The following is a 57671-nucleotide window of genomic DNA, read 5'->3' as shown; positions in this document are numbered from 1 at the left end:
GAGTTCTATTGCATTCGAGTAACCATCTTAAAGATATGTAAAATGAAGATGTGGGCTGCAAGTTGATCACATTACCGTATGAACGCCACATAAAATATACATTTTTATTTCTGCAGGTCTCCGTAGCAGCGTTATCGCAGGATAGGCACCGACTCAGGTTATACAACTTCCTAACCGATGGTGCGTACATCTATATAATGTAGAGTGGCTTATAATAAATGTGGTAAAGTATAACCAGATTTTTTATTATGCATCACGATGGTGGTAAGCCGTATTTTTAATTAGCATAACAGCATTTTTTATTTATTTTAGCGGAACGTTACTTATACAACTATCAAATCCCACCCAAAGGAAACTATATTTTCACTTGTTACTCGTTCAGCTAATTCCAATCCGATAAGTATATCTATGAAAAAGTTCTTATGTTTTATCTTATTTATTTCAATCATTTCTTGCAGTAAAGATGACGATAAAAACCCCTCGACTACAGGTGTTACAAATGTTAAGTGGTCTAAAGCCTTTGGAGGAAGTGGTGACGATGAGGGCCTTGCAATAACCAATACAGTGGATGGAGGATCTATAGTTGCCGGATATTCGTCCACTGCAGATGGCGATGTGTCCAGCTATCATAGTGGTCCTGATAATGAAGCTTATGATTTCTGGGTATTGAAACTGGATGCTTCCGGCACGAAGCAATGGTCGAAAAGTTTTGGAGGATCTGGATTTGACGTTGCGTTCGCAGTAATAACCACAACAGACGGTGGCTACGCTGTAGCCGGTCGTTCTGGTAGCGATGATGGGGATGTTACTGATAATTATGGAAGTAGTGACTTTTGGATCGTGAAACTGGATGCTTCCGGCAATAAACAGTGGGCAAAAAGTTTTGGCGAAGAAGCCGGTGATGAGGCTACCTCTATCATTGCTACTTCAGATGGTGGCTATATTGTAACCGGTACTGTCTGGAACTGGAGTGGCAATACCGATTATGATATCTGGTTGCTGAAGTTAAACAGCTCCGGTACTATTGAATGGTCTAAGACTTTTGCAGGTACATCAAGCGAAGAAGCGTCTTCTGCTATTGCTACTGCCGATGGCGGATATGCCATTACAGGTTATACCAAGAGCACAGACGGTGATTTTACCAATACCCTCGGTGGCGATAATATGATGGTAATTAAATTGGATGCTTCCGGCAACAAGCAATGGATCAAAACGTATGGTGGCTCGGGCGATGATTACGGTCATTCTATTATTGCTACTGCTGATGGTGGTTATGCTATAGCAGGAAACACACTGAGCACTGATGGTGATGTTCCCGGCAATCATGGCCATTCCGATGGATGGGTAATTAAACTGGATGCTTCCGGTGTGAAGCAATGGAGCAAGACCTTTGGAGGTTCAGCTGATGACTATGCTAATTCTATTGTAACTACTTCAACCGGACAATACGTTGTTGCAGGATATATTGAGAGCACCGATGGCGATATACCTAAGAGTCATGGTGGTGACACCGATGCTTTCATTCTGACGCTTAACGCCTCTGGTAGTGAACTAACGGCCAAAACATTTGGTGGCTCTGGCCGGGACGAAATCAATCAAACTATTATAACAGCCAATGGAAAGAATATTCTAACTACAGGATATTCCAATAGCACCGATGGCGATATTTCCGGCAATCACGGCACTTCAAATAGTTGGGTGATGGATAGCTGGGTTATGGAATTGGATTTTTAATACGTAAGCAAATAGTAAATATCAGTTACTTCAGGTGAGCGGCGAATGCTGCTCACTTTTTTATAAAACATTCAGAAGCATTCACACTATACGAAGCCTTCATCCTTATAAACCTCTATAAATATCAATATAAAACTTAACATACTCTTCCAGTGATTCATACCGGGTCATCTCTTCGTCTTCCCATTTGAAATCGTTGATTTCTTCATCGATCAATTCTCCGGCTATTTCGTGATCAATAAAGAACACTCGTTTATCATTACCCAGAAGCGAGATAAAAGAATCATTACCGCAGCCATCCGTTCCGATGCATATTTTATTACGGCATAGCCCGGCTTCGTTGGGAAGTTTAAGAAAATCTCTATTGTGCTCAATCATCCAGTCGGCATCCGATGATATGGTGATGTAGTCAAAATCGTTGGATACATTTCGTAACTCTTCCAACAGTTGAGCCTGCTGACGATGAAAATCAATAAAAAAGTCGGGAAGCTTGATGCCTAATTCTTTCTCTACCTTTTCTATATCTAAAGTTCTATTCATAATACTTCATTATAAAAATCCTCCCCAGACTACAATGCACAAATAAAATCAACATTTACCTTTGTGAAACTTTGAGTCTTCTTTGTGATGCTTTGTGTAATTGGATTTTGAAAATTTCAAATGCACAACACACTCAATACCGCAGCACCCATCTAACACAGTAGCCTCAAGCCATTACAGTTTATCCTATGCCTTTTCAGCGTTTTGCAGTTCGCGTATCTCACGACCAATATGGCGATAGAATTTTCGCTCGGGGCCTTTGAGATGTTCGAGCTCTTCGTTCATTTCCTGTAACTTACTTTTCAGCGCTTCTGTTTTGCCTGTAGCTTTTAAGAATTTACAGTATTCAATGCGCTGCCGGTAGTTCGTGAACGTTGAATCCATTTCGATAAACACCTTCTCGGCTTCAGCAGTCCTTCCGGTATAGTGCAACGCCCATGCGTAAGCCGCGCGCTCTTCCGCTTTTTTGAAACGAGTTTCCGATTCAAGTTGCTGACCCCACGTTACTACGGTTGGATAATCTTTTTTGAGGTATGAAGTAAACAATACCTTGATGCGGATAACCGGGTCATCGGCCATAAACCCGGTGAGGCATTCCTGGTAGAGCGCCAGTGCTTCATCGTAGCGACCGTTGGCAGCATACGCATCGGCAAGGTTTACTTTATTGGTAACATTATCACTGAAGCGCAAAGCTTTTTCCAGTTGCTCGATCTTGTAGTTACTGTTCACAACTCCCTTTACACCTTCGGCAATCGTTTCTATACTTCGGCGATTATAAAAGCTGTGATACAGGTATATAGCACAACCAATACCCGGAAAAAGTACAATAAGCCAATACCAGCGTTGCTCTGCGCGGTTACTGTAAGCATGATACAGGCAGAATGCCTGCAGGATTAACAGGGGTGAGTAGAAGCCAATCATAGAGTATAGCGAGTTAGGTTCTAAAGATTGCGCAAGGTAACGCTTTTGGAAGTGGCAGGCAATGCGGCATAAAGCTATACCGCATTGCTTCTATTGGCTTGTTAAGTTATTCGCTGTTACTGGCCGTTGTGCGCCTGAAGTTCCACCTGGTTAAGCGGTATCAGGTTTACGTTGAATTTCTGCACTACCATATTCATGATCGGGTCATTCTTTATTTTTTGAATGATGCGATTGGTCTGATTGGCATCGTATCCCATCACCATCTGGTCGGTAAGACCGAGGCTTTTTACCGCATAGAAAAATCCTGCCACTACATACGGACCAAAAGGGGTTTGCGGAATATCAAATGAACTGCCTGTCATGTTGAACACTGTGTTGGGAAGATATTCTCCTGTATGATCAATGTTCTTAAGGCGCATATAGTAATTGGCCGCAAGCAAGCGTGATGACATGCGCGGATCACTCATGCATAACAAACCAGCAAATGGTTTTTGCATACGGCTTTGATTGATCAGTATATCTTTTGCATGGCGATTGTTCTGTGCATACTTTCTGATTTCATTCTGCACAGTATCCCAGAAAGGCACCGAAGGCTCTCCGTCATCTACGCGAATCAGTGCATGTATAGCGTAGTCGAGAATACCACAGGTGATCTGAACATTCAGCATCTTAAGCTCTGGGTCGGTAGCAATGGCTTTCTCCAACACGGTGCGTTGATGGCGCGGGTGTGTGCGCAGCAAATCGATACTGCAAATCCAGTCACCAGCCAGGTAGCCATCGTACGCATAATATTCCCGCAGCAAGTATTTTATCTTGGTATCATTGTCGATCACTACCGCGCGACCTCTCATATTTATCACCGGCTTCTCGGTTACGATCATCTGCTCAATCTCTACTCCTACGGCAGAAGCTCCGAGCATACCGCAATTCAGTGGAGAGCCATCAACAATTTTGAGATCGTGAACGTGGCTGATGTAATTATCGTTAGAGTCTTCTGTTAAGTGCCCGTGTGTTTGTATGTGCACGAAGTAACTTACCGGCATCTGAACATCCAGGCAGTTACGTTGTGCCTGCTCAAACGTGCGTTTGATATCCATCACAATATCAGGCGTAATAAACGATCCGGCAGCACGTATCGTATGCATTTCGATATCGATGCCTGTTTCTCTGAATTCTGCCGTGATCCGGTCGATCACATCAATCTGAACCTGGCTAAGATCACGCGCATCGGCACAGCCAACCAGTATGTGTACTTGTTTTTCTCTCATAATAGACGTCCCGGGTTTATGCCGCAATATATAGCTTAATGCGGAACATGCGAATCCAGGAAGCGTTTCTGTGTATTATTCCAGTTGTCGAGTAATTTAGAGCGGTTGACAGACACGGTTTGCAACGACTTGTTGGAAGCGTTTACAGAGGCATTGATATCGTTAATGGCTTTGTTATACTGATCGATATCGGATTGCGTGCGTTGTGCTGCGGGCTTTGAATCAAACGCTTTCTTTACTTTCTCAAACTCGTTGTTCTTTACCAGGAACTCGCGTTGCAGCGGTATATCTTTTTCGGCTTCGTTTTTATGAAACTCCAGCATCTTGCGGCAAGCTGTTACCAATGAACCATCTCCCTTAAAGGCACGCATGGTATCAAGTTTGGTAAGCCCCTCTTCGGCGAAACGTATCAGCGTGGTTCGATTCTGCTCCAGGCTGTTAATATCTTTTTTATTCCAGGCTTCAATAACATAGGCTTCCTGTTTGAAGCTCTTGAAAAATATAAGGTATACTCCGCGGTTATAAGCATTTACCTGGCCTACCTGCTGCAGCTTCTTCGACATTTTAGAGTCACCTCCTTCGATCAGTTTAACATTGTTTTTCGATGCAAAAGCTTTCAACACCGGGTCGATCTGATCCTGTGCCGATGACAACACTTCGCCGGCTTTGTCCTGTGCCAGCAGATACGCCTCCATGGCATCGTACGATTGCTCGGCAATCTCCTCCATGTCAACGATCTTATGGTAATCTTCATTGAATACTTTGAGCTCTATATCCCAGTACGCTTTGTAAGCATCGCGCAGGGTTGCATCTCCTTTAAAAGGACTAACGCGTGTAGCATCTTTCAGTGCGCTGCGGATGCTGGCTATCAATTCGCTGCGCCGTTTTTCCAGTTTGCGGGCACGTTTGCCATGCGCAAATTCGCTCATATAGCTGAGATAATTTTCCGACAGCAGTTTCTCACGGCTGCTGAAGAAGTCCATATACTCAACAGGGGTTTGAAAATTCTGCGCGGAAGCAAGGAAAGATGTAAGGGTCAATAACAATACACCGGTGAAGCGCATGATCATACAAGTAAATCAGGTTAGGTTAGTGATATTATAAATTTCATTTGTGGCTTGTCTCTTCAATGAGATCGGTCATCACATTAAAAGCCTCCGCAAGGTAAATATCCCGGGCCAGTTTTTTCAACCAGGTGTCATTAAATTTTCGGGTATATTCATCCAGGGCCACGCGTTGTTTGTCCTGCTGATTGTTCGCCACGGTATATGTGCCAACGGACTGACTGAAGGCGTGTTCCAGCAATGCATAGTGTTTGGTCTGCTCTATTGTATGTTTACTGAAATCGTCCCACAGGAGCAGCACCGGTTCGTGCTTCTTCTTTACTTCCGATGCCAGCCATTCACGGCTCTTGATCACTTCCTGAAAAGGTGCGGAAGATTGCACACGCGTGCTACTGTTCTTTTTCAATGACAGCAACGGCAATGGCAATAAAGGTTTGTAGTAAGTTTTTTTAATGACCGAGTCGAGCGGCAATGCAAAGGGCAACCTCGCTTCACCGAGGTCGAGTGCCTCGAACAGATCGGGCAGTACAACATCGGGGCATACGCCGCGGCCTTGCACGGCTCCTCCGGTAACACGGTATATTTTGTCGGTAGTAATGCTCGCATAGCCCGTACCCTGCTTCAGGCGATTATCCAGTGACGGTGGCTTTTGGGCGGGATCGAGGGGAAAGAAATTCTGCGCGGTTGCTTTTCCAAATGTAGTGCTGCCTACGATAACCGCACGATGGTAATCCTGTAATGCAGCCGCCAGAAACTCTGATGCCGAAGCACTTTGTCCGTTTACCATGAGAATCAGCGGGCCATCGTATACCGTGCCGCGATTCATATCCTTCAGTGTGGTAGCATGTTGCGCCTTGTCTTTCAGTATACCCAATGCGCCTTCGTCAATAAATATACCGGCCATGGCCATCGCTTCCTGCAACGATCCTCCGCCATTGTAGCGTACATCCAGAATAAGACCGTCAATATTTTCTTTCTTTAAATTGAGTATTTCCTTTGCTACATCGCTGGCACAGCGTGTGCCTTCACTCTCATCACTCCAGCGGGTATAAAAATCAGGTAACGAAATATACCCGATGGTATATTTATCTTTCAGTAAATAGCTGCGTGCGTAATTTTCTTCGAGCGATATCTTCTCCTTGCGCAGGCGTACCGTGCGTGTAAGGCCGCTGGCAGTTTGCACGGTGAAGTCCATCTGTTGATGGTTATCGTCAGACAGTACATCGTTTGCTTCTTCTACCGAGAGGCCGGTAACATCAATGCGTTCCTGTCCTTCCCATTGTAAACTCAGCAGTATATCGGACGTATGCAGCTCACCCGATTTCCATGCCGGGCCACCCGGTGCCAGCGCAGCAATGAGCACATCGCCACGGTCGTTCTCATCGAGCGTTACACCGAAATAATACCCTTCGGTGCTCAGCGATGACATAAAATTTTCCATCGCGGTTAACGGCAGATAGGTAGTATGCGGATCAAACACGGATGCGATCGTCTGGAAGTAAGCCGCGGCGAGGTATGCTTCAAACCCGGAAGGATGATTGAGTATGCGCTTGATAGCGCGCAGCTCCTGTTGCTTTCCGCGAAGGCGTGCATCGGGTTCATGGCGCGTATAGAAGTCAGCAGCATTGCCGGTATAATTTTTCAGCTTGTCGCCAAGCCGGTTGAATGCCTGGTACTTCAGCCAGTGTCTCCAGCGGTATACGCGCTCCTGATCGTTGAATGGCCATTTGGCTGTATCGTACTCAAAGAACTCGCGAAAGTCTTTTTTAAATGGCGCTGCCGATTGCTCTTCAATGATCGCTGACGAGCGCTGCAAACAACCTTTATATACCTGCGCCAGGCTGGTAAAGAAATTCCAGCCACTGCCGTTAAGCTCATCATCAAGTAACGATCTATACTTCAGCAATGGTTTGAGATCGGCTTCTGTAAAGAAAAGTTTGTCGGGATCGATCTCTCGTAACAATGCATCGTACACCTCACCCGAAAATTCATCGTTGACCGGTTTTGGGCTATAGTGTTGTTCGTTCAGTTTATGAATTAACAGGCGCGCCTCCCGCTCGTAGTTCGGAAGCTTTTGTGCGTGAACTACCGTGAGTAAACAACCTGTAATAAGAAAGAATATAAGACTACGCATGATTGCTGAAAGATCAAAAAATAATGCCTCTCTTCAAACACGATGAAAGGCGCTACCTGAAAATTTAGGGCCACAATTTAGCGCAAATGATTTTTTTTAAGTTATTTCAGCAGGGATTATAACCTGTGATGATGCAGACATGCTAAATTTTTTAATGAAGACCCAAATACCGGAAGGACAGGATAACTCGCGGGTGCTTGCTTTCCGATACTATCTGTTAGCCATTTCCCTGCTCGCTTTTCTCGGTGTTATACTTGAACTGATCATCGATTTCAGAAGTATATCGCTATGGTATATGATTGTACTCACCATAACGCCAGCCCTGTTGCTGATGCTCTCGCTGCTGCAGGTAAGACACCGCTGGCTGGTTGTTATCAATATACTGTTTATACTCACCATTAACCAGGTACAAATTCTCAACAACCCTATGTTCTTTCATACCTGGGTTTTCTGGATGGGGCTTACACCGCTGTTCCTTACCATGTTTACCCGCACCATCGAAACGATTGCACTGACGGTGATTATTCTGTGTTTTATTATCGGCAACGGTATATATGTATCCAGCGGCAGCAGTACATACGAAACGGTGGTGGTTCCTATCAACTTTACGGCCGCCGGTGTATTGTTCACACTCGTCACGGCTACCATTGCAATCCTGTTCAGTTATACGCAGCATACAGTGCAAACACGGCTGGTGAACCAGAACCTTACCCTGCAATTGCTTACTGTTGAGGTTGAGCAACAGAATAAGTTACTGAAAGATCAGAACGAAGAGATCACCCAGATCAACAACCGCCTGGAAGAAGCCAACTTTCACCTCGAAGAACGCGTAGCCGAAAGAACACTGGAGCTGGAAAAGCACAACCAGAAACTAACCGAGTATGCCTTTATCAACTCGCATCTGCTGCGTGGACCACTTTGCAGCATTCTTGGACTCATCAACCTGCTGAACAAAACATCCCTGTCAGAAACCGAGAAGGAAATACTGGCACATCTGAAAGACTCCAGTCATAACCTGGACGATGTGGTGAGCAAAATCGGCGAGGTACTGGCTACGGAACCGAGCTTTGATCGCGAAACGATCCGCAATCAGAAGGCATAAATATACCGGTATATATGGCAGTCGTAAACGCACATCATACAGAGATACTGGCGGCCATTCAAAAAAATTCGGGCAAGGCCAGCCAGCATACATTTCAGGACAGCTACCTTGGCAACACACATCCGCGCTATGCCATTCGCGCCCCCGTACTTCGCACCATCGCGCGCGCATGGATGAAGCAGCACCGCGATCTCTCTGCCATTGCTTTCGCTAAACTTCTTACCAGTTTAATTGAAGCTGAATCATCTACAGAGAAGTGCATGGCCGGTATACTACTGGACTATTCAACGGATGAGCAACGTAATTTTGATCCGGCGCTATTTGATCACTGGCTTGATCATCTCATAGGCTGGGCGGAAGTAGATGCTGTTTGCACCGGTGATTATACTGCGTATGAGATCGATGGCCGGTGGAAAAAATGGAAACCATTGCTCAGGAAGTTCTCTAAAAGCGCCAACATACAGAAGCGAAGAGCATCACTGGTGTTGTGTTGCTCGCCGGTACGCAGGCAAGCTTATCCGGAAATGGCAGCGATAATATTCGAGAATATTGATCGCCTGAAAAGTGAAAAAGAAATTCTGATCACCAAAGCCATATCATGGATACTGCGCAGCATGGTGAAGCATCACGCTGCATTGGTGCAAGCCTACATCGATGCTAACTTCGATACCCTGCCGAGAATAGCAATACGCGAAACACAAGTGGTGCTCAACACGGGTAAAAAAACCAAAACCGTTAGCACACGTATGGTAAAAAAAAAATAAAACCCTGGAGTGATCCAGGGTTTAAGAGGGACTGGGAAGTTTCCAGGGCAAAACCTGGATAATGGGCTGCGGCGGATTATAGATCCTGCCGGGTTCCGAACCCCCAGTTTATAAAACCTTCCGTTTTTTCTGCATAATGTTGCTGCAGCACTTGCATTACGGCTTCAATGATGCTCTTTACATCGCGATCTTCTTTACCGGTAGCAATGCTTTTACGAAGCAGCACATCTCTTTCTGCAAATGCCTCCTGCATTAATCGCGCATACTTCAAACCCTGATCGTGCTTTAGTTTAGCAGAGCTTATGCGATAATTAAGGTCAGCAATCAGGTGAGGTTTCACCGGACTCATGGCACCCTCGACCGCATGTTGCTGAATGATCTTTTCTGCCAGTGATATGAGTGCTTCCGCGTGTTGGGGAATAGTAAAGGTTTCGAAGCGCGCTTCCGGTTGTTCGCGCGAAGTGGAGGTAGAGTCAATATTCATCATCAGCGATCTCTGCAGATTTAACCTGTACATGTAAAAAGCTCGTATCCGTAAATATATCGAGCAGTCGTCTCCGGTAGTCTATTGTCTGCCCCGGCTTTACGGGTTGTCGTATTACCACCTCGGTAGTGTGACGAGGCCCTCCGCTGCGCGAATAGGTAACAGTCAATACAATGTCAGTATAAGTAGCCAGCGATGACCGGTTAACAATTCGACCATCGATTACAGATTGATTGATGGCATTTTTGCGCCAGCTATAGCGCGTAGCGAGATAGTACGCACTATACTTCTTTTCTCGTTCATAAATTGGATTGTAATGCTTGCGCCAGGATGCAAAATGTCGGTTACGATTAGATGATTTGCGAAGTGATTTTGTATCACCACTGAAGGTAGCCTGCTCGTTGCGCGTTACCACCACAGGCTGTATACCCTCTGCCTCAATAGATGAGAACCGTACTTTACCATCTGCTACCGTAAGCGTGGTAAGGCTATCTTCTTCTTTTACATTGAAGGATGTGCCGAGCACCACAGCGGCTGTAGTACGTGTAGATACCTCGAAAGGCCGGCTGGCATCTTTTCTTACCTGGAAATATCCTTCACCTTGCAGCTTTACCTTGCGCGATGCATTGAAATCTTTCGAATACGAAAGACTGCTGTTTCGGTTCAGCCATACACGCGTGCTGTCGGGTAAATATACTGTGAGCACTTCGTTTCCTGCGTGGTATGCAATTTCTTCCTGCCTGGGTGGATGTATCGAACGGAAAGGCCAAAGTATATAGGCTCCCATCAATACAACAATGATGCTGGCAGCAATCTGCCACCAGTTCTCTCTCAGGAATAAAGGAATAATTCTCCCCGGAGCATTTTCACGTTCTGCACGATCGTAGAACCGCACAAGCTCCGCTTCAGTAGCGGCATCCGGAATCTGTAGCTTTATGCCCGAGCTGTCCCATATCTTTTTCGCATCACGAAACAGATAACGGTTTTCTTCTGATTCCTTCAGCCAGGATTCAAAAATGACACGTTCTGCTTCGGTGAGATCACCGGACAGGTACGCGGAAATTTTTTGCCAGGTAGTTTCGGGTGTCATGAAACGGGTAGTTCGGTTAAAGTAAAGCGCTTAAAGCTTTACCTCGTTTTGTTTGTTGCCGGCCGCAGGAGTATGCTTTACATAGGCAGCACAGGTATACTGCGAGCAGGCAGATACGGTTAAAGCCGTAATGATTAAGATCAAGCCAATAACAGATTTCATAATGTTCAAGTTTGAGTCCTTAGATCTTCTCCGTTTTCTCTATAGCACATGACCGGGCCTTCCCCCCTAATGCGGCATAGAAAAAAGATCAGAAAAAAAATAAGCGATAAAGACTTATGCCAATACCCATCGCGGTGGCCAGAAATTCCAGTGACAGAAACGGTTTGAGCTCATTACGAAGCTTCTCCAGGGCAATGCCCATCTGGTTTTCTACCGTTTTAACGGAGAGTCCCAACGTGTCAGCGATTTGTTGGTGTCTCAGGCCTTCGTGGCGGCTTAGTATATAAATTGCCTTGCACTTGGGAGGCAGGTTTTCTACAGCTTTTCGTACACGCACTTCCAGTTCCTGGTATTCTACACGTTCCGTACCCGCAGCCATGGCGAGCTTTTCCAGGCCAGCATAGTCTTGCAGCGGTGAAATCTTTTTATTCGAACGCAGATAATTATACGATGTATGCGCGGTGGCTTTAAACAGGTAATGTGTAATCTGTTCGCCGAAGATAAGCTGATCGCGATTCTTCCACAGTCTGAGAAAAACCTCCTGTACAATATCTTTGGCCGCATCGGCATCGCTCACAATATTATAGGCAAGGTTGCACAGGCTTTTATGATGCTGCCGAAACAGGGTTCCAAAATCATCTGCAGCGTTCTTTTCCATGAAAGCCGTTAGCGTAGTTTGATGCTCAGTCGGTAAACATAGGAAAATTCACGCAAGTGCAAGATTGTTCAAACTTTTTTTTAACAGGCTTTGGGGGGTATTATACCAGCAGGTGCTATCATTCGAACAACCCTCCAACATTTTATGAAAAAGAGAATTGCCATCGTTGAAGATGATACAGATGCCCTGAAATTGTTACAGGTAATTTTAACAACGGCAGGATTTCAGACGGATCTTTACCCACATGCACAGGATCTTCTTAATGCACAAGTCCATCTTCCCGACCTTTACCTGATCGACATCAACCTGGGCAATGCAAGTGGCCTTGATCTTTGCAGACAATTAAAATCACAACCGGATACGCAGCCTATACCTGTAATCCTGATCTCTTCCAGCATCGACCTGCGTGAACAAACCCTCGAAGCGTGTGCCGATGATATGCTCGCCAAACCGTTTGACCGCCAAACGCTAATGGAAAAAGTTCTGCAACACATGGCATCATAAACAATAATCTGCTTTCATAAAAAGAAAAGTATAATTTGCGCGCGCTATCTCCACATGCTATGCACCACTCTTCTAAAGGGACAAGTCTGCTCTTGTTCGTACTGATCCTGACTACATATACGGGATGTACCAACACATCGCGAAAGGAAGCTGCCGCTGCGCCCGCACCATCTACGCCCGCAATCTATTATACCGTGGTTAAAAGCTATACGCACGATACAAGCCTGTTTACCGAAGGTCTGCTGGTATACAATGGTCAGCTTTTCGAAAGCACGGGGTCGCCATCTGATATAGCGGAAACAGAATCGCTGGTAGGTATTATTGATTCCACTACCGGCAAGATGGATAGAAAGATCACGCTTGATCGCTCGAAATATTTTGGAGAAGGCATTGTGTTTCTGAAAGACAAGCTTTACCAGCTCACCTATAAAAATCAGACAGGCTTTATTTACGATGCAAAATCATTCAAGCTTCTCGGCCAGTTCAAGTATACAAACAAGGAGGGCTGGGGATTAACTACCAACGGAACGGAGCTGATTATGAGCGATGGCACCAGTACATTAACGTTTTTAAATCCGGATGATCAGAAGCCGGTAAAGACGTTATCGGTAACCGAGCAAGGTAACGCACGCGATAATCTCAATGAGCTGGAGTATATCAACGGCTTTATCTATGCCAACGTGTGGACGAAGGATTACATAGTAAAGATCGACCCGGCTACCGGAAACGTAGTGGGCAAGATTGACCTGAGCTCGCTGGCAGAACATGCCCGCAATAAAAACCGTGGCTCTGATGTACTGAACGGAATTGCCTACGATGCCACTGCTGACAAAATATACATTACCGGCAAATTGTGGGCTGATATATACCTGATAGACTTTCCGCATTAATACAGCAGCCGTGGTGTATATACCGGATGCCGCCAGTATATATACCACGTGAGCCGCTGAGTTTTATGATTGCCTGTTCGGATCGTAGTTCACCATCCAGTTAATGCCATACTTATCGATGAGCATACCAAAGTAAGCACCCCAGAATGCATTCGACAAGGGCATGGTTACGTTACCACCTGCCGCAAGACCATTGAAAAGCTTGTCAGCTTCTTCTTTTGAATCGGGTTGAATAGCAATAGAAACATTATTACCCACCGATACCTGGCCCATGGATGACGGTGTATCGCTTCCCATCAAAACGGTGCCATGCCCGATCGGCAATGCCATGTGCAGGATCTTGTTTTCTTCTGCTTTATCAACCGGGTGATGCGGAGCCATTTCCTTAAAACGCATAACGGTAAGAAACTCGCCACCGAATACTGACTTGTAAAAATTGAAAACTTCTTCACAATTGTTGTTGAAGCTGAGGTAAGGATTGATTGCTGACATAATTGTAATTGTTTTATAGATGTTATAATGATCGCGTAAAATACATAATCAATACGGCCTATGCTTTACATTCATGCTATCATGAATTTACCTTCTCCTGGCCCACTATATTTGCTGTATATGAATGGTTGAACAATCACCATTTATATGGTATCATGAACTGCTTGCCATCACAAAAGTACTGCGTGCCATGATGAATGCCGGGGTGCAAATACGGCTTTGTAACGGGTTGACTCCGACAATCGATTCTGTTAGTTTTGACATAGAAAGATCAGCAGTCTTTTTGCCTTAACCCCAGAAAAAAAATTCAGTTATGAAACACATCTCCATTCTTGTTCCCAAAGGCGCAGCCGCGCTGAGCTGCATTGAAGGTGCCAATACTGCTTTTACCAAAGCCAATGATTTTCTGGCAAGCTTCGGCAAGCCTCCGTTGTTTGATGTAAAGCTCGTAGGCATAACAGAAGAAGCACAAGTATACGACAGACTGTTTCATGTGCGCCCTGACGCATCGATAGCATCTGTTACCAAAACTGATTTAATTATTATACCGGCTGTGAATGGCAACATGAATGATGTAATTGCTGCCAACGAGGAGTTCTTTCCATGGATTGTTAAGCAACACCGGCAAGGAGCAGAAGTGGCAAGTCTTTGTGTTGGAGCTTTTCTTCTTGCCGCTACGGGATTGGTAAATGGCAAGCGATGTGCAACGCACTGGCTGTCGGTGAATGAATTCAGAAAATTGTTCCCCGAAGTAGAGCTGGTATCCGACAAGATTATTACCGATGAGCAAGGTATATATTCCAGCGGAGGCGCCAATTCATTCTGGAACCTGCTGATATACCTGCTGGAGAAATATACAACCCGTGAGCTGGCCATTCTCGCATCCAAATATTTTGCTATTGAGATTGACCGTGAAACGCAGTCACCTTTCATTATGTTTAAAGGGCAGCGCGATCACCAGGATGAATCGGTAAAGAAAGCACAGGAGTTTATTGAGAATAATTTTCAGGATAAGATCACAGTCGATCAATTATCCAGTGTTGTAGCCGTTGGCCGCAGAAGCCTGGAACGAAGATTCAAGAAGGCAACCTGCAATACGGTATCAGAATATATACAACGTGTAAAGATCGAAGCCGCCAAGAAAAGTTTTGAAACAAGTCGCAAGAATATAAATGAGATCATGTTCGACGTTGGCTACTCCGACATCAAAGCGTTCCGCACCATATTCAAGAAAACAACGGGCCTTTCGCCTTTGGAGTATAAGAACAAGTATAATCGGGAATTGATCGCCATGGCCTGATTGCTTTTTCGCAAAAATAAAGGAGGCGACCATTGGTCGTCTCCTGGTTTAACATACAACGTTTTATTTTTTATACTTTGCTCCTTCCTATTGGGCTTTAGCCAACCAGAGGGATGCGTTCAGGTGCAAGGCAGGGTGTGAAGTATAGCCTGATGGAGCATCGCCAGACCATCCGTTGAAGAGATTGTCGTTTGTATCTCCGGTGCCATCATCCGAAGGTGAGCTGTCGCCAACAAACACCACGCGACCACTTCCATACGTAGCAAGCAATGCCATTACGTTCGTGTTGCTGCCCACGGTGCCGCTCATTCTCCAGAACAATCCCTGTACGCTGCTGTTGTTAGCAGGATATAGTGTAGCAGTCGATCCATTGTAGAACGCCAGCTTGGAAGCTGCACCCGCCAGTCCGTTCAGCACAGCTTGTGCATTTGCATTGCTGCCGGTATATACATTGGTAGTAGGCTGTTCGCTGATGTCTACATAGTTTACAACAAAGCCGAACGGATTGTTATTATTTATACCATTGTTTGTCATCAGGTCGTTCCATACACGTGGAGAGTCATAACCATCGCCATCGCGGTCAGAAGGATTATAGCCGTTGGCATCGGTGCCTGCTGTAGTAGCGGCTGTGTGGTCGGCCACCATCATCAGACCACCACCATTGGAAACGAAGTTCATGATAGCTGTTTTTTCGGAAGCAGAGAAAAGACGATTTGGCTCAATTACCAGGAACACATCATAGTTACTCAGGTCTTGTGGATTGGAAGCATTGCCATAGGTGATTGCTGTACCTACAGGCAAAGTTTCTACCAGTTGGCCACGCTTTACAAGTTCTACTGCCCATGCAGACATAGCACCTTTCCAATAAGTTTCAGATGTACTGGAGGTGATGCCGGTATAAGAAGGTGTAGGAATACGTTGCGCTTTTGTCTCTACGGTTGTGCCTCCGGTATAAGTAGGTACATTTTCTGTGCCATCAGCATCGATCTGCCAGTCTGCGCTGCCGGCATTTTCGTAGTGTGATGCATCGAAGAGAAATTTCTTTCCGGTAATTCCTCCTCCCCCACCACCAGTGGAGTTATCATTGATCGTAATATCATCAATGTTGATGCGGTTGCTGGAGCCGGATGCCTTGCGAATTTCGAGACGAACAGTACCCGTAATATTCAATGTAAAAGTCTGTGTTTGCAAAGCAGAAGTTGTCGTTACATTAGAACCTGATTGCGTCCAGGTGCTTCCACCGTTCACGGAATACCACAATCCCCATGTACTGGCAGCATCGCCCGAGTATGTACCGTGTTTGATGGTTACAGTGCTGATGCCGGTAGTAACATCAAAAAGCATCGTAATTTTGCCGGTGTTGCGTACACGTGCCGACCATGAACCCGATTTCAAATCGCCACTCAGGTTGCCGATCAAGGCATCATACATATTCCATGATTTACTTTGCAGTGTAACGTTATCACCACTGGATGATCCGGTAGGTGAAACATCGTAAGCAGTCTTGGGGCTTGTGCCTCCCACTTCAAATCCTTCTGACAATGATACGGCCGTCAGGGCAGCCGTTGCATTAGTTGAACGGGTTGCATCAGTTGACAGAGCTGTGCTGCTATTGTCTTGCAACAATGAATCACTGCATCCAACCATGAGCACGCCTGCTGCTATAGCGGCGGCTACAAAACGAATGTGTCTTTGAATAAAATTCATAGCTAATTATAACGTATAGTTTTAGGGTTTGACAGGGCTTCAGTCATTATCGATCACCGGAAGCGGTGTAATGATAACAAGCAAAAGTAAAGTTTAAAACCAAGAGTAATTTTATCGCAGTGTTTCGTTTTTGTAATGCTTCGCATATTTCAGCGTAATCTATTAAATGAGGTTCAACGCTTATTATAGACTATATCTCTGTGCATGTATAATAAAAAAGACGTCTGTTTTTTTACAGACGTCTTCATAAATAATTTAATGAATAGACTAATCTTAATCAAGCAATTACTTATTCAGCCACTACAGCCGTTTGCTTTCTCTTGTATCAACATCCGGCAACAGGTATAGCCTAAGCGCCATCACACCGGGACATATTATATTGGCGATCATACTACAGCGAAACACCTCCTCATATCTTGGCAAACCCTGCATCTGTATTTACAATAAAGTAAAATATACCACCGATAATACTTACACCCACGCATGGCTATGCGAGCGGTGCTCGTGTTGAAGGCCGCAAGGCAGCATACAGCAAATGGAATTTGAAGCTACCAGCATCAACTAAAAAACGTCATCCTGAAATATCGGGATGACGTTTTTTTTGCCAGATAGTGCCGGCATGATAAAGAAAAAAGTGGAGCCGCAGAGAATCGAACTCTGGTCCAGAGAAGATGAACTCGTACCTTCTACATGCTTAGTTGACTTTAATTTTCGAGTGCAGCAAGGCAGGCAACAGCCAAACTACACCTTAGTTACTAAGTCTTAGCCGCGCTTAGCAACATCGCGCGGAGCAGTTCTGCATTACGACACCGCTAACCAGCACCTGCAAAACAACAGTGCTGAGCGATGATGGCTTTCCCGATCTTATCGGGACGAGGCGTAACTTAGCAATCTGCTAAATTAGGCAGCCATGGCGTAGTTAGACTCGCCAAGTATGATTCAGGACTATCTTTCAAGGCTCTCATCCTATGAGCCTGCATGCTTACATACGACCTCAAGCATCCTGTCAAAACCGGTCGGCCCCGGGTAGTAAAACAGGAAACCATCTATATGAAAGTTTCGCGTTTTCAATGAACGTTTTCTGAAACAAGGAGACAAATATAAAACTAAAAAAGTTTCAAGCGATGCTTCATCATAATTCCATCAAATTGTTTGTGGCCAGCCCACCTACCAACGTATGCACATACGCACCTGAATACTTAATACCGTTATCCCATTGCTAATTGTCATTTCGATTTTATCTTGCACGCTCGCATGGAAAATTTTGTTGTATCGGCACGAAAATACCGCCCTACAGGGTTTGACGAAGTAGTTGGGCAAGAGCACATCACTACTACGCTCAAAAATGCTATCGATAATAACAAACTTGCGCAGGCTCTTTTATTCTGCGGGCCTCGCGGTGTAGGTAAAACGACCTGTGCCCGTATCGTTGCGCGACTCATCAACGGCTTTGAAGAAAGAACAGAAAATAATTCGCTCAACATCTTCGAGCTTGATGCTGCGTCTAACAACTCCGTAGAAGATATCCGAAACCTGATCGACCAGGTTCGCTATCCTCCTCAATTCGGAAAATTTAAAGTCTATATCATAGACGAGGTGCACATGCTCTCCAACGCAGCCTTCAATGCTTTTTTGAAGACTCTGGAAGAGCCACCTTCGTATGCTATTTTCATTCTGGCTACAACCGAAAAACATAAGGTAATTCCTACCATTCTTTCGCGTTGCCAGATCTTTGATTTCAACCGGATCCAGATCAGTGACATTGCCAATCACCTGAAAAAGATTGCGCAGCACGAAGGTATACCGGCAGAAGATGAAGCGCTGCACCTTATCAGCCAGAAAGCAGACGGTGCTTTGCGCGATGCACTCTCCATTTTTGATTTGATGGTAACATACTCTTCCGGCAAGGGAGTAATGTTCAAAAATGTATTGAGCAATCTTCACATCCTGGATTATGATTACTACTTCCAGGTGATCGATGCACTATTGTCACAGAACCATACACAACCGCTGTTGCTGCTCGATGAAATTCTGCGCAAAGGTTTTGATGGTCATAATTTCATTGTTGGATTGAGCGAGCACTTGCGCAATCTGCTGGTGTCGCAGGATGCACGCACTGTGCAGCTAATGGAAGTACCCGACAGTGTGAAGAAGAAATATGTACAGCAGGCACAAACCTGCCCTCCGTCCATGTTACTTACGTGGCTCAATATTGCCAACCAATGCGATATAAACTATAAAGGCAGCAAGAATCAGCGACTTTCAGTAGAGCTTGCGCTTATGAAGATGGCACACGTAGGCAGCGTGCTAAAGGCCGACCAACTTTCTTTTTCCAACGGACTTGCTGATGCAGGCTTAAAAAAAAAATTAGTGTAGAGACTGAGTCCTCTTCCGAACAGAAAGAAGAACCGCAGTCACAACCACCAATACAGCAGCAAGCTCCTGCTACCACAGCTCCCGCTGCAGGCGAATCTTCCACTGAAAAAGAAGGCGAATCCGGTACTCCAACTATTTCATTAAAGCCCGACTTCGCAGAGAAATCACGTTTTAAAACAGCGCCTAAAACAACAGTAAAGCTAACCGATCTCTTAAAGGTCGAGCCGAAAAAAGAACAAACTACTGCCACCGAAGTAAAAGCTGACGCAGATGTTCCTTTTACACCGCAGCAATTACAGGCCGTATGGAATGATTATGCAGAGACGCGTAAAAAATTCCAGGCGGAGTTTCATTTGCTTACACAACCGTATGAGCAGAAGGAAAATGTTGTAACCGTACACTTGCATAATACCGTGCAAGAGATGATGTTCAATGGTTTTCGCCTTGAGCTTTCGGCCTTTATTCGCGAGAGGTTGAAGAACAACTCTATCCAGATCGTTGGTGAACTGCGCGAAGTAGAAGAGACCGGGAGAACACTCTATACCGCCCGCGATAAATTTGATTACCTCGCAGAGAAAAATCCTATTCTGAAGGAACTGAAAGACCGTCTTGGCCTCGATACCGATTACTAAACTGTATACCTGTATATTCAGGCTATAGATTAGCTGCCACTATTTTTGAAAAGATCATCATAGGTAAGCACATCGCTTCGTTTTCCTTTGCTTTTAAGTATACCCAACTGAAAGAACAGGCCAATTGCCGTTAGCAGGAATATCATCAGATAGCCGGTACTCAGAAACATATAATTATAGTGAAAGGCTGTATTGTAAGCGAGTATATCGTAGCCAAACATAACAATGCCGGTAATAATACCCCCCACCAGGAACCATGAACCGGCGTGGTCCATTAACAGGCCGCGCACGATCAATATACCCGCATACAACACTGTTACTCCTGCCACAGCCAGGTATAGTGATATCCACTGCGAGAAGATCAACACCGGTGTAAAAAGAGTATAGATGGAGAACAGGACATTCAGAACTACAATGGTATAGGTAACAATCTGGCTGCTGAATTTATTCAAAACATGATGCAAAAACAGCGATGCCCAGATAATGCCAAAATATAAAGAGAAGTACTCCACCTTCACCAGAAGTTGCCAGTCTATATTCGGGTAAAAAGTAACCACCGGATAAAGATTGGAGAACATACAGCGCACAGACCATGTGAGACTCAATAGAGCAAAAAACAATATCGCCTTTTGCCGCTGTGCGAAATATATAATAAGAAATGCCAGGCCCGCCAGCAGAAGTATAAGCGCCTGCACCACATTAACCGTTATAGAGCGCGAAACATGATGGGTTACCTGATCGGGGTTACCAAGTAGAATCGCATCCTTTGCGCCACCTTTATGATGATGGAAGTTTGAAATCTGCAATACCAGCGAAAGTGTATCTTTTGGATTCACAGAAAAAGAAGTTGTCTGATATACCCACTTGGGTATTGATGTTTGTTCGGTGCTGTCCACTCTACCAGCGGAAGCTACTTTTAAACCATTAGCCCATAGAGTATAGCTGCAATATAACTGCGGTATCTCCACGGCAAGCTTGTGCACCGAATCTGGCAACAATACTCTTAAAGCGTATGTACCATATTCTGTTCGCTCTTTATCGTCAGTGTCTTTATTCCACAAACCTGGAAAAAAACGATCTATACCTCTTATTATATTGGCATCTAATTGCTCTGGAGAAAGAAGTTGACGGTCGTAAAAAGTCCAGTAGCCTGAAAGGGGCAGACTTTTATCCTGAAATTTCCAATCGCGGGCATTCAGTACACCTGCCTCCGCTCTTACTAAGTTTTGAGAGATTCCCTGCCTGGAAAAACACAAAAAAGTTAACACCAGGCATAAACGGCTAAGCCACACCATACACAGTTATAGGGTTACGAAATTGCTAAAATGTATGGGGAAACAGCAGTGCTTCGAGCCTTTCTGCTGTAAATGTGGTTTCTAATCGGGGTAAAAATACAAAAGAATGCATTCGTTTCCAGTGTTACAGTTGCTTTATTTATACCGGATTTATCAGGTATTGAAGAGCCGTTATTCGTTTACACGTCTAATTGATAACGATCTGCATAAATCTAGGTCTATGGAAATTAAAATAGCCGTTATCCGGAAAGTCTATTAACGGATAATCTGTAACGGATAACGATCAGTATTACTCATCGTCTTCTACGAACAATCCCCAGCCATCGCCTTCTTTGGGAAACTTGTGAAATGTTTTGATCCACTCTCTAAACAGTAAACGAAATGCTTCAATTTCTTTACGCAGCAATCGCAGGTATTCTTCCGGGAGTACTTCTTCGAAGATCAACGATGCTGTTTGTGTAAGCAGGCTTCGCGCATGAATCTTAATGATGGTGGCATTTTCCATTTTCATAATGAAATCCTCCATCGCTTCCGCTCCTGCAATCTTGGCGGGAATAATAATGGAATCTTCCAGCATGATGTTGCTATGGATCATCTTTACTTCTTCATCATCGATGGAATCAATGATGCGCCTGGTGAGCTCCCGTATCTCCTCTGCTTTTTGAAATATAGGCAATGCCTCCATACGCCTCCGCTCCTTTTCGGGGTCATAGTCACTATCCAGTTCATCATCATCATCGTTCCACATCGTATGTATATTAAGTGTACTTAATTGTTTTGAATTGCTATAGGGGTATATCTAGCAATTCATTAAAATATACTGCTGCGTTTTCGGGAGCTTCTCCGCGTGGTAGTGGTACCGAACAGCATACCAAAGACGCCACGCACCAATTCCCGCCCTACCTGCTTGGCCACCGGCGATGACATCACTTCCTCCAATGTGGATTTCTCCTGTTTACGTGATGTACGCTTCGGAGCTTCAGCTTTCGATGCCTTTTCTTCAGCCTCCTCTTCTTCTTCTTTTTGCATGCGCTCACTCAGTATCTCGAAGGCGCTTTGCGGATCGACAGCATCTTTATACTTTTTATATAGGTCTGATTGATTGAGCTGATTTTTATACTCGCTGTCGCTAAGCGGTCCCATAAAAGAAGCAGGCGGAGCCAGATGCGTTACTACCGTTTCAGTAGGAACTCCCTTTTCATTGAGCACGGTGATGAACGCCTGCCCTGTGCCGAGTTGCGTGAACTGCTGTTCCATGTCATAAAACTCTGACTTGGGAAATGTTTTAATGGTTTCCTTCAACGCCTTTACATCGTTGGGAGTAAAGGCACGAATAACATGGTGCACGCGATTACCGAGTTGTGCCAGTACGGATGGCGGTACATCCTGCGTAAGCTGTGTACAGAAAAATATACCTACACCTTTGGAGCGGATCAGGCGAACCACCTGATCTATCTGGTCCAGGAAAGCTTTGGGAGCATCTTTGAATAACAAATGCGCTTCATCCAGAAAGAAGATCAGCTTAGGCTTATCGAGATCACCTGCTTCGGGAAGTCGCTGGTATATTTCTGCCAGCAAGGCCAGCATGAATGTTGAAAATATAGCAGGCTGCGACTGAATGTCGGCTACATTCAACAGACTGATTACTCCTTTGCCATCTACTTTCTGAAAGAGGTCTTCTATATCGAAAGACGTTTCGCCGAAGATCTGGTCTACACCTTGCTGTTCAAGAGCAACGATCTTACGAAGTATCGTGCTGGCCGTAGCTGATGATATTTTACCGTAATCGCTTTTTATCTCTGCAGCTCCCGGGCCTTCTGTCAGATAATTCAATACTTTCTTGAGATCGTTGAAATCAACGATGGGAAGATTCTTATCATCGGCATATTTGAAGAGTATATTCAGCACGCCCGATTGTGTATCATTCAGCTCCAGTATTTTCGTTAGCAACGTGGGGCCAAACTCGGTAACGGTGGCGCGCATCTGTGCCCCCAGCTTACCACTCAACGAGTATATTTCTACCGGAAATGCTGTTGGTGTATACGTAATACCCAAGGCCTGAACACGCTCGTTGATCTTATCATTTACACTTCCTTCTTTCGCCATTCCCGACAGATCGCCTTTCATATCAGGCATAAACACCGGTACACCAGCTGCAGAGAGTTGTTCGGCCAGTAATTGCAGCGTGCGTGTTTTACCAGAGCCGGTAGCACCTGTAACGAGGCCGTGCCGGTTCATCATACGCATCGGCAGGTTTACCTTGGCCTCTGCTATAATTTCATTGTTGCATATACCCGCACCTAAATAGATGGATGGCAGGTTTGACGTATACGACTTCAGAATAGCTTCCCTGAATTTTTCGTTGGGCATAGTGGTCTGTTTTTAATTCAACAGCAATTGCGCTTGCATGATTATGCAATTTAAAATTATAGCGGAATGGAAATAAAAAAGGCCCGAAACTTTTCGAGCCTTCCTGACATGCATGCAATGCATGATACAATGCTTACTTTGGTTCGGCGTAATTCTGGAAGGAATAAGCAAAGCCGAAGTTAAACAGCTGGCTTACCTGTGCTCCGCTGTCCTGGTCATAGTCATATAACAATATGCCGCCCAGGCTTACTGTAATAAACTTGTTTACTTTGGAAGTGAGCATCAGATCAAGACGGTGGTCGATCGTTTTTAACTGCAGTGTTTCGTAGTTGGCGAACATCACGTATCGCCATTTGAGGTTCACGTTCTTGAATATCTCTTTATCAAACTCTGCCAGCATTTGAAAGGCAAGCCATTCAAAGCGCGTTGTTTTGGTAGAGTCTACGCCGTACGGCTGAGGGCCTACAGTACGGGTAAACCGGGCAGGATCTTTAACAATGGTGAGGCGTGGAGCAAAAGGCGACAAGCGTACTTTAAAATATTCTGCGGGATGGTATTCAGCACCCCATGCAGAAGTGATGAATGCCGGGGCCAGTATATCCGATATCAGAAGTTTTTGTTCAACACCGGATGCATCATTCTCATATTTATACCCTTTAGAAAATTGTGACAGGAAGTTGAGCGATGTAAAGAGATCCCAGTTCTTATTCAACGCATAGCCATACTTGGTGTCAATGTACATGCGATCGAGCGTCTTGCGAAATCCCTGCCCTGAATTATTGACAAATCCATACAAAAGGTCTATTTCGTTATCCCACTTAGATTTACCTTTTGCATAATTTGCTTTATAGTTAACGAGGGAGTTGAAGCCTACGGAATTTATACCTCCGCCTTTCCAGTTGGATGAAAACGATGCCTGATTAAAATTTAACCCGAACGTAAACTTGTTATGCCAGTTGGAAAGTGTATCAGGCTTTATGATTTGTGCCTGTACAAAAGATGCAGCGAAAAAAATTAAAGCAACAGTAAACGTTAGAACAATCTTCTCTTTCATGGTTTTAAGGGGTTTCCGTTCAAAACTATACCTTAAAACCGAAACAATGAAATTTAGATGTTATTCAGTTTTATTTCATCCAGTGCTACTTCTGTCAATGGTTTTGTTATGAATTTGATAACGTGATTGTTGTTCACGATCTTATCTATATCGCGTTTGTTATCGGAGCTTGAGAGTATAATTACTTTACACTTGTTTCTGACAAGCTCGTTGAATTTTTCAAATTCATAGAGGAACACAAATCCATCTACGATCGGCATATTAATGTCGAGGAAGATAAGACTGGGAAGGTTGTCCGGGATATTCTGGTTCTCGCGCAAATAATCCAATGCAGCCTTACCGGATCCCTTCACTTCTACACGTTTGGCGAACCTTGTAATTTCAATGATACGCTTACTGATAAAGTTATCAGTGTCGTTGTCATCTACGAGCATTACAAGATCAATAGCTTTTATATCTGTTTGCATTCAATAATCAGTAATTCAGTCCACACATCCGATTTCACGAAACACAAAAATATTCTTTTTTAGAATATTTGGGAACGTGGCTGACAAATTCCGATGGAGAAGTAATAAATAGAAAGAAAAAAAGTAAAAACAGGCTATTTAACCTGCTGCTTTACCTTCAATTTTTCACCCACTGCAAGGTTGAAATCTTTCTTATTATTCCATTCCATCAGTTCTTTTATGGTTACGCCATATTGCCGTGCAATGCTATACAATGTATCCGTTGCCTTCACCAGGTGTTCAGTTTCAGTTACTGCAATAGGCGTTGAAACACCTTTTTCAATGGATTGAGATTCAGAAAGCTTAAGAACCTGCCCGGGCTTTATACTCTCTTGCAGGTTAAGATTGTTGGCGTGCACAAGGTCCATTACGTTCATGTCGTACTGCTTTGCAATGGAATATAAAGTCTCTCCCTGCTGAACAGTATGTTCTGTAGGCCGTGGCGGAACGACAACTTCTTTGATTTGTTGTATGGCAGTATCAACAGATTGCGGAACCACCTCTTTTACTTGTAAGGTTTTAGAGGAATCTACAGGTTCCTGGATTTTTACCGGCTCTTCGGGTTGCGGCACTGCCACAACAGGTGCTGCCTGCTCCGGAGCAGTTTTGATAACAGCCGGAGTACTCTCCACCGTGGCTTGCGTTGCAGCCGGATCGACACTCCATGCAAATGTTTGCGAATTATCGATTTGTATCGTCTCTGTAGGTGCCACCTGCTTATCGGAGTTTTTAGGTTTGCGGGACGATAGCCACATCGTCATGCCGGGCTTAAGCTCTGCATCAGAATCAATGCGGTTATAATGCTTCAGTTTTTTTATCTGCACACCATACTGCTGGCTGATGCTCCATAGATTATCGCCGGGTATTACAGTGTGATAAGCCGTGGCAGCACGTGCACGTTTTTTACCCAGGAGATAAAAATGTCCGCCCATCACCTGATCCGAGACGGATATATCATTCCATTTCAAAAAGGACGAGAGCTCAACACCTCCGCGGGCAGCGATCTGTGTAGCTGTTTCACCTGCCACAGCTTCGAGGGCTGTAATGCCGTTAATCTTTTTGCGTACATCCTTTTTATTTGCTGATGCCAGTGTTGATTCCCCGCTCTTTTTCGCGGTAGCATCGCCGGCTTTCGCCAGCACTGCATTCTCTGGTAATTTTATATTGGTAACATCACCTTTCACAGGAATCATTACGGCGTAGGTACGATCATCGGGTATTGTTCCGGATTTCACCCACTTGTTGTAGGCTACAAGATCTGCTTCGTCTACTGATACTTCTTTGGCCAGGTCGGTTAATGATTTCTTGTTTTGATTTTGATACGACAACACTTGCACCTGTCCCTGCCCTTTTACCATCTCTTCGAAGGCAACTTTATGGGCGAGGTATTTTTTTACATACCAGTATGTTTTGCTGGTAATCTCTACATTCTTCTCTCCACTCTTGCTCTCTTTTTCGCTGCGCAACACAGCACCAGCACCCATCTGGTACGCCTGCAACGCAAATAACCAGTTGTTGAAGTATACATTGTTCTTCTTGATGTAGCGTGCTGCTGCACGAGACGATGAAACGATATTCATGCGCTCGTCTATTTCACGGTCTACACGAAGGCCCATTTCCATCGCGGTAAAATCTTTGAATTGCCAGAAGCCAACCGCTTTTGAAACGGATACAGCATCGGCAATAAGTGCGCTTTCCTGCAACACCAGGTATTTAAAATCATCGGGAACATTCTCTTCCGCAAATATCTTTTCGATGATGGGGAAGTATGTTTTGGCGCGCTCCACTTTGATGTTGTGATGCCTGGGCGAAGCGGTTAGTGCATCTACATCTTTCTGGATTTCCCTGCGGGCGTCATCGCGGATTGTGAGTGTCATGTCCGCAAACTGCATCTTGTGCGGTACCTGAGGTGTCTGCGCTGCTACGGTAAACTGGACCGCAAAAAATAGCGCGAAGATTGATCTCATCATGCTACGAGAGGTTAAAAAGTTTTACAAAGATACTTTTCTCATCAACATAATACCATCCCGGATCGGCAGAAGTACATTTTCGACCCGTGGATCTTCCTGAATTTTCTTATTGAACTCAACAATAGCGCGGGTATCCTTGTCGGGCTTTGCATTCAGCACCTTGCCGCTCCACAAAACATTATCAGCCATAATAAATCCTCCGATGCGTACTTTATCAATTACCTGATCGAAATACAGACTGTAGCGCTCCTTGTCGGCATCGATAAAAACAAGATCAAAAGTCTCTGTCAAACCTGGAATGATGGTGGCAGCATTGCCGATGCGATAGTCTATTTTCTCACCAAACGCTGATGCTGCAAAGTATGTACGCACACGGTCTTCCAGTTCTTCATTAATATCAAGCGTTATGAGTTTACCACCTTCCTGAAGTCCTTCGGCAAGGCACAAAGCCGAGTAGCCTGTATACGTTCCGATCTCCAGAATACACTTTGGCCGGATCATGTGACTGAGCATAGAAAGCACTTTGCCCTGCAAATGTCCTGATAGCATGCGTGGCATCAATACCTTTGCATGTGTATCGCGATCGATCTTCTTTAGCAAATCGGTTTCAGTCGATGTATGCTGCTCTGCGTAGTGTTGTATTTGCTCGTTGATGAGGTCCATGCGTTGTAGTTTAAAATAGTCCGAAGACCGGAAGTCCGAAAGTCGGGAATTGAAAACTTGGGGAATGTAACGGCTCCTAATCGTTACAAGCATCTGACTTCCGGTCTTTCTGTCTTCCCGACTTATTTACTTCCCTGACTTTTTACTTTTCCATTTCCATTTTCAGGCACCATGGTGAGGAAACTGAGGTTGCGCTCGTCAAATATATCCTGGGCAACACGCTGTAATCTTAACGCATCCGTGTCATCGATCGTATTGAAGATTTCATCCAATTGAGGAACGCGGTTGTAAAGCAATACGCTTCGTCCCATCATCAGCATCAGGCTAAGATTGTTCTCTTCCGACATCGCCAATTGTCCTTTGATCTGTTCCTTCGCAGCTGCAAGCTGTGACTTCGATAAAGGTTTATCACAAAATTTATTAAGCTCTTTCTTTACAAGGTTAATGCATTTTTCCAGTTGTCGCGGTTCTGTGCCGAAGAACACGGCAAACATACCTGTATCGGAGTATGGTATATAATGCGCATCCACGGAATATACCAGTCCATAACGTTCACGCAGCGACAAGTTTAATCGCGAGTTCATACCTGGTCCTCCGAGTATATTTACCAGCAGATATAGCGGAACACGATCTGCATGATGGATAGGGTATGCCTCTCCGCCTATAGCGCACTTGGCTTGTTTTACCGTGCGGTGCAGCACTTCATAGGCAGGCTTGTACGAAGAGAACTTCTTGCGCTTGCCATTCAGTTGGTTCGTTTTAAATCCCTCCAGATATTTCCTTGCCAGCCGCTCTACTTCGTCAAGCGATACATCGCCCACAACGGAGAATGCGATTCGCCTGGTGTTGATGTGCTGTTTGAAGAAGGTGACGAAATCTTTCTTGCGAAAGCCATTGATGGTCTCTTCCCGCCCCAGAATATTCATACCCATGGGGTGATTCTTATACAATACTGACTCAAATTCGTCTTGTAATGAATCGTCCGGACTATCGAGGTACATGGCCATTTCTTCGAGTATAACACCGCGTTCTTTCTCCAACTCTTTTTCAGGGAAGATGGAGTAGAATGTTATATCACTTAAAAGGTCTACTGCGCGCTCAAAGTATTCTTTCCGAACCGATGCATAAAATGCGATCTTCTCTTTATCCGTATAGGCATTCAACTCACCACCAACCGAGTCAAGGCTGCTGATAATATCAAGTGTCTTTCTTTTGCGCGTGCCTTTAAAAGCCATGTGCTCCCAGAAATGAGCAATGCCCTGGTTCAAAAACGTTTCATCCCGGCTGCCAATATCCAACACCAAACCACAATGCACGATGGCCGATGTAGCTACTCTTCTATGCACCACTCGCAGGCCATTCGATAATGTGAAAATTGTATAGTCTCTCATATAAAATTCTTGTGCGAAATTAACTTTTAAAAGTCAGGCTCCTTATGAAAACTAGCCCTTCCGATCTCTAAACACAAATTTCGGGGCGAATCGCTCATCGTATGCCAACATGACTGATGTTTTAACTTCTTTCCTCCGCAAACTATCCTGTAACGGGTTTTACGATCGGCGCATGAGAAACATCTACGTACGAAGTCTCAATTCTCTTGCCGGCCTGCCATTTTTTCCTTGTGTGGTGGTATCCGTCCCACCTGCGGACAGATTCGCTCGCCAACGGTCGGACCTTTGTGGACGAGCGCCATTTTAAGTAAAATTCACAAAGAATTTACTGGCATACTGATTGTAAAAATGCTAAACATTATGGACACACATAAAGTAAGAACCTGTTTCACGATTACGTTCACGGACGAGCAATATACCCGTGCCAAGTACTATGTTGAAGACATGAAGCGCCACCCGAACCGGATATTCTGGAAGGGCAAGGAGGGCAAAACGGATGATGAGCTGATCATTGAACAGATCGCCCACCGCATCCTGTCGGGCTTCTACAATGACGATCCGTTGACTGCCGGCAAGCACATTATGCGGATGGACAGTACCACTTCGAAGTAGATGCAGTTATCCGCTACACGTTAATCGTTATCCGTCAGGTTCCTACCTAACGGGTTGTAACGGATAACAGTTGATATACTTTGTGAAGTTCGGGCCAAGGTGATCAACCGGTTTATATCGGTAATAATCATTTATTTCGGTTTGATCAAATTCTATTCACAATTGTGCTAGCCGGTGCGAAGTTGAGGTTTACACTTTTTGCAAGCTTGTAGGCGCACCCTGAAAATCTTTCTTCCGGGGCTTCGCTGGCGAAGCCCCGGAAGAAAGATTTAAAAAAGTTGAAGCCCTGTTATGACGCTGGCGTCATAACAGGGCTTCAACTTTTTTCTTTCACGCGCCTGCACTTTCGCTATGAAAAGCAAATTGAATTTACCGCGCAAGTTTGGCTAGACTATCTCGGAGCACTACACGTAATACCTTACAACAATATGAATAAGACACAACCTGACAAAGCAGGATCAGCAGTTAACGGTTAACATGTAACGGTTAACGAAGTCAGATTCTATCGAGCACTTTTTTGATCAGTGCATCGATGGTTTTGTTGGGATCTTTGGAAAATTTATTTTTAATGCGATTGGCAACGATCGCATTGACGCTCAACACTTCGTGCCCCAGCAAACGCGCCATGGCATAATACCCTGACGTTTCCATTTCAAAATTCGTCAGCCAGAAATCGCCGCTCTTATTGTGATAATAATTGAGTTCTTCCAGCAGCTTGGGATATTTTATAGCTGTGCGCAAGGTACGGCCTTGTGGCGCATAAAACCCTGGTGTTGTTACGGTATTACCTACAATCATGCCTTCGCCAAATTGCTCCAGCAGTGCTTCTGAACCTTTCACAATATAGGGCAGAAAGGGAACACTGGTTTTCTTTTGTATATCGCGGGCTATCTCTTCCTCTGCTTCGGTCATGGGCAGATCGTAGAAGGCCATGAGGTTATCCAGGCCCACAGCGTAGTCTGTAACTAAATGTGAGTCTACCGGAACATCATCCTGTAAAGATCCGGATGTGCCTATACGAATGATCTTGAGTTTCTTCTTCCGGCTTTTTACTTCGCGCGTTTTTAAATCGATGTTTACCAGCGCATCGAGTTCCGTCATCAATATCTCGATGTTGTCGGTACCCATGCCGGTGCTCATTACGGTAACGCGTTTTCCTTTGTAAGTACCCACCTGCGTGATGAACTCGCGCTTGTTCATTTCAAATTCTATATCATCAAAATGTTCACTTACGCGGTATACTCTACCGGGATCTCCTACGGTAATGATGGTATCCGAAAGATGCTTGGGCAACAGGTTAAGATGATATACACTCCCGTCTTTGTTCAGGATCAGGTCTGTTTCCGAAATTTTAGACATAAAGAAGTCCTGGTTAAACGAGGTTGCACACTACCAAATCCATATACTATATATCTCAGCTATTCACTTTCTGGGCCGGGTTGCCAAAAACAGTTTCACCTGCTTTTACCGGAGCCACTACCACAGAGCCTGCACCTACTCGGGCACCTTTGCCAATGGTAATGCCCGACACCACCGTTACGCCCGATCCGATAAAGGCTTCTTCCTCAACTTCTGCACCGGCACTAATTATGCTGCCTGCGCCTACCTGCACAAAATCGCCGATCTTTACTTCAGCACCCAGTATAGCACCGGCATGCAGCAGACAATGATTGCCGATGCTTGTGCCCGCACCTACCTTTACGCCCTGATCGATAAAATTACCATGGCCCATATCCGAAGAAGAAGCAATGATCGCGGAAGGATGAACACCGTTTACCGGCTGCACGTGACGCACTTCCTGCAGCATCTTAACAATACTTTTACGCAGCTTGTTATCGTCTTCTGCTACAAAGGCTTCGCATTTTTTCCCGATGAGTTTCAGAAAACCGTCATCGTCTGTGCTTCCCAGCACTGTTACGTTATCAATCTCCGTATTGTGTAGCTTCTTGTCGTCATCCAGAAAACAGTAAACGACATTGCTGTTGGCTTCAAAAATTTCCTTCGCCGCACGACCGAGGTGGTTCGCGCCAAAAATGATCACTGGATTCTCCATAGACGGGTTTAAAGAACAGCAAAGGTAGATTGAAGGGCTGTTCCGAACAACATTCAGCGTAATGATCTTTGTGCGAATGTCTGCAACCTGGTGAACAATGGATTGTTGATTAAAATCAACAGCACAAAGAACGATTGAAATCCGACTTTATAGCGCGACAGTGTTCCAAAGTTAGGTGTCGACAATGCCAGAAAAATGCAAAGCATCACAATATATACTGAGGCCGACACTACCAGCAATCGATAGCCGGGTGCAACAGCATTTCGCAACCGGGTTATGGTTGCTATGAATAACGCCAGCACAACCAGGTTCTCCAATGCTACCAACATCTGCATGGCGTTATGAGCCTCCCCTATAAATGGTCTGAATAACCCGGAAACAAGCGCCTTGGGAGCGTATAATGCTATACTTTGAATACGCGGCTGCAGGTGTTCATATACAATACGGTCTTCCGGAGGTGAGGCGGCAGCAAATGCTTTGTAGTTTTCTACGATCACACCCATAAAGCGCTCCGGGTAAAAATTAGGATGCACAGTTGTCGCTACAAAGAGCGGCACTGCAAACACCATGAACCACAGCAACCCAATGGCAGCCCAATGCCGAAACGGTATGCGAGGAACCAACACCAGCTTAACCACCAGCGTAGTAACCACCACAGGTAAGAGCACCGCGAGGTAATAGTATTTAAGCGCCCACAACAACCACAGCGCCACGGGCAACAACAGCCAATGTATAATGCGCAACGGTTGCTGCATCCATGCTTTGAGAAAAACAGCCGCCAGATAATATAGCGATGCCATGGCTATACTTTCCTTGATCACACCCGATGACCAGAACACCGCAGACGGAAAAAATAAAAATGCTACAATAGCAGGCCCTGCAATAGCATCTATACGACTAAGTTGTTTTACCAGGAACCATGTGCTCAGGAATGCTATGAAGGAAAGATGAATTGAAACCACCCAATAATTATCATGCGACAGCAGGCAAAATATACTGGTGATCTTGCTCATGAAGACCGCACGCGGTTCCTGCAGGTATAGGTTCTTCCAGATTATGTGCGTATCATTTCCATTCCACAGAAATTGGAGATAGTCCTGTACATTATGACGCGCCATATTCGCCAGCGCTATGCCATCTTTGTGATAGGTAAACGTATCGCCCACAGTATAGTAGTAGGTATAGAGCAACCCCAGTGCGATACCACAGAACAGTTTCAACGCAAGGGCAGGCCCATATATGTTACGCCAGAACGACTCCTCGCGCTTCCACAGTATAAAAGCTACGGAAAGAATGGCGACTATATTGGCGACTGCGACAACCGTCATGTATGGACTGGTTTAAGTAAAGATGCTCCGATGTTGCAATCTAAACATCTATGCTTAGAACAAAAATTAGTAAACAACTCAATGCATGCCTGTGAGTCGAAAGCCGTTGTGGTTTTTATGCCAAGTGCCTGCCATCGGTTCACAATACTATTCGATTCGGAAGACACGGTCTGTAAAATTGCAATTGCCCGATCGGTATAAACCTGGTCGTCTCTAAGCTTTCCATAAGCGGCGAGTATAGGAATTACGGTGTTGATAATGATATTGTCGATGCTCATATCACCCAACCACGGTATTTCTTCGCGTACAATTTTGCCGGGTTGATAATGCTGTCGCCAATAAGGCGATTGCCGTGCTGCAAACAGTTGCCGAAGCTCTTGATACGTTTCTGCTTCCAGTATTTTGCTCACAATGTTTTTCTGATTCAATAACAACGCCGCGAATTGCGCCAGCCGTATGGTGGGAAAATTAGCAGGCCGCAAGCGAAGGAATTTCCATTGTGCCTTGTTCAGCTTTCGATCGTGCAACGAAAATTTATGACTGAGTACTGTATACTCGCGTTTCAATAAATGAATATAATCATCGTTGGCAACTTCCTCATCCAGAAAACCAGACTGGCCAAAGAGCAGTGCTTCTATACTTGCGGCAGCATCGGCATGTTTGAGTAATACTTTATAGGGAAGCCCTTGCGCCAGTTGCAGAAAGGAATCTGCATTTACTTTAAAGCCAAAATTCCGGGCAAGCAATTGATAGCAGGTTTCCTCCCAGTGATTATTATTTCGCTTCAACAAATCAAATACGGCACCGACCTTTCGCTGCAGTCGCTCCGCTAATGCTTTATCCAGCATAGAGAGAACAACAATGCCGGAGACAGCAGAAAGCGATGGTGCACAAGGAATTTCCTCCGGATTACCTGCGAGTTTTTTATAACGTAAGATCAACGCATCGTCTACGCGCTCTTGTAATTCCAGTGTTGGTAAAGTGGTGCCGTCTTTCCGCAGCGCGGGCTTGTTATTTCGCCATACCACATGAAGCACCACGTTGTTATAGGCAGCATCCTGTTCGTGTCGGTGATCCGTCCAGCCGGATGCATCGATGTGTATCTCTACACTTCCAATCCACTCGATAGTACCGATGCGAACGCGTGCCTGCTCAAAATCAGGCCCTGCATGCATGTTCTTATAGCCGGGATGAAAAATATATACCGGCTCGCCATCGCTGGTGGTTAATGCCTGTTTATTAAAATATTGAAACTGCCACAGGTAGTGAATAAAGGATTCAGACATCGGAGTATAAATAATAGCTAACAGCTCCGATTTACGATTTTGCTGCTTTTGAGTCAATCACCCAATTGGGAAGAATGCTTATTCATTAGCATTTTTGAGCAGTTCATTCAAAAGTCTTTCAGTGAATCTGAAATTGGTTCGCTGCAGTTTTTCAAGTATCGCGAATCTTTCGCATCAATGATATTTACCCAAGTTGGAAGAGGTTTTCCAAACTCTTGAGCAATAATTGAGGTTGTTTCAACCCTACCGAATATTCTTTGTAGAATATCTATTTCGCCAATCTTGTTGAGTAAAATAAAGTAACTTGTGTCTGCAATAACAACGTTATATTTTAGCTGCATCACTATTCATTTCAGAAGCAGGATCATTAATCAACGACACTCCATAATCTCCCAAAATTTCAGAAAACGTCATCTTTGACAGTCCGGCCAATTGTGCTGCTTGCCCATATAATAAAACAAATCACAACTTCGCCTGCAAATATACCTCCATACTTTCCTGTACTTTCTTCGCTTCTTCACCGGCACGTTTGCCAAAATCTTTATCGGCAGATGCATAGATGATGGCACGGGCGGAGTTCACCAGCAAACCACACTGATTATTCATACCAGCCTTCGATACCATTTCCAGATCGCCACCTTGTGCACCGATACCCGGAACGAGGAAGAAATGTTCGGGAGCAAGTGCGCGTATACTTTGCATTTTATCGGCTTGTGTAGCGCCCACTACATACATGAGCTGATCGGGTGTTCCCCACTGCTGCGACTTCAGGATTACCGTCTCATATAGTTTTCGTCCGTTGGATTCCAGCAATTGAAAATCGCTACTGCCGGGATTGGAAGTATGTGCCAGCAGAATTACCCACTTGTTTTTAAATTCAAGAAAAGGCTTCACTGAGTCTTCGCCCATATAAGGCGCCACCGTAACCGAATCGAAATTCATCTGCTCAAAAAATGCGCGGGCATACAGCGATGATGTGTTGCCAATGTCACCACGCTTGGCATCGGCTATGGTAAATATATCTTTCGGTATATAGTCCAATGTCTTTTGCAGACTCTCCCACCCTTTCGGGCCGAGCGCTTCATAGAAAGCAATGTTCGGTTTGTATGCTACGGTATATTCATGCGTGGCATCGATGATCTGCTTATTGAACTCAAACACCGGATCAGCAGCACTTAACAGATGCTTCGGTATTTTCTGAAGGTCGGTATCAAGACCTACACAGAGATACGATTTCTTTTTCCTGATCTGTTCAAAGAGTTGTGAGCGGTTCATGCGTTCAAGCGTAGTTTTGCGGGCAAAGGTAAATACGTTTAAAAACAAAAGAAGCAACCCTGTGCAGGTTGCTTCCTTTTTTACGAATTAATTTCATTCGCGTGTTAGCGGAGATCAACGATCTCAACGCCAGGATATTTCTTTGGATCGAATGCAAAGTAGCTGTCTTCGATTTTTACGTTCGGTGTAAACTTGCTGATGGTATACTTGTACTTGTTGCCGCCTTTGTCGAACATCGTCCAGCTCTGAATGCTTTTATCTTTCTTGTTGATGAACATTTTGATCTTGAAGAACTGGGCATCTTTCTTCTCTGGCACCAGGTCTATCTCTTCGCAGAGCACGCCACCTTCGTTTTTGTCTTGCAGGTAGAGATACTTGAATCCTTTCTTATAGATGTCGTAGATCTTTGAAGGATTTACATCCTCTGAATTAGGATCGTAGTTATCGATATTTACTTCTTTGGCTTCGGGGAGGTAAGTCCACACGGTAGAGCCGTTATTGATAACTTCCTGTTCCGGCAAACTGAGGCGGAACTTGTCGCCTTTCACTGTGATCTTACCTTTAAATTCCTCATTCACTTTCTCAACATCATTGGTCAGTACATACGAAATGTTGGCCTCAAACGAAGGAATCGCTTTGTATTTTTTACTCATGGCGTCCAGGGATTGAAGAGCTTTCGGGTCGTACTGCGCGGATGCTGAAATCACCCAAACCATCGTGCAAAGGGCTAAAATCGTTTTTTTCATTCCTTAATTATCTTAAAAATGTCTGCAAAGTTAAGACTGATTGTGTCTTTCTTTCAATGCAGTCAATAATTGTTCCAAACTCAGCTCATCTTTTATTAAAACTTCACGGGCTTTGCTTCCTTCAAACGCTCCCACAATACCTGCCGCCTCCAATTGGTCGATCAGGCGACCGGCTCGGTTGTATCCCAGCTTCAGCTTACGCTGTATGAGGGACGTACTTCCCTGCTGATGCATGACAATGAGACGGGCGGCATCTTCAAACAGGGCATCGCGGTCTGACAGATCAACATCGGCAGCTCCGCCTTCGTCATCGCCCTCGTATTCCGGAAGCATGTATGCTGAATCGTAGCCCCGCTGTGAACCAATGAATTCCACCACTTTTTCAATTTCAGGAGTATCGACAAACGGACACTGTATACGAATTACATCAGAACCTGTAGAGAGCAGCATATCGCCTTGCCCAACAAGCTGATCGGCACCACCGGCATCGAGAATCGTACGTGAATCGACTTTCGAAGTAACGCGAAACGACAGACGCGCGGGGAAATTGGCTTTAATCACACCGGTAATAACGTTTACCGAAGGACGCTGCGTAGCCACTACCAGGTGTATACCAATGGCGCGGGCAAGCTGTGCCAGACGCGCAATCGGAGTCTCCACTTCTTTGCCGGCTGTCATCATCAAATCGGCAAGCTCATCAATCACCAGCACAATGTAGGGCAGGAATCGATGGCCTTCTTTTGGATTAAGCTTACGCGCTACAAACTTGGCGTTATATTCTTTCAGGTTTCGGGCTCCGGCATCTTTCAATATCTCATACCGGTTTTCCATTTCAATACACAACGAATTAAGAGTGTGTACTACTTTCTTGGTGTCGGTAATGATCGCTTCTTCACTGTTGGGAAGCTTTGCGAGGTAATGTCTTTCAATCTTACTGAAGAGCGACATCTCCACTTTCTTCGGATCGACCAGCACAAACTTGAGCTGTGACGGATGGCGCTTATATAATAGAGATGCCAGAATAACATTCAACCCCACCGATTTACCCTGACCTGTGGCACCTGCAACAAGCAAGTGAGGCATCTTGGCGAGATCGATTACCAGCACTTCGTTGGAGATGGTTTTACCCATTGCCACCGGAAGCTCTTTATCGGTTTTGGCAAATGCCTGTGATGCAAACACGGAACGGATGCTCACCATCTCCCGGTTCTTATTCGGCACTTCTATACCAATGGTACCTTTACCCGGTATGGGTGCAATGATACGAATGCCTAATGCCGACAAACTCAGCGCGATATCATCCTCCAGGTTTTTGATACGGGAGATCTTGATGCCCGCATCCGGCACAATTTCATATAGTGTTACCGTTGGACCAATGGTTGCCTTGATGCTCTGAATGCCGATCTTGAAGTTAACCAGCGTAGCAACAATTTTGTCTTTATTCTGATTAAGCTCATCCTGGCTTACACCGGCTTTGTTGGTATCATATTCATTGAGCAGCTCCAGCGTAGGGAAGCGAAAATTACTCAAGTCTAATGTCGGGTCGTATACGCCTTGTTCGGCTACAAGCTTTTCTGCCAGTGCATCCGTCTCCAGTGTTTCCTCAATGGTGAACTCGGGCTCTTCGTTTTCTTTATTTACCGGCTCAGCAACTTCAACTTCCAGTTTTACTTCCTTCACCGGTTTTACAGGTTCCAACGGAGGTTTTACCAGCAGCACAGGTTCAGCAACTTTTTCGTCCTCTTTCTTCTCTTCCTTCTTTAGCTCAGGCCAGTTGTCTTTTTCATCGGTATACTCCGATACGTTGGCGGTTTCTACAGCACCGGCTTCTTCATCCATAATAGCATCGTTGCCCATGGGCTTCGGATCTTTGGGTTGAAAAAGTGGTATAGCCGTTACGTTGAAATAGAAAATGATAAAGACGAACAAGGAAAGGATCAGGATCAGAAATGTTCCCCAGCCAAACATACTCTCACTGAGCTCTGCAAGTCGCAGACCGAACCCACCGCCCAGAAAGCTCCACTCGCTTACACCTTCGTTAATGAAGATCATATAGCCAAGCAACAGGCAAAGCCATACTCCCGAGAAGATTGAGAATACAGAGTACGAGAAAATTCTCAACAGCTCTTTATTGAACACTACTTTGAAACCCACGATAAAAAGAAACGGAGGAATAAAGAACGCCGAGATACCAAACCACCGGTTGATGAAGTAATCGGAAATAACTGCACCATAATATCCCAACCAGTTTTCAATTCCTTTTCCCGATTCAATGATCGAAGCATTATCCTGTGGATGAATGATATCGAAGTCAGCTTTCCAGGTGAAGAGAAACGAGAACAGCGCGAGGAATAAATACACACCCGCGATCATCAGAAAAAATCCTGTTGCCAGTTTGAAACGCGGATCTTTCAAAAACGACAGATCCACTTTTGATGATTTGGATGCCTTGCCTTTTTTTTCTTTCTCGGGTTTCTTGAATGTATTTGACTTATATGTATTCTGTGCCATGCTCTATTGCCGCAAAACTAAAGAAAAAACCATGAAAATGAGGTACGAATTACGCGTGACCACCGTGCTAAATTGCGTTCTGTCAAAACCTTCCATACTTCGTTCGTAATTCATGTTGCGAATGACTAACTTTCTAAGTTGTGAGACCCCTCTTCACTTTTATACTGCTGGTATTGTCTGCTCACCTGGTGAGAAGTCAGTATTATTATCACTTTGAAACGCTCACAGAGCAGAGCGGATTGTCTGATAATCGCGTTACTTGTTTTCTAAAAGATCGCACCGGCTTTCTCTGGATCGGAACAGCAAACGGGTTGAACCGATACGATGGTTTTCAATTCAGAGTATACCGCCCGGGCAACAAGCATTTCACACTTTCGCATGAACATATCAATGCCCTTGCGCAAGATCAGCAGGGAAGATTGTGGGTGGCAACCTGGAGCGGACTCAATGTATTGAACATTGCGAAAGACAGTCTGCATATTTTCACTTCATCGTTAACACCGCCCGCGCAAAGTCATGCGTTGAGCAATTCACTGATCTGGGATGTATATGCCGATGCACACAACCGAATATGGATTGCACCCGATGCGCGCGACCTCTGTTATTACGATGTCGCTACGCGCACATTCACTTGTTTTCCGTGGCGAGAGTTTGTGCACACGGTATTGCCGGGCCGGTCGATCGGTTCGCATACTACCATTAAAAAGATCATTCGTAAATCTGATCATGAACTCTGGCTTGGCACAACAGCCGGCCTGTTCAGCTTCGATATGCAGCAACATACGTTTGCCTATCACGGTGGCGATGACGCTGCCGACTTTATAGCCCTCTATTACGCTGAGAAGCAGCACAAAGTATTTCTCGGGCAAAACAAACTCTATGTATTTCACACCGAAAACAACCGGCTCAACGAGATACAACCTCAATCAACTTCTAAATATACCACCAGCCACAACGAAGTGATTTTACTGCCCGCCGGCAACGGACTCTGGCGTATTGATCCGGATACAGAAGAAGCATCGCCTTTATTAACAGACGATAGTGATCCATTCAGCATGCAACACGAAACGATTACAGACATATTTACCCAGGATGACATTACCTGGATAGGCACTTCTGCCGGCGTAAAAATTTACGATGAACATACCGACCTCTTTCCTTTCACACCCGTGTTTACTTCCTTACGCACGCCTGCAGCCGGCAGTGTATACCATGTATTGGATGCCGGCGAAGAGTTGCCGTACTATGTCAGCTCCTATACCCACAACGCCTGGGTAACGGTGAACAAAGAAAACGGAGAGGCTACACCAATCACTACGCTCGATCAAAAGCCACTACAAAAATGCTCTTATACATTTCAGGATTCAAAGCATCGCTTATGGATACTCACGAGTCGCTCTGTTTTTGTTTCTGATTCAGCGCATCAGCATTTTACTACATTTCCATTTCCCATGAAAGAGGATGAATACCTCTTTCATGAAATGATTGAAGATGCCGCGGGCAACTTCTGGTTTGCATCCATGCGTTTTGGTGTATTCAAATATACTGCCGCTACGCATGAGTGGAAGCAGCTCACTGAAAAAGAAGACGGGCTTGTAACTGCACGACCTACTGCATTGCTCTCCGATCCTAAGCACCATGCCGTATGGATCGGTGATTATGGCACCGGTGTTTTTCGATACGATCTGAAAACAAAAAAATTCACGAACTATACCGTTGCCTCTCACGGTGCACACAGCCTGCGCTCATCGCTGGTAAATGATCTGACTGCCGATAATAACGGTAACATCTGGATTGCGACTACATCGGGCGGTATCAGTAAATTTTCTTACAACGCACCTCCCGACAAAAGTATAACAACCTATTCCATCGAGACAGGCCTGCCGGAGAATACGATCTACGCCGTGCAAAGCGATCTGCGCGGCAATATATGGCTGGCTTCTTTTAAAGGCCTCACCTGCATCAGCGGCGAAGGAAAGGTTATCCACCATTACGACAAAGCAAACGGCTTGCCCTTCTCCAATCTCACCAATGCTATAACACGCAACAACGCCGGTGAATTACTGACTGGAGCCGGCAACGGGTTTATCAGATTTCACCCCGACAGCCTCGTGCAGATGTCGGCTAAATTTCCGGTGGTTATTACGCGGGCTCAACTCAGCGATAGTATTTTTACCGGCATCGATAAACCCGTATTCTCGCACCGGCAAAATGAGCTGATGGTAGAGTTCGCTGCGCTCACCTATACCTTGCCACAGCAGGTGCGCTATTACTACAAGCTCGATGGCTTTGATACAGACTGGATCGATGCGGGCAACATTCATCATGCGCACTATATAAACCTGGGCGATGGTATATATACCTTCCAGGTAAAGGCGGTTGACCCGGGCGGCAGAGAATCGTCCAATATAGCATCTATACAATTTACCATTACACCCCCGTTCTGGAAAGAGTGGTGGTTCATTACCGTCATTGTGAGTCTCTCTGTATATGGTTTATACTCGTGGATCATTTCCCTGCAACGCAAGCTCACGGCACAAAAAATATTGAATCAGTTTGCCACATCGCTATACCACAAGAATACCGTGAACGATGTATTCTGGACAGTCGCCATCAATTGCGTGGAACTGTTGAAGTTTCAGGATTGTGTGGTATACCTGATGATCCGCGAGAGCGAGACGCTCGTACAAAAAGCTGCTGCCGGTCCCAAGAGCATGGAGCCCTTCCGCATACTAAACCCGATCGAGATTGAATTAGGAAAAGGTATAGTAGGCACGGTAGCGAAGACCGGCAAGGCAGAGCTCATCCACGATACTTCGAAAGACAGGCGGTATATTGTTGATGACCAGGTGCGGCTGTCGGAGCTTACGGTACCTATCATGGTAGATGGCAAAGTTTTTGGCATTATAGATTCGGAGCATCCTCAAAAAAATTTCTACAAGCGCTGGCACTTGCACATGGTGCAGGAGATCGCTGCTATTTGCAGTGCCAAGATCAGCCGCTATTTTGTGGAAGAACAGATACGCAGCAAAGTGGCGCGCGACTTGCACGATGATATGGGGTCTACATTATCCAGTATCAAGATCATGAGCAACATTGCACTGGAGAAACGCGAAACCGAAGCAGCACAACATTGCCTCCGGTCCATTCGTGAAAATGCGGCACTGATGCAGGAAAGCATGAGCGACATTGTGTGGGCTATAAACCCGGAAAACGACTCGCTGGAAAAAGTGATTATCCGCATGAAAGAATTTGCAGCGGAGATACTCGAGCCACTGGATATATACTATGAATTTATTGAAGACGGAGATTTTGCCACGGCCAGGCTCGATCTGAACGTGCGCAAGGATTTTTACCTCATCTTCAAAGAAGCTATCAACAATGCAGCAAAATATAGTCAGTGTAAAAAACTGATTGTGCACCTGACGCGTTTTGCACAGGGCATTCGCCTCCGCATCAGCGATGATGGTATTGGCTTCGACAAAATGATTCTTTCAAACGGTAACGGATTGAAGAATATGCGTTACCGCGCAGAAACAATTCACGCAGTTTTGCAGATTGAATCGGTGCCGCAGGAAGGCACCAGCATCTTCCTGCGAATACCGCTCACATAATCAGGGTATAGGGTAAACGGGCCGATGCGTTAAATTGCGCTGTGGCAATCCGACTTCTTTTATATGAGGACAATCAGCAGTTGCGCGAGAGCGTGAGCGCGTTGATTTCCCTTTCTCCCGATTTCAACCTGGCTGCCAGCTTTGGTGAAGTGACGCGCGTGGAGCAACAGGTAAAAAGTTTACAACCTGAAGTAATCCTGATGGACATAGACCTGCCGGGTATGAACGGTATTGAAGCGGTGAAACGCATCCGTTCATTCGATTCATCGGTATATATACTCATGCTTACCGTATTTGATGACAACAAGCACGTGCTCGATGCCATCTGCGCAGGCGCCTCGGGCTATCTTCTGAAAAAATATTTGCCCGAAAAACTGATTGAAGCCATCCACGAAGTAATGAATGGCGGAGCTCCAATGAGCCCCGGTATAGCCCGTTTGGTAGTGGCTCAGTTGCAACAGCTCCCGGCCGATCAGGCCAACCGTTACCAACTTACTGCACGCGAGAAAGAAATTCTGGCCAGCCTTTCAAAGGGTAACAGCTATAAACTCATTGCTGCGCATTTCTCCATCAGCATTGATACCGTACGCACCCACATCAAACATATTTACGAAAAGCTGCAGGTACGAAGCCAGACCGAAGCGGTATCAAAAGCCATCAACGAGAAACTCGTATAGTATAATTGTACTAGTCAACCCGCACTTTTTTCGCTCACATTTTCGTGTGATGCACAGGCCCGTTTGCACCCATTACCTTCGTGCATCGGTTTTTAAAAGTTATGCACGCACAAAGACCCTCTCCATTTTTAGTTATTGCAAATACACGTTACGCTGCCCGTCAGCTAACCGGCAAAGTATATACCGGCAACCTGAACGCTTCAGCGTAAAATATATAATTCGTAAATAATTAAGAATACTGTGCGTATGACAAATAAGATATTGATTGTTGCGTTGGCTTTAGCAACTCTTGGCTCGGCTTCGGTATCCTGTTCGGAAAACATTCCGGACTGCCCATCGAGGATGTGTGTTATGGCCGGTGGCTGGAAACTTACGGAGGTATATATTGACGGTGAAAAAGACGTCACCTCCGACCTTAGTCAATACAGATTAATCCTAACAAGCCCTTCTCCAGCCACCGACACCACATCCTCGTTTAGCCGGACGCAGGTTAGCGGCAAAACAGATTCCGGTAACTGGTCCATTCGTAACAACAACACGGTTCTGCAGCTCATTCCCTCTGATGCTGCCAAAGAACAGTGGATCATTGAAAGCCTCACCCCCCGCAAACTTGTATTGATCATTCACCGCGACACCAATATAAAACAGGGGCCGTCTACCATTGAATTTATATTGGAGCCGTATTGATATTTTTGCAGCATTGCGCTGGTCTCACTTCTACCCCTACCCTGTCATGAAAAAAATCTTTACACTGCTTTTAATTGTCAGCCCGCTATTGCTACAGGCGCAGCTATATATAGGTGCGAAGGCCGGGGCAACACTTTCCAACTACAAAACAAAAACCCCCTGGAAAGAAGTAGCGAATCTCGGATTCAGCTTTGGTGCCACCAGCTTTAAACAACTCAACACCAACTTCGGGTTACAGGTTGATCTGCAGTATACCCAAAAAGGATACTATCACAAGGTTTGCAACACCATAACCGATCAGCTGAAAGCCAATTATATCGAAATACCGATTATGGTGGATTACGGATTCATTATCCCTTCGCTTGATAATTTCAAAGCGCACGTTACACTCGGTATATATACAGCATACTGGTTGAGCGGCAAATACAAAATGGAAGGTTTCGATCAATCGAGCGAAAATTTTGATTTCAGCAAAAGCAACGCTTCGCGTTTTGATATCGGCCCAAATGCCGGAGGACGTCTGGAGTATATATTGAAGAATGGCAGTGTATCGCTCGACTTCCGTTACGAGATGGGGCTGCTCGATCTTCAAAAACGCATAAACGACAATACACGTAACACAAACCGCGCACTGCTGGTTAGCCTGAGCTATTTAATGCCAATTGGCAATTAAGATAATATATACTTATCAGCTATTTAAAAAATCATTACTCATGCAAAAACTATACGGGCTTGCATTCACCTTACTGGCATCTGCGCTGTATTTTAATGCTATAGGGCAATCCAACGATCACCGGCTTGATGCTTACACGGTACAATATGGTGTTGATCGCATCGCTCACTCGAATGGTTATACCCTGCTGATGGGTTCGAGCATTCAACAAGCAGGAAAGTATACCGGCTGCGGCGTGGCGTTGGATGCTGCCACGGCTGCTTATGACAGTGACATGCCGGTAATCAGCGGACAGATTGCTGCCGTTGTTTCCGATGGGCAGGGCGGGTGGTATATAGGCGGATACCTGAATGCTGTGGATAACCAACCAGTAGGAAATCTCATCCATATAAAATCGGATAAAACACTCGATACAAACTTTACGCCCAAGCCCGATGCGTATGTAGGCACGCTTACACTGGAGGGAACAACACTCTACCTCGGTGGCAACTTCAGCCAGGTTTATGGGCAAAACAGAAGTTATATCGCTGCGATCAATATTTCCACCGGAACACTTTTGTCGTGGGCTCCCGATGCCAACAGTTTTGTTCACGCTATACAAGTAGTGGGTACCACGGTATATGTGGGAGGAGAATTTACTTCCATTGGTGGGCAATCACGTACGCGACTTGCAGCCCTGGATGCTACTACCGGACTTGCCAGTGCCTGGAATCCTTCTGTTGACTATATTGTAATGTCAATTGCCGTACAAACATCCTCCAACACCATTTTCATTGGAGGGTTCTTTGATACTGCCGGGGGCCAGGTGAGAAACGGATTAGCACAACTCAGTCTTTCTACCGGATTAGCTACAGGCTGGGCCGCCGATACCAATGGCACGGGCTATATATATAAGATATTACTCTCGGGAACGAACCTGTTTGTAGCGGGCTCATTCTCTACTGTTGATGGCGTTGCGCGAAACTCGGTGGCCTTGATCGGCACTACAGGAACAGGAAATGTAGCTTCCTGGGATGCCCAGCTCAATACCAATGCGTACGTCTACAACATAGCGATCAATGGAACCACGCTATATTTAGCCGGCTCCTTCTACCAGGTAAATTTGGTTAATCGCACGAGTATAGCCGCCGTCAATACAACCAGTGCTGCATTATTGAACTGGAGCGCGAGCCCGAACAGCGATGTAATGGGTCTGGCAACCAATGGCAGCAGCGTTTTTATAGGCGGGTATTTTTCCATGGTAAATCCGCTTACGCGCAATGACTTTATTCTGCTCAACGAATCTACCAATGAAATATGGCCCTTTACATTTGGTCTGAATGGTGGCGAAATATACACCATGCAAGTTCAGGGAAATACACTATACATCGGCGGAGCATTCTCTGCAATCGATAGGTCTGCCCGGAAAAATCTGGCAGCATTCGATATCCCCACCGGTAAGTTACTTTCATGGGCACCAACAGCCAATGGTACAACTGCTACGTTTGACAACACGGTAGTGCGCTCTATGAAGATTAAAGATAACACGCTATACTTTGGTGGCGTGTTTCTCAATGTAAACGGTGTTGCCCGCCCCAACCTCGCAGCGGTAGATCTCACCAGTGGCAAAGAGACTACCTGGAATCCGGTAGTAGGCGATGGTAAAACAACCAGTCAATATGTAAACTCGATTGACATCAAAGACAACACGCTATATGCCGGTGGAGTATTTTCATTGGTTGGCGGTCAATCACGCACACATCTTGCCGCAGTGGATACTGAAACCGGCACCGTACTTTCATGGGCACCCGATGTAGCAGGCTCCGGCATCAACAAACTGGTTGCCCGCGGAAGTACGGTATATGTAACCGGCGATTTTCCAAAATCTATAGGAGGCGCTTATCGTCCGTATAGTATAGCTGCGCTCGATGCCACATCAGCACAAGCTACCGCGTGGAATCCTTTATTCCTCCATGGCAGGGTAATTGATATCGCTGCAAACGACTATACCTTGTTTGCATCCGGCAATTTCGACTCAGTAGGTGTACAGTCGCAAAACGGTGTGGTATCATTTGATCTGAGCACTACCAATCAAAAAAGCTGGAATCCTGATCTGACCTCTGGTGAAGGCGGATACTATATTTATGCGCTGGCTGCCTCTGCACGCAGATTATATGTTGGCGGTGAGTTTTACTATGCAGGTAACGAACCTCGTGATAACTATGCAGAATATGATCTCTGCCTGCCTGTGGGTGCATTAACACTGAACGGTTCCACGCTCTCGGCTCCCGCCGGAACAAGCTACCAATGGTACCTGAATGGAGAAGCGATACAAGGTGCTACCAGCCAATCGCTGGATATAAATTTATTGGAGAATGGTATCTATAGCGTAGTGGTTACCAGCACCGGGTGCGAAGAGCGTTCCGATGATTTTGCGTACCTGATCACTGGCAATGAATCCTCCCCGGATCGTGATGTTATACTATATCCTAATCCAACCGCGGCAGAGCTTGTAGTCACCATACCGAACACGCAGCCTGCCACTATTCGCATCGTTGATGTTATGGGTAGAACTTTACGAACAGCCATTGCCTCTGGAACAAGTAACCACATGAACGTAAGCGATCTTCAGGCTGGTGCCTATCTCGTAAAAGTTCAGTATGGCCATATTGAATCCACAAAAAAATTCATTAAGAAATAGAGTCAGCTTTTACAGGTATATATAGGGCCGGGTGATTCCGGTCCTTTTCTTTTATAAACTCTCTTCAGCCCCACCGTTATCAAACTTCACACATACTAATAACGGTACTGCTGACACATGAAACTCATCCAACAATCACTGTTTAAACTCACTAACTTCAACACATAACACTTCAACACTCAAAAGGTTATTTCTTTTTTGCTATGAATCGTTGCTGGTAAACAGTACATTCACTTAAACCTACTACCATGAAAACCGTTGGGCTCGAAAAAGATAAAGGTTACAACAACCGTCAGCAGTGCATAAGTTTCCTGAAGGCATTAGAAGCGCGCAACATCGAATCGATGCTGGATCATTGTACATACGATGCCCTGATACAAGTTATACCACTTGGAAAATCTTTCAGCGGACTTGCTCATTCCTTCGGCAAATTTTTCTGGACGGCCTTTCTGGAAAGCTTTTCCGACCTTCGCATTATCTTCCATGATATGAATTGGATGGAAGAAGAATCAGAGAAAGTCACCATCCTCATTACACTTCAGGCGGTTCACACATTTCCATTTGTTGGCATCCGTTGCTCCGGAAACACACTGGATTGCTGGCACATTTTCATCTTCCAACTGAATGACCTATCCCAGATCACAAACATAGAAGTAAACTGGAATCACTCCGAGATGAAAGCACAGCTTATGCGCGAGGAGTAGCTCCAGTATTCTTTGATATGTTCGTTACCCTTCATAGCAGGAAAATTCTATAATGTGCTGGTATATCAGAAAATCTTCAACGAAAAATCGCCCAACCCTGCGTTCCGTACAAATCGAATTAGCATAACAAGCCAGAAACATCAATAAAGCCTCCAAGCTTTATCGATAAAATACACATATAAGCGATATTTCAATTTCAAACTACTATTTTATAGTTTTGATTTTTGGCAATCAGATATAGGTTACCGAAAATAATACACTTACATGAAATATATACTTGCCCTCGTATTGAGTACTGCATCACCGCTGCTGTTCGCACAGTATAAGCCGGAAGATTTTAAGGCTGCGTTACTGGAAACTAAAGATGGTGCCATGATTGTATACAACGGAGAGAAGAACGCTTTTACCGTGCGCATTGTAGCGGCTTCCGTAACGCCCGCTACGGAGCCTAATTTTCTGCGGATTAATAATAATCTCTTTCAATCTACCATCATTCCATTTCAGGAGGAGCTTGATTTTAAGACGCTGACACCAGAACAACAAAAAGAACTCTTAACAGGCTATAAGAATTATGAGAAAGAATACATCGAGGAGCAATTGAAGAGTAAGCTTATTGATAAAGAAGAATTTCTTATCATCAATAAAAAAGTATTCAAGTATTGGGCGTTCAATATGCCTTCGGGAAATGAGTCGGTAAAACAACAGCTGTATCTGATCACAATCTGTTATGATCACATGCTGGTACTCAATGCGCCGGTGGTAAAGAACAGGTCAGAATCAACCATAAAAGGTATACTGGTAGACATTGCGCACACGTTGCAACTTTACAACGGCAAGACATTGGATTTGGAGAGGTTGAGTAAAGAGTTAAAGAAATAAGTAATACGACCTGTCTATTAATTATTGTTGAATTCTCCGCTACGAAGTAATATCTAAAAAATAGTAAATTTATTTTATGAATTGGCGAGATTATATAATATCCGATAAAGAAGTTCTGTTGGGTAAGCCTACCGTCAAAGGAACGAGAATTTCCGTAGGGCATATCATAGGTCTGCTAGCCCGGGGATGGATTGAAATCGAAATACTTGAAAACTATCCACGATTAACAAAAGAATCTCTTCAAGCCATATTACCAAACCTCAATACCTCGAAGCGCTGATCGCTATATCTGAATTCTTCCATGCTTTTTCAAACCGCCTGGCAGTAGCCGTCAGCTCGCTTTTCTTGCCAAGTTTTTGTTGACTCAGTTGCAAGCCGCGCAGCGACCATCCGTTCTCCCGATTTCGCTTCAGGTCTTCCGTATATACTTGTTCAGCTTCGGCAAATTTCCCGGCATCGAATAGTGCTGCTCCTAAAAAATGTCGCGCAGGGATTTTCCAGTCCGGGGGTTCCATATAGCGGAGGTTATCTTCTGCCTGTACAGCTTCCTGTAGTTCGGCTATACCTTCGGCAAGTTTATTTTGTTTCAGTAGCCATTCACCACGCAAGAGATGTACAGGCACTTTTACTATATCAGCAACAGGATTAAACGAGAAGTATATTGTTTTCAACGTATCCAGCTTTGTGAGCGAATCGAGCCTGGCCAGTTCAATAGTTACCTGTGCTATATTTCCCGTACGCACCGATGCGATGCCGCGTGAGAATCGCCAGATGATGTTGGAATATATCAACTGCTTATCCGGATCTGGCAGCGACAGTATATCATTCCATTTCCCGAAACGAACATAGGCCAGCATAGGCTCTACACCAAAGTACTGCGCAAATACCGGGTTCGAATGCGTGATCAGGCTTCCTTTATAGGCCATCTTCAACGCTGACTGAATTCCCAATGCACTGCGTCCATCCATGTAAGAGCTGAAGCTGATGAAATCTATATTATGAGGATAATACCCGATGCGATACATGCCCTGATTCGCAGAATTGGCAAAATAGTCTTCGTCTGCCTTTACTGCTTTTTGATTCATTTCGATGGAACGTGCATACTGCCCGGTGCGGATATAAATATGCGCCGGCATGTGCAGCAGGTGTCCTGCGCCCGGCATGGCAGTTTCCAGAAATATAGCACTGGGCAATGCAATCTCCGGTGTAGGCGAAGCTTCGGTGATGTGTATATACAAGTGATGCGCACCCGGATGTTTCGGAAATTTACGGATCACATTTTCGAGCATCGCCATGGCTTCGGCAGCAGCAGGCTTGGCTGTTCCGTCTTTATTCCAATAATCCCACGGCATGGTGTTCATGATCGCATCCGCGCAAAGCGTTTGAGCTTCTGCATCGTTCGGATATTTTTTAGCCACCTGCAACATGGCATCAGCGTAGGCCTTGTTGAGTGAATCACGTACATCGTAGGCTTTGCCATTGTAGCGCGCCATCATGGCATCAATAAGATCTTTTTCTACCTGCGATATAGGAGCAATGCGCGCTTTGGCTTTTTGAATGGACTCGAAGGCGATGCGCTCACGATCTTTCGGATTTACATCATTTAAATTAGGACCGTATGCCAATGCAAGTCCCCAATACGCCATGGCACATTGCGGATCAAGCCGTATAGCTTCGCGAAAGGCACGTATCGCCTCCCAATGATTGAAGCCATATACCAGCCGAAGACCTTGTTCAAAAAACTCCTGCGCTTTCAACGAAGTGGTTGTGATAGGATAATGCAGATCGCCTAATCCTGGTAAAATGTTCACGGCAGTATATACGGTGTCGCGCCAATCGAATGCAGCCATGCCGCACATGGTAATGCGAGTCTCCGTAGGGCGGGTGTAGCGCACAGCATCATCGCGCTCAAACCTGATCCATGACCAGCAGAGGGTCACAGCCAGCAGTAATACCATTACTGCTATGCGTTGGTGTATTTTTTTCATGGTGAGAGGGGTTTATTTCACGTGCCCAACGCCTCGCCCTTACGCTAACGAATTTACTAAAAGTTACTGTACATTACTACTTTCTATTACTATACACGTTAATAGACAAAAACCGGTCTGTCGCTTGCAGATTACGTATCATGCTGCTCCGGGCACAAAAATTTAAGAGCATATCAGCTCTGATATCCCTAGTATAAAACAAGCTCTATGAAATTAAAGATACCCGCTTATCTGCTGTTATGCGTTGTGTTGCTTACAGCACTGACCTCCTGCCATGATGATGACAACAAAGGAGCGCGCACCGTAGAAGGCAAATGGCAGGGAACATTACTGGAAGCGAAGATTCTGGTACTCAGTATTCCGGTACAAACACGCAAAGACGATACATTCAACGCTATACTGGAATTTCAGGGCAGTGGGAATTTAACCGTTCAGGATGACGGCACGACTGCTTCCGGCCGATGGGAACAAAACGGAGAAACCGTTACGATCACTTCTGACTTTACGATTGAAAATATAAATTTCTCCGGCAACTATACAGTAAAAGAGCGAACCGATACCAAGCTCACGCTTTACGTAGAGAAAGAAGAAACCTATAAAGATCCCGACACGGGCGCCCAGATAACCGGCACCGTGCAGGCTACATTTTATTTTGTAGCCATATAGTATTGCAACAGAGCCTGATTGATTTTTTTAGCGAACGATGGTCCTTCATATACAAAGCCGGTATATACCTGCACGAGGTCTGCACCGGCTTTTAATTTTTCTACCGCATCGCTGGGCGACATGATACCACCAACACCGATGATGGGAAAATCTTTACCGAGCTTGTCGCGCAAGTAAGCAATCACCTGCGTGGCGCGATGTGTAAGCGGCTTACCACTTAATCCTCCATTACCGATCGCACGAATTTCTTCAGCACTGGTCTCCAGGTCGCTGCGCTCAATGGTTGTATTGGTAGCAATCACACCATCGGCATTGGTTTCCTTAAGTATCGATACAATATCATCGAGTTGAGAAGGCGAAAGGTCGGGTGCTATCTTCAGCAACACAGGTTTATATACCGGCTTCTGTTTGCTGAGCGATATAACATAGCGAAGTAATTTTCCGAGTGGTTCTTTCTCTTGCAATTCGCGAAGACCGGGTGTGTTGGGCGAGCTTACGTTGATCACAAAATAATCTACATAATCGTACAGTGTTTCGAAGGCTGACGCATAGTCGTCCATGGCCTGTTCGTTGGCCGTAATTTTATTCTTGCCAATGTTACCGCCTACTATTACCGATGATTTTCTTTTTCTGAGTTGTGCTACTGCAGCCATTGCACCCTGGTTGTTAAATCCCATGCGGTTAATAAGTGCCTGATCTTTGGGAAGTCTGAACATGCGGGGTTTATCGTTACCGGGTTGAGGTTTAGGTGTAAGCGTGCCTATCTCTATAAATCCAAAACCAAGGCATGCCATTTCATCAATAAGGCGGGCATCTTTATCGAAACCGGCTGCGAGCCCTACCGGGTTTTTAAATTTTAATCCAAACACTACACGCTCCAGCCGGGAATCTTTGTAATTGAAAAACACACGAAGAATCGCCTTACCCCCTGGTATTCTTCCGATTACACGCAATGTTGCAAAAACGAGGTGGTGAATTTTTTCAGGGTCGATCAGAAAGAACAGCGGGCGAATAAACAATTTATACATAAAGGCAAAGATATACAGTTAGGCAAGGATAATAACTACTGGCGGAAATCTCCTACCGTTATTCTTTAAAAATGGTATGTTCGCGCCCTAAATTAACTCTAGCTGACCTTTATGAAAAAACTTTTAATCATTGCGACCATTATATGCCTGGCATCTGCGCTGGCCAATGATGTGCTTGCCCAGGAGCGTGCCAAGAATCGTGCAGGATTTCTTCTGGCTGCCGCTTCCGATGACATTAACGAAGTAGGTATTGGCGGAATTGCTGAATTTGTGGTGGCCAAGCGGGTAACCATCTCTCCTCAAATGATTTTATACTTTCCGGAAGATCGTGGCAACTACGACATTAACTACCTGGAAATAAATGTGAACGCCAACTATTACTTCTACAACAAAGACATCTTTGAATTTTATGGTTTGGGTGGATTGAACTTTACCCGCCAGCATATTCACTATGAATATAACCGCAGCGATTACAACAACCTGGAAATTGGCTTGAATGTAGGTGGTGGTATAAACTTTGAAGTTAGCAAGACTGTAGTTCCATTCTCTGAACTTCGTGCAACCATTGGCGACTTCAACCAGATCGTTGTAACTGGCGGATTAAAATTCAACCTGCGCTAATTATACTTTGACATAATAAAAATGCCTGGCGAAAAACGTCAGGCATTTTTATTATACACTTATCGGTGAACAACTTATTTTTTCTTCTTCCGGTTGCGGCTGGGGAATTTACGCAGGGCTTTATATACCGAGTTATCTATAATCTTCGGATCGCTCGTATCACTGGTTAATGTACCGCTTACTTTCCAGAGTTCTTTCTTCGCATGTGATGATACTTCAATCTCCAATATACCTTCGCGAAAATCGCGCGACCACGAACGCGACTGGTCTACATCAGCAGCCGTAGAAGCAGGCGCTTCGCCCAACGGGCCGAGGTTCTCGGAGTTGGTTTGCTTAAAAGACCCCGTTACATAACTAACAATGAGCTGGGCGGTAGAGTCTTTTACATATCTATACCCTTTTGATTCAAGTTCGGTAGCAATAGCATTCTTCATTCTCTGAAAAAGTTCTTCTTCATTTACTTTCTGCTCATCTTCAGGCGTGATTACTTCTCCCTTTATTACCGTGAACGTTTCGTACGTAGTAAGATCAACATTCGGTGCTTCCACTACAACCTTGAACTGTGCCTGCACAGACAGTGCTGCGCCATACAATACGGCCATTAAAATATACTTTCTCATGATTTAATTCCTTTCTGCTCCATGAAGCAACGGCTGAAAGTTACATCATTCGCATGATCTTCAGTATGAATATACAGAAAATTATGACCGCGGGTGGAACTCCTGTATTACCTGCCGCAGGTAATCGCGGTCGAGATGGGTATATATTTCGGTAGTAGTGATTGATTCATGGCCAAGCATCTCCTGTACAGCACGCAGATCGGCCCCTCCTTCGATCAGGTGTGTAGCAAACGAATGCCGAAATGTATGCGGACTGATCGTTTTATCGAGCCCTATACTTTTCGCCACGTTTTTAATGATGGTAAAGATCATCACACGGGTGAGCTTTCTGCCATTACGATTCAGAAAAACGAATGCTTCCGAACCCTTCTGAGGAGGTTTATGCGGTAACTTACCCCGCAGTTCATCAATATAAAGCGTGAGGTACTTCATGGCATCGCGACCAATGGGCACAAGCCGTTCTTTGTTACCCTTTCCGGTTACGCGCAGAAAGCCCACATCAAAATACAGGTTGTTCAGTTTGAGCTCTACCAGCTCACTTACGCGAAGACCGGAGCTATAGAGCACCTCCAATATAGCACGGTTCCTCCCTCCCTCCGGTGACGACAAGTCAATGGCATTGAGTAATTTTTCAATCTCCGGGTAACTGAGTGTATCGGGCAGTTTACGGCCAAGCTTCGGGCCTTCGATCAGCGCAGTAGGATCTTTGTCAATCAGGTCTTCAAACAACAGGTATTTATAAAATGCTTTTATACCCGAGAGTATCCTGGCCTGGCTATAGGCACTCATGCCCAGTTCGTTGATATATTCGAGGAAACCCTGTAAGTCTTTCGTAGTAACTTTCAGTGGAGAGAGCCCGTCATTTTTCAGGGAAATATACCGCTGCAGCAACTCCACATCATGAACGTATGCCGCCAGCGAGTTGGCCGAGAGCGACCGCTCCACTTTGAGGTAATTACTAAAATGCCGCACGTGCATTTCCCAATTCATACCCAATATTAAAGGAAAGAAGCTTTTTATTTCTCAATCACGCCTTTAACTTTCGAAATATCTGCAACCTTGAAATGAAAATACAGATTATTAACGGCCCGAACCTGAACTTGCTGGGCAAGCGTGAAACTTCCATTTACGGCAGTCTTTCATTCGAAGAGTTTTTTGAAACACTGAAGAAGCGTTATCCTCCGCTCGAACTTCACTACTACCAATCGAATGTAGAGGGCGAGCTTGTGAACAAGATACACGAAGTGGGTTTCTCGTTCGATGGCATTATACTGAATGCAGGTGCTTATACGCATACATCCATAGCGATACACGATGCTATCGGTGGTATAAAAACACCTGTAATAGAAGTACATATTTCCAATGTATATGCCCGCGAAGAGTTTCGTCATAAAAGTCTCATCACGTCCAAATGTATAGGCATGATGACGGGCTTCGGCATGGAAGGCTATGCGTTGGCGCTGACGTATTTCATAAATAAGAACGCAGCCCTGTAGAGAGTACTGGTATCATTGCATTGGCATGATACTATAGAGGCACTATCAGTAACAAATAAAAGAACCAAACGTTCAATGGCTATGATTTCCTTTTATCCAGGCCCGTCACGGGTACACGATGCAATACCGAAATATGTAAAAGATGCTTTCAACCTCGGCATCATGAGCATCAATCACCGGAGCGATGATTTCATAAAGATGTCTGAGCAAACCATCCGGTTGCTGAAGCAAAAGCTCAACGTTCCAAAAAATTATACTGTATTCTTTACATCATCCGCTACGGAGTGCTGGGAGATCATTGCACAATCCGTTGTTACAGACAAGAGCTATCATTTGTACAACGGCTCTTTCGGGCAAAAGTGGTTTGAATATACCAAACGCATTCGTCCGCTGGCAGAGCCGCTGCCTTTTGATGTAAATGAAAAGCTCGAAGCCAGGAAATTGATCTTCGACCTGAAAGAAGGATTGATCTGCATGACGCAAAATGAAACTTCCAACGGTACGCAGGTTGCTAACAACATTATACGGGCTATCAAAAAAAATAATCCGACATACCTGCTGGCGATTGATGCTACTTCCTCCATGGCAGGTATACAACTTGATTTCAAAGCTGCCGATATCTGGTTTGCCTCGGTACAGAAGTGCTTCGGGCTTCCGGCCGGATTGGGCGTGATGATCTGTTCGCCCCAGGCATTGGAGCGCGTACAAACCATTCAGGAACACAGTCACTATAACAGCCTTACATTTATGACGGAGATGATGGCGAAGTGGCAAACTCCCTATACACCCAACGTACTGGGTATATATCTGCTGATGCGGGTATTGGAAGACAGCGATGCTATAGCTGGAACACATGAGAAAATCCATGCTCGTTATACCCGCTGGATCAGCTTCCTGAAGGCACGCAAAAACCTTAGGCATTTTGTGAGCGAAGAAGAGGTACAGTCGTATACCGTTATTCCGGTAACGGCCGATGAAAAAACGGTAACGGCTATCAAGAAAAAAGCCAAAGAAGAAGGTTTACTGCTGGGGGAGGGATACGGCACGTATAAGCCGGTTACATTCCGCATTGCCAACTTTCCGGCATTGAAAGACAAGGAGATCACCACGCTGATGAAGTTCTTGGAGAAGTACTAGAAGCGATTTATTTCTCGCCCCACGTGTTTCCGACAAAAAAACATACATGGATAGGGGCATTTTTAAAGAACGGCCTACCTTTGGTTAAACCATACGCTAAACATGGCTGGACTTTCAAGACAACTTATGCGATTGGTACTGGTAGCATTGCTGTTCCAGTTTCTGTCACCGGCATTCTTTACGGTTATGGAAGATCATGATCAGCAAAGCAATGGTTGTGCAACAGCCATTCACGCGCACTATAATACACTCGCTATACCCCAGCTTCTGAAAGAAAAAGATGAAACAGAATTTAAAACCGATGATATTCTTGATATAGCAGGTTTCATTCCGCTCCTCGACTTCTCTGCTCATTCTTTTGTTCTCGCACAGCTTCATACCATACGGTTCAGACCTTTTAACTTCAGCGACCGTATCGACCAGCATCCTCCTCTCTTCACGCTCTATAGCTCGTTTATCATTTGATACTCTCCCTGCGGGATAAATTCCGCAGCAATACACTTCCCAACTCGTTCGCGCCTGTAATCTTGATCTTCGTTCATAGCACGCATCATCGTTGCTATAGCATACAAGATCAAAATCAAAACAATATCATTTGGTCGTATTGCGACCGGCTCGTAAAAATTCAAACAAAACATCTGTACAACACGCTATCGTATGAATAAACTAACGACATTCAAATCGTTACTTCGTGAAGAGAAGACGTTGATCATTGCCTGTCATGAGCAAGAAGGAAAAACAAAATTGGAGCGGAACGAAAATCTGTTCCTGATCAGTTCTTCAGGCAATGTTCTGCAACGGTATAGTTATGTGCAGCAGGAAAATTTTCGGCATTATGTAGAAGATAAAGGTTGCAAACAGATTGTGGTCGTAGGCCACAACCATGCAGGAGCTATAGAACATATCATGAACAATCCTTCTACGGCACAACTGGTAGACGAACTCACTTTTAGCAACAAACCTTTTTCACGCCCCTATGTCATGGACAAAGTTGCACTGGAACGCGCACTGCTTGAATTTAACATCATCGAGCAATGCAACCTGTTACTGGAGTATGACTTTATCCGCGAACGGCTGAGACGCAAACTGCTAACTTTGCTCGGGGTTGTAACGGCAGCAGCAACTTCGGAAGCTTCACAGATATACTATAACGGCATTGTTTATAATAATCTCGTTTCATTAAACTGATTGATCCTGCTTCAGTTGCGGTATTTCGCATCTTCCTCTGCGCTCCGATGCAGTTGAATCAAACTCGCGCGGCAAGTTCAATTTATTTCATAGCGAAAGTGCAGGCTCGCGAAATAAAAAGCTGGACCCAG

General features: G+C 45.0%; 53 protein-coding genes, 1 other RNA gene and 1 pseudogene. 23 read left to right on the top strand and 32 right to left on the bottom strand.

The window, feature by feature from the left end; all coding sequences use genetic code 11:
* Positions 1 to 408 precede the first annotated feature (408 nt).
* Positions 409 to 1734 carry a hypothetical protein gene (locus V7Q33_RS13855; protein WP_331977455.1) on the top strand — a complete coding sequence of 442 codons (1326 nt, stop codon included), beginning with the start codon at positions 409 to 411 and terminating at the stop codon, positions 1732 to 1734.
* A gap of 105 nt (positions 1735 to 1839) precedes the next feature.
* Here V7Q33_RS13855 and V7Q33_RS13850 read toward each other — a convergent pair whose 3' ends face one another.
* The 5 genes from V7Q33_RS13850 to V7Q33_RS13830 all read right to left on the bottom strand — a co-directional run bounded on the left by V7Q33_RS13850 (position 1840) and on the right by V7Q33_RS13830 (position 7661).
* Entirely contained in the window at positions 1840 to 2274 is a 435-nt protein-coding gene (locus tag V7Q33_RS13850) for an SMI1/KNR4 family protein (protein WP_331977457.1), read from the bottom strand.
* A gap of 186 nt (positions 2275 to 2460) precedes the next feature.
* Positions 2461 to 3195, bottom strand: a complete 735-nt coding sequence (locus tag V7Q33_RS13845) for a tetratricopeptide repeat protein (RefSeq protein WP_333820220.1) — start codon at positions 3193 to 3195, stop codon at positions 2461 to 2463.
* A 116-nt stretch (positions 3196 to 3311) separates the two neighbouring features.
* The gene (locus tag V7Q33_RS13840) at positions 3312 to 4463 is read right to left on the bottom strand and encodes a hypothetical protein (RefSeq protein ID WP_331977461.1); all 1152 of its coding nucleotides are present in this window, start codon (positions 4461 to 4463) and stop codon (positions 3312 to 3314) included.
* Positions 4464 to 4498: 35 nt separating this feature from the next.
* Positions 4499 to 5533, bottom strand: a complete 1035-nt coding sequence (locus tag V7Q33_RS13835) for a hypothetical protein (RefSeq protein ID WP_331977463.1) — start codon at positions 5531 to 5533, stop codon at positions 4499 to 4501.
* A gap of 37 nt (positions 5534 to 5570) precedes the next feature.
* A complete protein-coding gene (locus tag V7Q33_RS13830) occupies positions 5571 to 7661 on the bottom strand; it encodes a carboxy terminal-processing peptidase (RefSeq protein WP_333820219.1) in 2091 nt (696 codons plus the stop codon).
* Between the two features lie 154 nt (positions 7662 to 7815).
* Between V7Q33_RS13830 and V7Q33_RS13825 the strand changes: the two genes are divergently transcribed.
* Together V7Q33_RS13825 and V7Q33_RS13820 are read left to right on the top strand one after the other, a co-directional pair.
* Entirely contained in the window at positions 7816 to 8763 is a 948-nt protein-coding gene (locus tag V7Q33_RS13825) for a hypothetical protein (protein ID WP_333820218.1), read from the top strand.
* Positions 8764 to 8777: 14 nt separating this feature from the next.
* Positions 8778 to 9527 (top strand): DNA alkylation repair protein, encoded by a 750-nt coding sequence (locus tag V7Q33_RS13820; protein WP_333820217.1) that lies wholly within the window; start codon positions 8778 to 8780, stop codon positions 9525 to 9527.
* A gap of 76 nt (positions 9528 to 9603) precedes the next feature.
* Here the strand turns inward: V7Q33_RS13820 and V7Q33_RS13815 are convergent, their stop codons facing one another.
* The 4 genes from V7Q33_RS13815 to V7Q33_RS13800 form a co-directional block, all read right to left on the bottom strand.
* A complete protein-coding gene (locus V7Q33_RS13815) occupies positions 9604 to 10014 on the bottom strand; it encodes a hypothetical protein (protein WP_331977471.1) in 411 nt (136 codons plus the stop codon).
* Complete coding sequence (locus V7Q33_RS13810) at positions 10001 to 11101, bottom strand: FecR domain-containing protein (protein ID WP_333820216.1); 1101 nt, start codon at positions 11099 to 11101, stop codon at positions 10001 to 10003. The genes V7Q33_RS13815 and V7Q33_RS13810 overlap by 14 nt, the downstream gene beginning before the upstream one ends.
* Positions 11102 to 11131: 30 nt before the next feature.
* A complete protein-coding gene (locus V7Q33_RS13805) occupies positions 11132 to 11263 on the bottom strand; it encodes a hypothetical protein (protein ID WP_331977475.1) in 132 nt (43 codons plus the stop codon).
* Between the two features lie 88 nt (positions 11264 to 11351).
* Positions 11352 to 11921 (bottom strand): RNA polymerase sigma-70 factor, encoded by a 570-nt coding sequence (locus tag V7Q33_RS13800; protein WP_331977477.1) that lies wholly within the window; start codon positions 11919 to 11921, stop codon positions 11352 to 11354.
* 144 nt (positions 11922 to 12065) lie between these two features.
* On the opposite strand from V7Q33_RS13800, the gene V7Q33_RS13795 reads away from it, so the two are divergent.
* Positions 12066 to 12425 (top strand): response regulator, encoded by a 360-nt coding sequence (locus V7Q33_RS13795; protein ID WP_331977479.1) that lies wholly within the window; start codon positions 12066 to 12068, stop codon positions 12423 to 12425.
* 59 nt (positions 12426 to 12484) lie between these two features.
* Positions 12485 to 13315: a glutaminyl-peptide cyclotransferase gene (locus V7Q33_RS13790; protein WP_333820215.1), complete on the top strand. Its 831-nt coding sequence runs from the start codon at positions 12485 to 12487 to the stop codon at positions 13313 to 13315.
* Between the two features lie 63 nt (positions 13316 to 13378).
* Here the strand turns inward: V7Q33_RS13790 and V7Q33_RS13785 are convergent, their stop codons facing one another.
* Entirely contained in the window at positions 13379 to 13807 is a 429-nt protein-coding gene (locus tag V7Q33_RS13785) for a VOC family protein (RefSeq protein WP_331980117.1), read from the bottom strand.
* Positions 13808 to 14120: 313 nt separating this feature from the next.
* Here V7Q33_RS13785 and V7Q33_RS13780 point away from each other — a divergent pair, with 313 nt between their 5' ends.
* The gene (locus V7Q33_RS13780; protein WP_331980115.1) at positions 14121 to 15107 is read left to right on the top strand and encodes a GlxA family transcriptional regulator; all 987 of its coding nucleotides are present in this window, start codon (positions 14121 to 14123) and stop codon (positions 15105 to 15107) included.
* A gap of 87 nt (positions 15108 to 15194) precedes the next feature.
* Here the strand turns inward: V7Q33_RS13780 and V7Q33_RS13775 are convergent, their stop codons facing one another.
* Both V7Q33_RS13775 and ssrA read right to left on the bottom strand, forming a co-directional pair.
* On the bottom strand, positions 15195 to 16814 hold the full coding sequence (locus V7Q33_RS13775; protein WP_331980113.1) for a hydrolase: 1620 nt from the start codon (positions 16812 to 16814) through the stop codon (positions 15195 to 15197).
* Between the two features lie 632 nt (positions 16815 to 17446).
* Positions 17447 to 17838, bottom strand: a transfer-messenger RNA (tmRNA) gene (gene ssrA, locus V7Q33_RS13770).
* Positions 17839 to 18068: 230 nt separating this feature from the next.
* Here ssrA and dnaX point away from each other — a divergent pair.
* Together dnaX and V7Q33_RS13760 are read left to right on the top strand one after the other, a co-directional pair.
* Positions 18069 to 19190, top strand: coding sequence for a DNA polymerase III subunit gamma/tau (gene dnaX / locus V7Q33_RS13765; RefSeq protein ID WP_331980111.1), 1122 nt, complete (start codon positions 18069 to 18071; stop codon positions 19188 to 19190).
* Positions 19191 to 19612: 422 nt separating this feature from the next.
* A complete protein-coding gene (locus tag V7Q33_RS13760) occupies positions 19613 to 19822 on the top strand; it encodes a hypothetical protein (RefSeq protein WP_333820214.1) in 210 nt (69 codons plus the stop codon).
* Positions 19823 to 19851: 29 nt separating this feature from the next.
* On the opposite strand, the gene V7Q33_RS13755 is transcribed toward V7Q33_RS13760, so the two are convergent.
* The 8 genes from V7Q33_RS13755 to V7Q33_RS13720 all read right to left on the bottom strand — a co-directional run bounded on the left by V7Q33_RS13755 (position 19852) and on the right by V7Q33_RS13720 (position 29071).
* Positions 19852 to 21117, bottom strand: a complete 1266-nt coding sequence (locus V7Q33_RS13755; RefSeq protein ID WP_333820212.1) for a 7TM diverse intracellular signaling domain-containing protein — start codon at positions 21115 to 21117, stop codon at positions 19852 to 19854.
* A 289-nt stretch (positions 21118 to 21406) separates the two neighbouring features.
* A complete protein-coding gene (locus V7Q33_RS13750) occupies positions 21407 to 21865 on the bottom strand; it encodes a hypothetical protein (RefSeq protein ID WP_331980105.1) in 459 nt (152 codons plus the stop codon).
* A 62-nt stretch (positions 21866 to 21927) separates the two neighbouring features.
* Entirely contained in the window at positions 21928 to 23487 is a 1560-nt protein-coding gene (locus tag V7Q33_RS13745; RefSeq protein ID WP_333820211.1) for a helicase HerA-like domain-containing protein, read from the bottom strand.
* Between the two features lie 133 nt (positions 23488 to 23620).
* Complete coding sequence (locus V7Q33_RS13740) at positions 23621 to 24541, bottom strand: DUF3078 domain-containing protein (RefSeq protein ID WP_331980101.1); 921 nt, start codon at positions 24539 to 24541, stop codon at positions 23621 to 23623.
* Between the two features lie 53 nt (positions 24542 to 24594).
* Entirely contained in the window at positions 24595 to 25008 is a 414-nt protein-coding gene (locus tag V7Q33_RS13735; protein ID WP_254092882.1) for a response regulator, read from the bottom strand.
* A 134-nt stretch (positions 25009 to 25142) separates the two neighbouring features.
* Positions 25143 to 27017 carry a LysM peptidoglycan-binding domain-containing protein gene (locus V7Q33_RS13730; protein ID WP_331980098.1) on the bottom strand — a complete coding sequence of 625 codons (1875 nt, stop codon included), beginning with the start codon at positions 27015 to 27017 and terminating at the stop codon, positions 25143 to 25145.
* A gap of 21 nt (positions 27018 to 27038) precedes the next feature.
* Positions 27039 to 27680 (bottom strand): O-methyltransferase, encoded by a 642-nt coding sequence (locus V7Q33_RS13725; protein WP_333820210.1) that lies wholly within the window; start codon positions 27678 to 27680, stop codon positions 27039 to 27041.
* A 122-nt stretch (positions 27681 to 27802) separates the two neighbouring features.
* A complete protein-coding gene (locus V7Q33_RS13720; RefSeq protein WP_333820209.1) occupies positions 27803 to 29071 on the bottom strand; it encodes a M16 family metallopeptidase in 1269 nt (422 codons plus the stop codon).
* A 360-nt stretch (positions 29072 to 29431) separates the two neighbouring features.
* Between V7Q33_RS13720 and V7Q33_RS13715 the strand changes: the two genes are divergently transcribed.
* Positions 29432 to 29683, top strand: a complete 252-nt coding sequence (locus tag V7Q33_RS13715) for a hypothetical protein (protein WP_331980092.1) — start codon at positions 29432 to 29434, stop codon at positions 29681 to 29683.
* A gap of 495 nt (positions 29684 to 30178) precedes the next feature.
* Here the strand turns inward: V7Q33_RS13715 and V7Q33_RS13710 are convergent, their stop codons facing one another.
* The 8 genes and pseudogenes from V7Q33_RS13710 to V7Q33_RS13675 form a co-directional block, all read right to left on the bottom strand.
* A complete protein-coding gene (locus tag V7Q33_RS13710) occupies positions 30179 to 31042 on the bottom strand; it encodes a nucleoside phosphorylase (protein WP_331980090.1) in 864 nt (287 codons plus the stop codon).
* A gap of 55 nt (positions 31043 to 31097) precedes the next feature.
* On the bottom strand, positions 31098 to 31736 hold the full coding sequence (locus V7Q33_RS13705) for an acetyltransferase (RefSeq protein ID WP_331980088.1): 639 nt from the start codon (positions 31734 to 31736) through the stop codon (positions 31098 to 31100).
* Between the two features lie 53 nt (positions 31737 to 31789).
* The gene (locus tag V7Q33_RS13700; protein ID WP_333820208.1) at positions 31790 to 33064 is read right to left on the bottom strand and encodes a hypothetical protein; all 1275 of its coding nucleotides are present in this window, start codon (positions 33062 to 33064) and stop codon (positions 31790 to 31792) included.
* Complete coding sequence (locus tag V7Q33_RS13695) at positions 33061 to 34350, bottom strand: DUF2851 family protein (protein ID WP_331980084.1); 1290 nt, start codon at positions 34348 to 34350, stop codon at positions 33061 to 33063. Before V7Q33_RS13695 ends, V7Q33_RS13700 begins: the two co-directional genes overlap by 4 nt.
* A gap of 324 nt (positions 34351 to 34674) precedes the next feature.
* Positions 34675 to 34785: pseudogene (locus tag V7Q33_RS13690) on the bottom strand (UPF0175 family protein); the annotation flags it as partial.
* A 27-nt stretch (positions 34786 to 34812) separates the two neighbouring features.
* Positions 34813 to 35625, bottom strand: coding sequence for an orotidine-5'-phosphate decarboxylase (pyrF, locus tag V7Q33_RS13685; protein ID WP_333820207.1), 813 nt, complete (start codon positions 35623 to 35625; stop codon positions 34813 to 34815).
* A 104-nt stretch (positions 35626 to 35729) separates the two neighbouring features.
* Positions 35730 to 36371, bottom strand: a complete 642-nt coding sequence (locus V7Q33_RS13680; protein ID WP_331980080.1) for a LolA family protein — start codon at positions 36369 to 36371, stop codon at positions 35730 to 35732.
* Positions 36372 to 36401: 30 nt separating this feature from the next.
* Complete coding sequence (locus V7Q33_RS13675; protein WP_331980078.1) at positions 36402 to 38882, bottom strand: FtsK/SpoIIIE family DNA translocase; 2481 nt, start codon at positions 38880 to 38882, stop codon at positions 36402 to 36404.
* 140 nt (positions 38883 to 39022) lie between these two features.
* On the opposite strand from V7Q33_RS13675, the gene V7Q33_RS13670 reads away from it, so the two are divergent.
* The 8 genes from V7Q33_RS13670 to V7Q33_RS13635 all read left to right on the top strand — a co-directional run bounded on the left by V7Q33_RS13670 (position 39023) and on the right by V7Q33_RS13635 (position 49076).
* Positions 39023 to 42496 carry a two-component regulator propeller domain-containing protein gene (locus tag V7Q33_RS13670; protein WP_333820206.1) on the top strand — a complete coding sequence of 1158 codons (3474 nt, stop codon included), beginning with the start codon at positions 39023 to 39025 and terminating at the stop codon, positions 42494 to 42496.
* A gap of 41 nt (positions 42497 to 42537) precedes the next feature.
* Positions 42538 to 43173: a response regulator transcription factor gene (locus tag V7Q33_RS13665; RefSeq protein WP_331980074.1), complete on the top strand. Its 636-nt coding sequence runs from the start codon at positions 42538 to 42540 to the stop codon at positions 43171 to 43173.
* Positions 43174 to 43419: 246 nt separating this feature from the next.
* The gene (locus V7Q33_RS13660) at positions 43420 to 43860 is read left to right on the top strand and encodes a lipocalin family protein (protein ID WP_331980072.1); all 441 of its coding nucleotides are present in this window, start codon (positions 43420 to 43422) and stop codon (positions 43858 to 43860) included.
* A 46-nt stretch (positions 43861 to 43906) separates the two neighbouring features.
* Positions 43907 to 44533 (top strand): porin family protein, encoded by a 627-nt coding sequence (locus V7Q33_RS13655; RefSeq protein ID WP_333820205.1) that lies wholly within the window; start codon positions 43907 to 43909, stop codon positions 44531 to 44533.
* A gap of 40 nt (positions 44534 to 44573) precedes the next feature.
* Positions 44574 to 47213, top strand: coding sequence for a T9SS type A sorting domain-containing protein (locus V7Q33_RS13650; RefSeq protein ID WP_333820204.1), 2640 nt, complete (start codon positions 44574 to 44576; stop codon positions 47211 to 47213).
* A 248-nt stretch (positions 47214 to 47461) separates the two neighbouring features.
* Positions 47462 to 47917, top strand: coding sequence for a nuclear transport factor 2 family protein (locus tag V7Q33_RS13645; protein WP_331980066.1), 456 nt, complete (start codon positions 47462 to 47464; stop codon positions 47915 to 47917).
* Positions 47918 to 48181: 264 nt separating this feature from the next.
* Positions 48182 to 48796, top strand: coding sequence for a hypothetical protein (locus V7Q33_RS13640; protein ID WP_333820203.1), 615 nt, complete (start codon positions 48182 to 48184; stop codon positions 48794 to 48796).
* A gap of 76 nt (positions 48797 to 48872) precedes the next feature.
* Positions 48873 to 49076 (top strand): DUF433 domain-containing protein, encoded by a 204-nt coding sequence (locus V7Q33_RS13635; protein ID WP_333820202.1) that lies wholly within the window; start codon positions 48873 to 48875, stop codon positions 49074 to 49076.
* On the opposite strand, the gene V7Q33_RS13630 is transcribed toward V7Q33_RS13635, so the two are convergent.
* Positions 49057 to 50784, bottom strand: coding sequence for a hypothetical protein (locus V7Q33_RS13630; protein WP_333820201.1), 1728 nt, complete (start codon positions 50782 to 50784; stop codon positions 49057 to 49059). The two genes, V7Q33_RS13635 and V7Q33_RS13630, sit on opposite strands and share 20 nt — an antisense overlap.
* Positions 50785 to 50991: 207 nt before the next feature.
* On the opposite strand from V7Q33_RS13630, the gene V7Q33_RS13625 reads away from it, so the two are divergent.
* Positions 50992 to 51450 (top strand): hypothetical protein, encoded by a 459-nt coding sequence (locus V7Q33_RS13625; RefSeq protein WP_333820200.1) that lies wholly within the window; start codon positions 50992 to 50994, stop codon positions 51448 to 51450.
* Here V7Q33_RS13625 and V7Q33_RS13620 read toward each other — a convergent pair.
* Positions 51432 to 52478 (bottom strand): quinone-dependent dihydroorotate dehydrogenase, encoded by a 1047-nt coding sequence (locus V7Q33_RS13620; protein WP_333820199.1) that lies wholly within the window; start codon positions 52476 to 52478, stop codon positions 51432 to 51434. The genes V7Q33_RS13625 and V7Q33_RS13620 overlap by 19 nt on opposite strands.
* A gap of 111 nt (positions 52479 to 52589) precedes the next feature.
* Here V7Q33_RS13620 and V7Q33_RS13615 point away from each other — a divergent pair, with 111 nt between their 5' ends.
* On the top strand, positions 52590 to 53099 hold the full coding sequence (locus V7Q33_RS13615) for a hypothetical protein (protein WP_331977970.1): 510 nt from the start codon (positions 52590 to 52592) through the stop codon (positions 53097 to 53099).
* Between the two features lie 74 nt (positions 53100 to 53173).
* On the opposite strand, the gene V7Q33_RS13610 is transcribed toward V7Q33_RS13615, so the two are convergent.
* Both V7Q33_RS13610 and xerD read right to left on the bottom strand, forming a co-directional pair.
* Positions 53174 to 53719 carry a DUF4136 domain-containing protein gene (locus V7Q33_RS13610; protein WP_331977968.1) on the bottom strand — a complete coding sequence of 182 codons (546 nt, stop codon included), beginning with the start codon at positions 53717 to 53719 and terminating at the stop codon, positions 53174 to 53176.
* 81 nt (positions 53720 to 53800) lie between these two features.
* Positions 53801 to 54709, bottom strand: coding sequence for a site-specific tyrosine recombinase XerD (gene xerD / locus V7Q33_RS13605; RefSeq protein ID WP_333820198.1), 909 nt, complete (start codon positions 54707 to 54709; stop codon positions 53801 to 53803).
* Positions 54710 to 54783: 74 nt separating this feature from the next.
* Between xerD and aroQ the strand changes: the two genes are divergently transcribed.
* The 4 genes from aroQ (at position 54784) to V7Q33_RS13585 (ending at position 57540) form a co-directional block, all read left to right on the top strand.
* Positions 54784 to 55215 (top strand): type II 3-dehydroquinate dehydratase, encoded by a 432-nt coding sequence (gene aroQ / locus V7Q33_RS13600; RefSeq protein ID WP_333820197.1) that lies wholly within the window; start codon positions 54784 to 54786, stop codon positions 55213 to 55215.
* Between the two features lie 81 nt (positions 55216 to 55296).
* Positions 55297 to 56352, top strand: coding sequence for an aminotransferase class V-fold PLP-dependent enzyme (locus V7Q33_RS13595; RefSeq protein ID WP_333820196.1), 1056 nt, complete (start codon positions 55297 to 55299; stop codon positions 56350 to 56352).
* 102 nt (positions 56353 to 56454) lie between these two features.
* Positions 56455 to 56817, top strand: a complete 363-nt coding sequence (locus V7Q33_RS13590) for a hypothetical protein (RefSeq protein ID WP_333820195.1) — start codon at positions 56455 to 56457, stop codon at positions 56815 to 56817.
* A 192-nt stretch (positions 56818 to 57009) separates the two neighbouring features.
* Positions 57010 to 57540, top strand: a complete 531-nt coding sequence (locus V7Q33_RS13585; RefSeq protein ID WP_333820194.1) for a carbonic anhydrase — start codon at positions 57010 to 57012, stop codon at positions 57538 to 57540.
* The last annotated feature ends 131 nt before the right edge of the window (positions 57541 to 57671 follow it).

Source organism: Ohtaekwangia sp. (assembly GCF_036786105.1).
Taxonomy (GTDB): domain Bacteria; phylum Bacteroidota; class Bacteroidia; order Cytophagales; family Cyclobacteriaceae; genus Ohtaekwangia.
This window is presented reverse-complemented; position numbering and strand designations above follow the sequence as displayed.

Bases quoted from the DNA above. Each gene is read 5' to 3' on its own strand.
- V7Q33_RS13855 (WP_331977455.1), top strand. From the start codon at position 409: ATGAAAAAGTTCTTATGTTTTATCTTATTTATTTCAATCATTTCTTGC.
- V7Q33_RS13850 (WP_331977457.1), bottom strand. From the start codon at position 2,274: ATGAATAGAACTTTAGATATAGAAAAGGTAGAGAAAGAATTAGGCATC.
- V7Q33_RS13845 (WP_333820220.1), bottom strand. From the start codon at position 3,195: ATGATTGGCTTCTACTCACCCCTGTTAATCCTGCAGGCATTCTGCCTG.
- V7Q33_RS13840 (WP_331977461.1), bottom strand. From the start codon at position 4,463: ATGAGAGAAAAACAAGTACACATACTGGTTGGCTGTGCCGATGCGCGT.
- V7Q33_RS13835 (WP_331977463.1), bottom strand. From the start codon at position 5,533: ATGATCATGCGCTTCACCGGTGTATTGTTATTGACCCTTACATCTTTC.
- V7Q33_RS13830 (WP_333820219.1), bottom strand. From the start codon at position 7,661: ATGCGTAGTCTTATATTCTTTCTTATTACAGGTTGTTTACTCACGGTA.
- V7Q33_RS13825 (WP_333820218.1), top strand. From the start codon at position 7,816: ATGAAGACCCAAATACCGGAAGGACAGGATAACTCGCGGGTGCTTGCT.
- V7Q33_RS13820 (WP_333820217.1), top strand. From the start codon at position 8,778: ATGGCAGTCGTAAACGCACATCATACAGAGATACTGGCGGCCATTCAA.
- V7Q33_RS13815 (WP_331977471.1), bottom strand. From the start codon at position 10,014: ATGATGAATATTGACTCTACCTCCACTTCGCGCGAACAACCGGAAGCG.
- V7Q33_RS13810 (WP_333820216.1), bottom strand. From the start codon at position 11,101: ATGACACCCGAAACTACCTGGCAAAAAATTTCCGCGTACCTGTCCGGT.
- V7Q33_RS13805 (WP_331977475.1), bottom strand. From the start codon at position 11,263: ATGAAATCTGTTATTGGCTTGATCTTAATCATTACGGCTTTAACCGTA.
- V7Q33_RS13800 (WP_331977477.1), bottom strand. From the start codon at position 11,921: ATGGAAAAGAACGCTGCAGATGATTTTGGAACCCTGTTTCGGCAGCAT.
- V7Q33_RS13795 (WP_331977479.1), top strand. From the start codon at position 12,066: ATGAAAAAGAGAATTGCCATCGTTGAAGATGATACAGATGCCCTGAAA.
- V7Q33_RS13790 (WP_333820215.1), top strand. From the start codon at position 12,485: ATGCACCACTCTTCTAAAGGGACAAGTCTGCTCTTGTTCGTACTGATC.
- V7Q33_RS13785 (WP_331980117.1), bottom strand. From the start codon at position 13,807: ATGTCAGCAATCAATCCTTACCTCAGCTTCAACAACAATTGTGAAGAA.
- V7Q33_RS13780 (WP_331980115.1), top strand. From the start codon at position 14,121: ATGAAACACATCTCCATTCTTGTTCCCAAAGGCGCAGCCGCGCTGAGC.
- V7Q33_RS13775 (WP_331980113.1), bottom strand. From the start codon at position 16,814: ATGAATTTTATTCAAAGACACATTCGTTTTGTAGCCGCCGCTATAGCA.
- dnaX (WP_331980111.1), top strand. From the start codon at position 18,069: ATGGAAAATTTTGTTGTATCGGCACGAAAATACCGCCCTACAGGGTTT.
- V7Q33_RS13760 (WP_333820214.1), top strand. From the start codon at position 19,613: ATGATGTTCAATGGTTTTCGCCTTGAGCTTTCGGCCTTTATTCGCGAG.
- V7Q33_RS13755 (WP_333820212.1), bottom strand. From the start codon at position 21,117: ATGGTGTGGCTTAGCCGTTTATGCCTGGTGTTAACTTTTTTGTGTTTT.
- V7Q33_RS13750 (WP_331980105.1), bottom strand. From the start codon at position 21,865: ATGTGGAACGATGATGATGATGAACTGGATAGTGACTATGACCCCGAA.
- V7Q33_RS13745 (WP_333820211.1), bottom strand. From the start codon at position 23,487: ATGCCCAACGAAAAATTCAGGGAAGCTATTCTGAAGTCGTATACGTCA.
- V7Q33_RS13740 (WP_331980101.1), bottom strand. From the start codon at position 24,541: ATGAAAGAGAAGATTGTTCTAACGTTTACTGTTGCTTTAATTTTTTTC.
- V7Q33_RS13735 (WP_254092882.1), bottom strand. From the start codon at position 25,008: ATGCAAACAGATATAAAAGCTATTGATCTTGTAATGCTCGTAGATGAC.
- V7Q33_RS13730 (WP_331980098.1), bottom strand. From the start codon at position 27,017: ATGATGAGATCAATCTTCGCGCTATTTTTTGCGGTCCAGTTTACCGTA.
- V7Q33_RS13725 (WP_333820210.1), bottom strand. From the start codon at position 27,680: ATGGACCTCATCAACGAGCAAATACAACACTACGCAGAGCAGCATACA.
- V7Q33_RS13720 (WP_333820209.1), bottom strand. From the start codon at position 29,071: ATGAGAGACTATACAATTTTCACATTATCGAATGGCCTGCGAGTGGTG.
- V7Q33_RS13715 (WP_331980092.1), top strand. From the start codon at position 29,432: ATGGACACACATAAAGTAAGAACCTGTTTCACGATTACGTTCACGGAC.
- V7Q33_RS13710 (WP_331980090.1), bottom strand. From the start codon at position 31,042: ATGTCTAAAATTTCGGAAACAGACCTGATCCTGAACAAAGACGGGAGT.
- V7Q33_RS13705 (WP_331980088.1), bottom strand. From the start codon at position 31,736: ATGGAGAATCCAGTGATCATTTTTGGCGCGAACCACCTCGGTCGTGCG.
- V7Q33_RS13700 (WP_333820208.1), bottom strand. From the start codon at position 33,064: ATGACGGTTGTCGCAGTCGCCAATATAGTCGCCATTCTTTCCGTAGCT.
- V7Q33_RS13695 (WP_331980084.1), bottom strand. From the start codon at position 34,350: ATGTCTGAATCCTTTATTCACTACCTGTGGCAGTTTCAATATTTTAAT.
- pyrF (WP_333820207.1), bottom strand. From the start codon at position 35,625: ATGAACCGCTCACAACTCTTTGAACAGATCAGGAAAAAGAAATCGTAT.
- V7Q33_RS13680 (WP_331980080.1), bottom strand. From the start codon at position 36,371: ATGAAAAAAACGATTTTAGCCCTTTGCACGATGGTTTGGGTGATTTCA.
- V7Q33_RS13675 (WP_331980078.1), bottom strand. From the start codon at position 38,882: ATGGCACAGAATACATATAAGTCAAATACATTCAAGAAACCCGAGAAA.
- V7Q33_RS13660 (WP_331980072.1), top strand. From the start codon at position 43,420: ATGACAAATAAGATATTGATTGTTGCGTTGGCTTTAGCAACTCTTGGC.
- V7Q33_RS13655 (WP_333820205.1), top strand. From the start codon at position 43,907: ATGAAAAAAATCTTTACACTGCTTTTAATTGTCAGCCCGCTATTGCTA.
- V7Q33_RS13650 (WP_333820204.1), top strand. From the start codon at position 44,574: ATGCAAAAACTATACGGGCTTGCATTCACCTTACTGGCATCTGCGCTG.
- V7Q33_RS13645 (WP_331980066.1), top strand. From the start codon at position 47,462: ATGAAAACCGTTGGGCTCGAAAAAGATAAAGGTTACAACAACCGTCAG.
- V7Q33_RS13640 (WP_333820203.1), top strand. From the start codon at position 48,182: ATGAAATATATACTTGCCCTCGTATTGAGTACTGCATCACCGCTGCTG.
- V7Q33_RS13635 (WP_333820202.1), top strand. From the start codon at position 48,873: ATGAATTGGCGAGATTATATAATATCCGATAAAGAAGTTCTGTTGGGT.
- V7Q33_RS13630 (WP_333820201.1), bottom strand. From the start codon at position 50,784: ATGAAAAAAATACACCAACGCATAGCAGTAATGGTATTACTGCTGGCT.
- V7Q33_RS13625 (WP_333820200.1), top strand. From the start codon at position 50,992: ATGAAATTAAAGATACCCGCTTATCTGCTGTTATGCGTTGTGTTGCTT.
- V7Q33_RS13620 (WP_333820199.1), bottom strand. From the start codon at position 52,478: ATGTATAAATTGTTTATTCGCCCGCTGTTCTTTCTGATCGACCCTGAA.
- V7Q33_RS13615 (WP_331977970.1), top strand. From the start codon at position 52,590: ATGAAAAAACTTTTAATCATTGCGACCATTATATGCCTGGCATCTGCG.
- V7Q33_RS13610 (WP_331977968.1), bottom strand. From the start codon at position 53,719: ATGAGAAAGTATATTTTAATGGCCGTATTGTATGGCGCAGCACTGTCT.
- xerD (WP_333820198.1), bottom strand. From the start codon at position 54,709: ATGAATTGGGAAATGCACGTGCGGCATTTTAGTAATTACCTCAAAGTG.
- aroQ (WP_333820197.1), top strand. From the start codon at position 54,784: ATGAAAATACAGATTATTAACGGCCCGAACCTGAACTTGCTGGGCAAG.
- V7Q33_RS13595 (WP_333820196.1), top strand. From the start codon at position 55,297: ATGATTTCCTTTTATCCAGGCCCGTCACGGGTACACGATGCAATACCG.
- V7Q33_RS13590 (WP_333820195.1), top strand. From the start codon at position 56,455: ATGGCTGGACTTTCAAGACAACTTATGCGATTGGTACTGGTAGCATTG.
- V7Q33_RS13585 (WP_333820194.1), top strand. From the start codon at position 57,010: ATGAATAAACTAACGACATTCAAATCGTTACTTCGTGAAGAGAAGACG.